The 57,671-nt window shown below is 65.5% G+C and carries 46 protein-coding genes, 1 tRNA gene, 2 pseudogenes and 2 riboswitches (2 of these 51 cut by a window edge); of the genes and pseudogenes, 20 read left to right on the top strand and 29 right to left on the bottom strand.

The window, feature by feature from the left end; translation table 11 throughout:
* From AB3X98_RS27475 to flhD, 19 genes and pseudogenes are all read right to left on the bottom strand, one after another.
* Window positions 1–95 (bottom strand): annotated as a pseudogene (locus tag AB3X98_RS27475) (MinD/ParA family protein); its annotated part reaches 688 nt to the left of the window's first position; the annotation flags it as partial.
* Window positions 88–2,187 carry a flagellar biosynthesis protein FlhF gene (gene flhF / locus AB3X98_RS27470; RefSeq protein WP_368606869.1) on the bottom strand — a complete coding sequence of 700 codons (2,100 nt, stop codon included), beginning with the start codon at window positions 2,185–2,187 and terminating at the stop codon, window positions 88–90. The gene flhF and the pseudogene AB3X98_RS27475, both read right to left, overlap by 8 nt.
* A 296-nt stretch (window positions 2,188–2,483) precedes the next feature.
* Window positions 2,484–4,583: a flagellar biosynthesis protein FlhA gene (gene flhA / locus AB3X98_RS27465; protein ID WP_069264366.1), complete on the bottom strand. Its 2,100-nt coding sequence runs from the start codon at window positions 4,581–4,583 to the stop codon at window positions 2,484–2,486.
* Between the two features lie 155 nt (window positions 4,584–4,738).
* A pseudogene (flhB, locus tag AB3X98_RS27460) lies at window positions 4,739–5,911 on the bottom strand (flagellar biosynthesis protein FlhB); the annotation flags it as partial.
* Window positions 5,912–6,151: 240 nt separating this feature from the next.
* A complete protein-coding gene (locus tag AB3X98_RS27455) occupies window positions 6,152–7,399 on the bottom strand; it encodes a DUF3443 domain-containing protein (protein WP_368606873.1) in 1,248 nt (415 codons plus the stop codon).
* 55 nt (window positions 7,400–7,454) lie between these two features.
* Complete coding sequence (locus AB3X98_RS27450; protein WP_069264722.1) at window positions 7,455–7,955, bottom strand: DUF2844 domain-containing protein; 501 nt, start codon at window positions 7,953–7,955, stop codon at window positions 7,455–7,457.
* A gap of 312 nt (window positions 7,956–8,267) precedes the next feature.
* Window positions 8,268–8,924: a protein phosphatase CheZ gene (cheZ, locus tag AB3X98_RS27445; RefSeq protein ID WP_069264724.1), complete on the bottom strand. Its 657-nt coding sequence runs from the start codon at window positions 8,922–8,924 to the stop codon at window positions 8,268–8,270.
* 130 nt (window positions 8,925–9,054) lie between these two features.
* The gene (gene cheY / locus AB3X98_RS27440) at window positions 9,055–9,450 is read right to left on the bottom strand and encodes a chemotaxis response regulator CheY (protein ID WP_028203354.1); all 396 of its coding nucleotides are present in this window, start codon (window positions 9,448–9,450) and stop codon (window positions 9,055–9,057) included.
* A gap of 130 nt (window positions 9,451–9,580) precedes the next feature.
* Window positions 9,581–10,702, bottom strand: coding sequence for a chemotaxis response regulator protein-glutamate methylesterase (locus tag AB3X98_RS27435; RefSeq protein WP_141710660.1), 1,122 nt, complete (start codon window positions 10,700–10,702; stop codon window positions 9,581–9,583).
* Complete coding sequence (gene cheD, locus AB3X98_RS27430; RefSeq protein WP_069264368.1) at window positions 10,699–11,517, bottom strand: chemoreceptor glutamine deamidase CheD; 819 nt, start codon at window positions 11,515–11,517, stop codon at window positions 10,699–10,701. The genes AB3X98_RS27435 and cheD overlap by 4 nt, the downstream gene beginning before the upstream one ends.
* On the bottom strand, window positions 11,514–12,461 hold the full coding sequence (locus tag AB3X98_RS27425) for a CheR family methyltransferase (RefSeq protein WP_368606870.1): 948 nt from the start codon (window positions 12,459–12,461) through the stop codon (window positions 11,514–11,516). The genes cheD and AB3X98_RS27425 overlap by 4 nt, the downstream gene beginning before the upstream one ends.
* A gap of 228 nt (window positions 12,462–12,689) precedes the next feature.
* Window positions 12,690–14,552: a methyl-accepting chemotaxis protein gene (locus AB3X98_RS27420; protein ID WP_368606871.1), complete on the bottom strand. Its 1,863-nt coding sequence runs from the start codon at window positions 14,550–14,552 to the stop codon at window positions 12,690–12,692.
* Window positions 14,553–14,742: 190 nt separating this feature from the next.
* Window positions 14,743–15,279, bottom strand: a complete 537-nt coding sequence (gene cheW / locus AB3X98_RS27415) for a chemotaxis protein CheW (RefSeq protein ID WP_028203349.1) — start codon at window positions 15,277–15,279, stop codon at window positions 14,743–14,745.
* 57 nt (window positions 15,280–15,336) lie between these two features.
* Window positions 15,337–17,613, bottom strand: a complete 2,277-nt coding sequence (cheA, locus tag AB3X98_RS27410) for a chemotaxis protein CheA (RefSeq protein ID WP_368606872.1) — start codon at window positions 17,611–17,613, stop codon at window positions 15,337–15,339.
* A 57-nt stretch (window positions 17,614–17,670) separates the two neighbouring features.
* Window positions 17,671–18,045, bottom strand: a complete 375-nt coding sequence (locus AB3X98_RS27405; protein ID WP_069264375.1) for a response regulator — start codon at window positions 18,043–18,045, stop codon at window positions 17,671–17,673.
* A gap of 13 nt (window positions 18,046–18,058) precedes the next feature.
* Window positions 18,059–19,135 carry a flagellar motor protein MotB gene (gene motB, locus AB3X98_RS27400; RefSeq protein WP_069264376.1) on the bottom strand — a complete coding sequence of 359 codons (1,077 nt, stop codon included), beginning with the start codon at window positions 19,133–19,135 and terminating at the stop codon, window positions 18,059–18,061.
* 10 nt (window positions 19,136–19,145) lie between these two features.
* A complete protein-coding gene (gene motA, locus AB3X98_RS27395) occupies window positions 19,146–20,006 on the bottom strand; it encodes a flagellar motor stator protein MotA (protein ID WP_042265911.1) in 861 nt (286 codons plus the stop codon).
* Between the two features lie 363 nt (window positions 20,007–20,369).
* Window positions 20,370–20,912 carry a flagellar transcriptional regulator FlhC gene (gene flhC / locus AB3X98_RS27390; RefSeq protein WP_069264379.1) on the bottom strand — a complete coding sequence of 181 codons (543 nt, stop codon included), beginning with the start codon at window positions 20,910–20,912 and terminating at the stop codon, window positions 20,370–20,372.
* Window positions 20,913–21,018: 106 nt separating this feature from the next.
* The gene (gene flhD / locus AB3X98_RS27385; RefSeq protein WP_069264381.1) at window positions 21,019–21,336 is read right to left on the bottom strand and encodes a flagellar transcriptional regulator FlhD; all 318 of its coding nucleotides are present in this window, start codon (window positions 21,334–21,336) and stop codon (window positions 21,019–21,021) included.
* A 596-nt stretch (window positions 21,337–21,932) separates the two neighbouring features.
* Here flhD and AB3X98_RS27380 point away from each other — a divergent pair.
* Window positions 21,933–22,997, top strand: a complete 1,065-nt coding sequence (locus tag AB3X98_RS27380) for a glycosyltransferase family 4 protein (protein WP_368603702.1) — start codon at window positions 21,933–21,935, stop codon at window positions 22,995–22,997.
* Window positions 22,998–23,188: 191 nt separating this feature from the next.
* On the opposite strand, the gene AB3X98_RS27375 is transcribed toward AB3X98_RS27380, so the two are convergent.
* Window positions 23,189–23,485, bottom strand: a complete 297-nt coding sequence (locus tag AB3X98_RS27375; protein ID WP_028203342.1) for an H-NS family nucleoid-associated regulatory protein — start codon at window positions 23,483–23,485, stop codon at window positions 23,189–23,191.
* A gap of 300 nt (window positions 23,486–23,785) precedes the next feature.
* On the opposite strand from AB3X98_RS27375, the gene aqpZ reads away from it, so the two are divergent.
* Window positions 23,786–24,532: an aquaporin Z gene (aqpZ, locus tag AB3X98_RS27370; protein ID WP_368603703.1), complete on the top strand. Its 747-nt coding sequence runs from the start codon at window positions 23,786–23,788 to the stop codon at window positions 24,530–24,532.
* A gap of 213 nt (window positions 24,533–24,745) precedes the next feature.
* Window positions 24,746–25,462, top strand: a complete 717-nt coding sequence (locus tag AB3X98_RS27365; protein ID WP_342949200.1) for a histidine phosphatase family protein — start codon at window positions 24,746–24,748, stop codon at window positions 25,460–25,462.
* A 67-nt stretch (window positions 25,463–25,529) separates the two neighbouring features.
* Here AB3X98_RS27365 and AB3X98_RS27360 read toward each other — a convergent pair whose 3' ends face one another.
* Both AB3X98_RS27360 and AB3X98_RS27355 read right to left on the bottom strand, forming a co-directional pair.
* On the bottom strand, window positions 25,530–26,351 hold the full coding sequence (locus AB3X98_RS27360) for a Cof-type HAD-IIB family hydrolase (protein ID WP_069264389.1): 822 nt from the start codon (window positions 26,349–26,351) through the stop codon (window positions 25,530–25,532).
* Window positions 26,352–26,443: 92 nt separating this feature from the next.
* Window positions 26,444–27,340 carry a BadF/BadG/BcrA/BcrD ATPase family protein gene (locus AB3X98_RS27355; protein ID WP_368603704.1) on the bottom strand — a complete coding sequence of 299 codons (897 nt, stop codon included), beginning with the start codon at window positions 27,338–27,340 and terminating at the stop codon, window positions 26,444–26,446.
* 179 nt (window positions 27,341–27,519) lie between these two features.
* Between AB3X98_RS27355 and AB3X98_RS27350 the strand changes: the two genes are divergently transcribed.
* Together AB3X98_RS27350 and AB3X98_RS27345 are read left to right on the top strand one after the other, a co-directional pair.
* The gene (locus tag AB3X98_RS27350; RefSeq protein ID WP_069264392.1) at window positions 27,520–28,116 is read left to right on the top strand and encodes a DNA-3-methyladenine glycosylase I; all 597 of its coding nucleotides are present in this window, start codon (window positions 27,520–27,522) and stop codon (window positions 28,114–28,116) included.
* A 294-nt stretch (window positions 28,117–28,410) separates the two neighbouring features.
* A complete protein-coding gene (locus AB3X98_RS27345; protein WP_342949198.1) occupies window positions 28,411–28,869 on the top strand; it encodes a hypothetical protein in 459 nt (152 codons plus the stop codon).
* Between the two features lie 137 nt (window positions 28,870–29,006).
* On the opposite strand, the gene rpsU is transcribed toward AB3X98_RS27345, so the two are convergent.
* Both rpsU and AB3X98_RS27335 read right to left on the bottom strand, forming a co-directional pair.
* Entirely contained in the window at window positions 29,007–29,219 is a 213-nt protein-coding gene (gene rpsU, locus AB3X98_RS27340) for a 30S ribosomal protein S21 (RefSeq protein ID WP_004198205.1), read from the bottom strand.
* Window positions 29,220–29,600: 381 nt separating this feature from the next.
* On the bottom strand, window positions 29,601–30,542 hold the full coding sequence (locus AB3X98_RS27335) for an aldo/keto reductase (protein WP_368603705.1): 942 nt from the start codon (window positions 30,540–30,542) through the stop codon (window positions 29,601–29,603).
* A gap of 371 nt (window positions 30,543–30,913) precedes the next feature.
* Between AB3X98_RS27335 and AB3X98_RS27330 the strand changes: the two genes are divergently transcribed.
* From AB3X98_RS27330 to AB3X98_RS27305, 6 genes are all read left to right on the top strand, one after another.
* Entirely contained in the window at window positions 30,914–32,110 is a 1,197-nt protein-coding gene (locus AB3X98_RS27330; protein ID WP_368603706.1) for a flagellin, read from the top strand.
* A 145-nt stretch (window positions 32,111–32,255) separates the two neighbouring features.
* On the top strand, window positions 32,256–33,833 hold the full coding sequence (gene fliD, locus AB3X98_RS27325; protein ID WP_342949195.1) for a flagellar filament capping protein FliD: 1,578 nt from the start codon (window positions 32,256–32,258) through the stop codon (window positions 33,831–33,833).
* A gap of 23 nt (window positions 33,834–33,856) precedes the next feature.
* Complete coding sequence (gene fliT, locus AB3X98_RS27320) at window positions 33,857–34,156, top strand: flagellar protein FliT (protein ID WP_368603707.1); 300 nt, start codon at window positions 33,857–33,859, stop codon at window positions 34,154–34,156.
* 279 nt (window positions 34,157–34,435) lie between these two features.
* Complete coding sequence (locus AB3X98_RS27315; protein WP_368603708.1) at window positions 34,436–37,549, top strand: tetratricopeptide repeat protein; 3,114 nt, start codon at window positions 34,436–34,438, stop codon at window positions 37,547–37,549.
* Window positions 37,550–37,642: 93 nt separating this feature from the next.
* Entirely contained in the window at window positions 37,643–38,320 is a 678-nt protein-coding gene (locus AB3X98_RS27310) for a class I SAM-dependent methyltransferase (protein WP_368603709.1), read from the top strand.
* Window positions 38,321–38,349: 29 nt separating this feature from the next.
* Complete coding sequence (locus AB3X98_RS27305) at window positions 38,350–39,030, top strand: CmcI family methyltransferase (RefSeq protein WP_368603710.1); 681 nt, start codon at window positions 38,350–38,352, stop codon at window positions 39,028–39,030.
* Between the two features lie 289 nt (window positions 39,031–39,319).
* On the opposite strand, the gene AB3X98_RS27300 is transcribed toward AB3X98_RS27305, so the two are convergent.
* Window positions 39,320–39,395, bottom strand: a tRNA-Arg gene (locus AB3X98_RS27300).
* Between the two features lie 328 nt (window positions 39,396–39,723).
* Between AB3X98_RS27300 and AB3X98_RS27295 the strand changes: the two genes are divergently transcribed.
* A complete protein-coding gene (locus tag AB3X98_RS27295; RefSeq protein WP_368603711.1) occupies window positions 39,724–40,647 on the top strand; it encodes a cytochrome c5 family protein in 924 nt (307 codons plus the stop codon).
* A gap of 94 nt (window positions 40,648–40,741) precedes the next feature.
* Here the strand turns inward: AB3X98_RS27295 and AB3X98_RS27290 are convergent, their stop codons facing one another.
* On the bottom strand, window positions 40,742–41,323 hold the full coding sequence (locus AB3X98_RS27290; RefSeq protein WP_069264412.1) for a hypothetical protein: 582 nt from the start codon (window positions 41,321–41,323) through the stop codon (window positions 40,742–40,744).
* Window positions 41,324–41,407: 84 nt separating this feature from the next.
* Complete coding sequence (locus AB3X98_RS27285) at window positions 41,408–43,498, bottom strand: UvrD-helicase domain-containing protein (RefSeq protein WP_254319173.1); 2,091 nt, start codon at window positions 43,496–43,498, stop codon at window positions 41,408–41,410.
* A gap of 277 nt (window positions 43,499–43,775) precedes the next feature.
* On the opposite strand from AB3X98_RS27285, the gene AB3X98_RS27280 reads away from it, so the two are divergent.
* From AB3X98_RS27280 to AB3X98_RS27245, 8 genes are all read left to right on the top strand, one after another.
* The gene (locus AB3X98_RS27280) at window positions 43,776–44,831 is read left to right on the top strand and encodes an oxidoreductase (RefSeq protein WP_368603712.1); all 1,056 of its coding nucleotides are present in this window, start codon (window positions 43,776–43,778) and stop codon (window positions 44,829–44,831) included.
* A gap of 176 nt (window positions 44,832–45,007) precedes the next feature.
* On the top strand, window positions 45,008–45,382 hold the full coding sequence (locus AB3X98_RS27275) for a hypothetical protein (RefSeq protein WP_368603713.1): 375 nt from the start codon (window positions 45,008–45,010) through the stop codon (window positions 45,380–45,382).
* 214 nt (window positions 45,383–45,596) lie between these two features.
* Window positions 45,597–45,707: riboswitch (glycine riboswitch) on the top strand.
* A gap of 57 nt (window positions 45,708–45,764) precedes the next feature.
* Window positions 45,765–45,902: riboswitch (glycine riboswitch) on the top strand.
* An 89-nt stretch (window positions 45,903–45,991) separates the two neighbouring features.
* Window positions 45,992–47,110 carry a glycine cleavage system aminomethyltransferase GcvT gene (gene gcvT / locus AB3X98_RS27270; protein ID WP_368603714.1) on the top strand — a complete coding sequence of 373 codons (1,119 nt, stop codon included), beginning with the start codon at window positions 45,992–45,994 and terminating at the stop codon, window positions 47,108–47,110.
* 75 nt (window positions 47,111–47,185) lie between these two features.
* Window positions 47,186–47,566: a glycine cleavage system protein GcvH gene (gene gcvH / locus AB3X98_RS27265; protein WP_368603715.1), complete on the top strand. Its 381-nt coding sequence runs from the start codon at window positions 47,186–47,188 to the stop codon at window positions 47,564–47,566.
* Between the two features lie 72 nt (window positions 47,567–47,638).
* On the top strand, window positions 47,639–50,623 hold the full coding sequence (gene gcvP / locus AB3X98_RS27260; RefSeq protein ID WP_368603716.1) for an aminomethyl-transferring glycine dehydrogenase: 2,985 nt from the start codon (window positions 47,639–47,641) through the stop codon (window positions 50,621–50,623).
* Between the two features lie 313 nt (window positions 50,624–50,936).
* Complete coding sequence (locus AB3X98_RS27255) at window positions 50,937–51,938, top strand: alginate lyase family protein (RefSeq protein ID WP_368603809.1); 1,002 nt, start codon at window positions 50,937–50,939, stop codon at window positions 51,936–51,938.
* Between the two features lie 97 nt (window positions 51,939–52,035).
* The gene (locus AB3X98_RS27250; RefSeq protein ID WP_368603717.1) at window positions 52,036–53,424 is read left to right on the top strand and encodes an L-serine ammonia-lyase; all 1,389 of its coding nucleotides are present in this window, start codon (window positions 52,036–52,038) and stop codon (window positions 53,422–53,424) included.
* A 74-nt stretch (window positions 53,425–53,498) separates the two neighbouring features.
* Entirely contained in the window at window positions 53,499–55,217 is a 1,719-nt protein-coding gene (locus AB3X98_RS27245) for a thiamine pyrophosphate-binding protein (protein ID WP_368603718.1), read from the top strand.
* Window positions 55,218–55,340: 123 nt separating this feature from the next.
* On the opposite strand, the gene AB3X98_RS27240 is transcribed toward AB3X98_RS27245, so the two are convergent.
* Together AB3X98_RS27240 and putA are read right to left on the bottom strand one after the other, a co-directional pair.
* Window positions 55,341–56,489 (bottom strand): branched-chain amino acid ABC transporter substrate-binding protein, encoded by a 1,149-nt coding sequence (locus tag AB3X98_RS27240; RefSeq protein WP_069264433.1) that lies wholly within the window; start codon window positions 56,487–56,489, stop codon window positions 55,341–55,343.
* 97 nt (window positions 56,490–56,586) lie between these two features.
* Window positions 56,587–57,671, bottom strand: the final stretch of a protein-coding gene (gene putA, locus AB3X98_RS27235) for a trifunctional transcriptional regulator/proline dehydrogenase/L-glutamate gamma-semialdehyde dehydrogenase (RefSeq protein WP_368603719.1). It continues 2,860 nt past the right edge of the window; the window shows 1,085 of its 3,945 coding nt (coding positions 2,861–3,945); the start codon falls outside the window, past its right edge; its stop codon occupies window positions 56,587–56,589.

The raw sequence follows: 57,671 nt of genomic DNA, 5'->3' as shown, positions 1-57,671 counted from the left end.
GAACCTGCACCGCCCGTCACTGCGACCACGCGCGAGCCTTCACGCGCGAGAAGCCGCCGCAGCCCTTCAGCTTGATCGATTACGAACTTATCCAAACCTGACCTCGGGAGCCTGCGAATTCGTACGCGTCGAGAGTGCCGACAGCAGCGCCGGGATATCGTCTTCGTGCGGCACGAACGGCGAACTCTCTCGCGGAATGCAGAAAGCGCTGCGGATCAGGAAGCGGCGCGTCGCCACGTAAAGGTTCTCGGGGACCTTCTGGCCCGTCGAGACGTAATGCACCGGCAGCTTGTAGCGCAGCACGGTGTCGAGCGCGCTGCCGAGGTTGGTCGCCTCGTCGAGCTTGGTGAGGATGCAGCCCGTGAGCGGCGCGTTGTCCGGGCCGCTCTGGTAGGCCTGCACGACTTCGTTGAGCGTGTCGCCGTGGTTGGTCGCCGAGAGCAGCAGAAGGCGCTGCACCGGGCGGCCCGCGCCGCACAGCATGGCGATCTGGTCGGCCACGGCGCGGTCGCGCTGGCTCATGCCGATCGTGTCGATCAGCACGATGTGCTTGTTCTTGAGTTCGGTGAGCGCGAGCTGGAGGTCCGCGCCGTCACGCACCGCGTGCACCGAAACGCCGAGGATCTTGCCGAAGATGCGCAGTTGCTCGTGGCCGCCGATCCGGTAGCTGTCGGTGGTGAGCAGCGCCACCTTGCTCGCGCCGAAGCGCATCACGCAGCGCGCGGCGAGCTTCGCGGTGGTCGTGGTCTTGCCCACGCCCGTCGGGCCCATCAGCGCGAACACACCGCCGCGCTCCATCAGCGCCTGTTCGTCTTCGAGCACGGGCAGGTTCGATTCGAGCACCGACTGGAGCCACTCCATGCCGGCCTCTTCGGTCTGCACGTCGGGCAGCCGGTCGATCATCATCTTCACCAGTTGCGCCGAGAAGCCCGCGGCGAACAGCTGCTTGGTGAGCGCGCCCTGCACCGGGCTGCGGCGCTGGCGCTCGCCCCACAGGAGGCCCGCGAACTGCTCTTCCATCATGCCGCGCATGGAGGCGAGCTCGTTCATCACGGTTTCGTTGACGACCTGCTCGATGCGCGCGCGGATCGCTTCGCTCACGGTTTGCGCCGCATCGGTGCCCTGCGCATTGCGGCTGCCGGGTGCGGGGCCCGCGGCTTCCGGACCGTGGCCGAGGCGCTGCGCGGCGCGGCGCGCGGCGACATGAGCGGCCTCGAGCGCCCAGTCGGGCGTGCTGGCGTCAACGTCGGGCGGCAGCACCGGATCGGCGACGCTGCCAAGGCCGCGCGCGGCGGCGGTGGCAGGCGTCATGCCCGGCACGCGCGGCGCGTTCTGCTGGTTCGCGATACGGCGGGCGTGGTCGATCAGCCAGGGGTTCGATTCGGCCATCGTGCGCGGCGCGTCGCTCGTCTGCGCGGCGGCGGCCTGTTCGAGCCGCGCTGCGGCTTCACGTGCGGCGGCCTGGGCGTTGGCGGCCGGCGCCGTGGACGCAAACGATGGTGCAAAGGCCGGCGAGGCGAGCGAGTCGGTCGCGGCCTGCAGCGCCATTTGCAGCGGCGAATGCGCATGCGGGACAGCTTGTTGCGATTGGGCGGCCTGCATCGCGGATTGCAGCGTCGGCGGCATCGCCGATTGCGCGGCCTGCTGGCCTGCCGCGGCGCGCGAAGAAGGCGACGAAGCCGAAAGCGGCGCAATGGCGGCCGACGCGGCCGCCGCTTCCTTGCCGAGCGAGACGGCGGTGTCGGCGGCCTGGTCGCCATCGGCATCGGCGTCGGCACTCGCGCCGCCGTTTTCGGCGCCCACTTCCGGGCTCGCGCCGAACACCGACGAGAACACGTCCGGCATGCCGCTCGCGTAGGGGTTCGCACCGCCCACCGGGGCGGCGAGCGCCGCGGGAGCGGCGCCAGGCGCGCTGCGCGGCGTGCGCGACATCTGCGTCATGGCGGCGGAGGGCTGCGCGAACGGGGCGCCTTGACCACCTTGCGCCACGAGGCCACCCAGGCCTTGCGCGGCGGCAGCATCGGCCGGCGCGATCGCCGCGAGATCGCGGTCCGCGAGCGCGACGATTTCGACGCTGCCGTCGTCGAGCGTACGGTTCGACAGAACGACGGCGTCCGCACCCAACGCTTCGCGTACGAGCCGTAACGCGTCGCGGCTGGTGCCACCGATGAATTTGCGAATGTTCAAGCTAAGCCCCTGATGAGGTGAGCGGCCAATGCCGCCGCCGGTCGTCTGTTGCTGGAATGGCGCTGGATTGCTGCCGGCCTGGCGTCCTGTGCAAGGCCTTTTCCGATGTTGGAATTATTTCGAAGGTGAGCCCCCCATGATCGATGGATCAGGGCGGAGAAATGCGGGCAATTCGCGGAATCGGTGGCGGGGGTGCGCACAGGCAAAAATTACGTGCAGAAAGGCTCGCACGCGGCGCGGCTAACGAAAAAGCCCGCAAGAAGCGGGCTTTTTCTCGTCCAGATGCAGCAGCGCGATCAGTGCGCCCCGATCACGTTCACCACCTTCACGTTGCGCGTATCGGGCACCTCGGCATACGACAGCACCTTGAGCTGCGGCAAACTGCGGCGCAGGAAGCGCGACAGCATGGGCCGCAGCGCGTGCTGCACGAGCATCACCGGCGCGAGACCCAGCGCCTGCTGACGCCCCATCGCCTGCTCGGTCTGCGTGAGCAGCGTGTGCGCGAGACCCGGTTCGAGGCCGGGGTTCGGGCCGGAGGTGAGCGTCTGCGACAGCACGCGCTCGAGGTTCGCGTCGAGGCCCATCACCTGCATGTCGGCGTTGCCGGGGAACCATTGCTGCGTGATCGCGCGGCCGAGCGCGATGCGCACCGCCGCCGTCAGATCGTGGGCGTCGGTGATGCGCGGCGTGTGCTCCGCGAGCGATTCCATGATCGTGCGCATGTCGCGGATCGGCACGCCTTCTTCCAGCAGGTTCTGCAGCACCTTCTGCAGCGTCGTGACCGGCAGCACCTTCGGCACGAGGTCGTCCACGAGCGAAGGCGTGTCCTTCTGCACGCGCTCGAGCAGCGCCTGGACTTCGCGGCGCCCGAGCAGTTCGGCCGCGTGCATGACGACGAGGTGATTCAGGTGCGTCGCCACCACCGTGCTCGAATCCACCACCGTGTAGCCGAACACCTGCGCCTGCTCGCGCACGTTCGAATCGATCCAGACGGCGGGCAGGCCGAACGCCGGATCCGTGGTCGGCGTGCCGGGCAACACCGCGCTCACCTGGCCCGGGTTGATCGCGAGCCACTGGCCCGGATAGGCCTCGCCCGTGCCCACTTCCACGCCCTTCAATGCAATCCGGTAGGCGTTCGGGCGCAGCTCCAGGTTGTCGCGAATATGGATGACGGGCGGCAAGAAGCCGATTTCCTGCGCGAACTTCTTGCGGATGCTCTTGATGCGCTTGAGCAGCTCGCCGTCGGTGTTCTTGTCGACGAGCGGAATGATGCGGTAGCCCACTTCGAGGCCGAGCGTGTCGATGAGCGCCACGTCGTCCCAGGTCGCCTCGGCGTTTTCGACGGGCGCAAGCGCGGCGGGCGCGGCGTCGGCGATCACGGCGCTCGCCTTCTTCGCTGCGGCGTTCTTCTTCAGCGTGCGGCCGAGCTGGATCGCACCGCCGCCGAGCAGCAGAAACGCAAAGTGCGGCATGCCCGGAATCAAGCCCATCATGACGATGATCGCGCCCGTGATCATCAGCACGCGCGGGTTCGTGAAGAGCTGGCCGGTGAGCTGCGTGCCGATGTCTTCGTTGGTCGCCACGCGCGAGACGATCACGCCGGCCGCCGTCGAGATCACGAGCGACGGAATCTGTGCGACGAGGCCGTCACCGATGGTCAGCAGCGTGTAGGTCTCGCCCGCCGAGGCGAGCGGCATGCCGTGCTGCACGACGCCCACGATCAGCCCGCCCACGATGTTGATCACCATGATCAGCAGGCCGGCGATGGCGTCGCCGCGCACGAACTTGCTCGCACCGTCCATCGAGCCGTAGAACTCGGCTTCCTGGGCAATCTCGCTGCGGCGCTTGCGGGCCGCTTCTTCGTTGATGAGGCCCGCGTTCAGGTCGGCGTCGATCGCCATCTGCTTGCCGGGCATCGCGTCGAGTGTGAAGCGCGCGGACACTTCGGCGATACGGCCCGCGCCCTTCGTGATCACCATGAAGTTGATGACCATGAGGATCACGAACACCACGATACCCACGGCGAAGTTGCCGCCCACGAGGAAGTGGCCGAACGACTCGATCACCTGGCCCGCTGCCCCCGGGCCGGTGTGGCCTTCGAGCAGCACGATCCGCGTGGAGGCCACGTTCAGCGAGAGCCGCAGGAGCGTGGAGAACAGCAGCACGCTCGGGAACGCCGCGAAGTCGAGCGGCTTCATGGTGTACATGCTGACGAGCAGCACCATCACCGAAAGCGCGATGTTGAAAGTGAACAGCAGATCCAGCAGGAACGGCGGCAACGGCAGGATCATCATGCCGAGGATCATGCAGATCAGGATCGGTCCCGCCAGCGCGCGCAGATTCGTGCTTTGCAGCATCTCCGGGCGCCGCGCGAGGAAACCGGTGCGGGCGTTCATTCTGTTGCTCCTTCAGTGCCGTCGCGCGCCGGATTGTCGTCGGCGCGGCCAGCGGTATTCGATGCGTTGTTTGCGTTCGCCGCGTTCGCTGCGTTCGTGGAATTTGCCGCGTTCGCGCGACTGGCGGCCTCGGCGGCCGCGCGCTCCTCGGGGGTGAGGGCTTCGTCGGCTTCGCTGGCTTCGTCTTCGTCGCTCATCGCGCCCTTGTCCATTTCGGGTGGCACGTCGAGGTCGGTCGGCTCCATCGGCACGTCGCCGCCATGCTCGCGAAAGCGCTTGAGCTGATAGACCCACGCCAGCACCTGGGCGACCGCGCCGTAGAGCGGGCCCGGAATTTCGCGGTTGATGTCGACGTTGTAATAGAGCGCGCGGGCGAGCGGCGGCGCTTCGAGCAGCGGCACGTTGTTCTCGGTCGCGATCTCGCGGATGCGCGCGGCCACGAGGTTCACGCCCTTGGCGACGACCTTCGGCGCGCGCATCTCGCCATCGGCGTACTTGAGCGCGACGGCGAAGTGCGTCGGGTTGGTCACGACCACGTCGGCCTTGGGCACCTGAGTCATCATGCGGCGGCGCGCGGCGGCGCGCTGCTGCTGGCGAATGCGCCCCTTCACGTGCGGATCGCCTTCGTTTTCCTTGTGCTCGCGCTTCACTTCTTCCTTGGTCATGCGCAGCTTGCGGTAGTACGACCAGAGCTGGTACGGCACGTCGAGCGCGGCGACCACGAACATGCCGGCGACCGTCATGCCGCAGCACACGCCGATCAGATGCATCGCGTCGGCGAACGCGCGCGGCGCGGGCTGCATGGCGAGCCCGAGAATCTCGTCGCGCCGGCTCCACAGCGCCCAGCCGCCGATCACGCCCACCACGAGCGTCTTGGCGAGCGACATGCCGAGCTGGATCGGCCCGTTCACGGAGAAGATCCGCCCGAGCCCCGACATCGGATTGAGGCGGCCGAAGTTCGGCTGCAGCGCCTTCGTCGAGATGAGCCAGCCGCCGAGCGCCATCGGCGCGAGCAGCGCGGCGAGCCCCGTGAGCGCGAGCACCGGCATGAGCGCCATGAGACCTTCGCGCGCGGCGACGCCGGCGCCGATCAGCATGCGGCTGGTTTCGAACGCCCCCGCGTGATTGAACGAGAACGCGCCGCGCATCATGGCTTGCAGATGCTCGCCGATCGTGCCGGAGAGCATCCACGTGCCATAGAAGCCCGCCGAGAGCAGCGCGAATGTCGCCAGCTCCCGGGAACGCGGAACCTGCCCCTCCTCCCGCGCCTTTTCGAGGCGCTTGGGAGTGGCGGATTCGGTTTTCTCGAGGTCGCTGTCCTCAGCCACGCATGCTCCGGTCGCGGGCACGCGCCGCTCGTCGCGGCTGCGCGGCTGGCGCGCGCCCTTTTTCAGTGACAGCGATTATTGCCGCGCAAGCCAAGCGGCGATTGGCGGAGTAGGACGGGGAAATCAGGGTATTTCGGCCGATGGAACCGGGGCGGCATCATCGGCGAACGCCGGCACACGATGCGCGCGCGCTCGCGGGCCGCCAACTTCACGGCCTACGCACCCTCAGCGCCCGCGATTTCAGAACGCGACGAACGGCGCCTTGCCGCCGGACGCGCTCATGTCCATGCCGTAGTACACGTAGCGGCCATAGAAGAACGACAACCCCAGGTCGAGCGCCGCCGCCGACCCGAACTGCCCTGCCAGGTTGTTGGCCGCATAGTTCGCGCCGCTGCCGAGCAATGCGTTCGCGTTCGCGACATTGAAGGTCGCGGTGCCCGTCGTTGCGCCGTTATTGGACGCGAGTGCAGCGCTGAAGGACTGGGTGGACGTAGGGCAATAGAACGTGCCGAGATTGCCGCCGCACTGCGGCAGGGCGCTGTCGACGAAGAAGATCGCGTTCGAACCCGAGTCGAGGAAGGTCTGGAGCGTGCGCCCGTTGAAGGTGGAGCTGAGCCTGCCCCACGAGTCCGTGTTGTAGCTTTGCGCGGCGGTCATCGCGTTGTTCGACTGCGTACCGATGCCGAACACGAGCGTGCCCGTCGCACTGGGCGCGCCGCTATCGGATATGGGGGCCATCTCGAGGATCACGCCGTTGCCGTCCGTGCCGAATCTGGGCACCGGATTGGCCACCAGCTGGGTTTGCGTGACCGTTGCCGTGACGCAGTTCGTGTCGCCGGGGCAGGAGTAATAAGTGCCGAGGTTGTCATAAGGCGCAACGCCGATACCGAGAATGCCGTTCGCGCCCAGGTCCTGCACCGTGTCCTGCGCGCTGCCGAAGCTCGCGCACGCCGACGGCACCGTGTTCGAGTTCAGGTCGCCGATGATCTGGATCGGAATATTGGACGCCGTCTCCCCGCCGATCTTGACGTCGGCGGGACGCACCGTGCCCCATGTGTAACCGTCGGCGAAGGCCGTGCATTCGGCGAGGGTGCCGCCGTTGGCTGTGGCCTTGGGCAGCGGGCCCAACAGATTCGGCACCGCCGACGCGAGCAGGCGCAGCCCGAAGGACGCCGTATCGACCTGAATGTTGTCGACGGTCTCGCAGGTGCTCGTGCCGGCCACGCAGATTGTCACGCTGACAGTGGGAATGTTGGGCAGCGTTCCGGTCAGTCCGCGGTTCACGACGACGCCCACGGTATTCGCGGCGGTAGCCGCGGTGGGCTGCTGTGTGGGACTGGGAACCGCGGAGCCGCTGCCGCCACTGCTGCCGCTCGAGCTGCTGCTACTGCTACCGCTGCTGCCGCCCCCGCCCCCGCAGGCGGCGACGAGCGAAACCAGGGCAACGAGCGCGGCGCCCGAAAGGAACCGGAAAGGGCGCAGCCACACGTTGCGCGAATAGCGTGAAGTCAGCACTGAAGTCAGCACGTTCGGCCTCCGCTCGTCACTGGATATCGGAGGCGCTGACGCCCGCAGGCAGCGCCTGCGGCAGCCATGCCTGCCCGGAGAAGGCGCCCATGTGGCCGCCCGAATGCACCACGACGTTCGAGTTTTCGACCACGCCCGGCCCGCGCACGTGACCGGCGGCGTGGCTCGCCTTCACGCCGGCCGTGTACTGGGGAAAATAGCCGCCCAGCAGCGTGGCGAGATTGGGCATCTGCGGGCCGTCCCAGGCCACGCCGAATACGGTGCCGGCCTGCGAGAGGTACTCGCGCACGACGGTGCCGTTGGCGAGCGTGGTCTGCTGAACGGTATAGGCGGGAGTCGTGGAAGCGCCAGACGCCGCGCCTTGCACCGCTGCGCGCGCCACGGCCGAGGCGTTGCCGGCCGCGGCTGCCGCCGAAGCGGCGCTCAGGGTGCTGACGTTCGCGCCCGCCGGCGTGGGCATGGGCGCACCGCCGAGCGCGGCGTGAGCCGCCGGCGCCGCGAGCAGCACACCAAGCAGGGAACCGAGAAGCGCCGCGCCGGGTGCGCGGCCGCGTTTGACGCGGCGCGCAAACGAGCGCGCCGCGTTGCCACAGAACGATGTGTATGGATACAAGGCGTCCCCTCCCTGTTGCGATGGCGCGTTGCACCATACGCTGTCGGGGCCGCGCGGGAAGGTCGCGGCGGGACGCAGCAGGACGGGCAACGGCTGGCTATGCTTCGTTGCCCCACCGCGACGTTCGCCGCCGCAGGGCACGAAGGCATGAGCACTAGTATGCCCGCCTTGGACTACATGCGGCAGCTAACCGAACGATTAGCTGCACGTTAGGGGTCAGAACCCGAGACTTGCGAGCAGATCGTCGACCTGCGCCTGGTCCTGCACGACGTCGGTCTTGCCTTCCGGATTGATCTGCGGGCCGTTGAGCAGGCCTTCGGGGCTGCCCGTGCTGCTCTGGGTCTCCGCGAGCGCCGCCGCCGTCGCCGCGAACTGCTCGCGCCGCTCCGGCGCGATGTTCTCGACCAGCACGGTGAGCAACTGCTGCTCGATCAGATAGACCACGTCCATGATCTTCTTGATCACCTGGCCCGTCAGGTCCTGGAAATCCTGAGCGAGCATGATCGCGAGGAGTTGCTCGTTGGTCGCCGCGGTGGCTTGCGGCACGCCATCCACGAAGGCGCGCGTGTCGTCCATCAGCTGGCGCACTTCCTCGCGGCCGATCGGCGCGTCGTACCAGGTCGCCCAGCGGCTCGTCAGTTCCTTCGCGTCGCGTTCGAGCGTTTCCTGCAGCGGCTTGGCGATGTCGATCGCGGTCAGCACACGCTCGGCGGCCTGCTCGGTCATGTTCGCGACATAGCGGAGCCGGTCGCGCGCGTCGGGCACCGCCTCGGCGGCGCGCTCCACATGCTTGTCGAGGCCGAGTTCGCGCATCGAGTCGCGCAGGCTGCGCGTCAGGTGTCCGATGCGCGCGAGGATGCGGTCCGTCGCCAGCTCGCCGGCTTCGCCCGCGGCGGACGGCTCGAAGTCGAACTCGGGCGGCTGCGGGAGCGGCTCGATGCCATCGGCTTCCGGCCACTCACCGGAATGAGCGCCGGACTGCTCACTGATGGGCTCGTTCACGTCAGCTCCCCGTCTTGGCCATCTTCTCGAGAATCTTGTTGAGCTTCTCGTCGAGCGTGGCGGCCGTGAACGGCTTCACCACGTAGCCGCTCGCGCCAGCCTGCGCCGCAGCGATGATGTTCTCCTTCTTCGACTCGGCCGTCACCATCAGCACCGGCAGGTGCGTCAGGTTGGCGTCGGCGCGGATCTCCTTGAGCATGGCGAGACCGTCGAGGTTCGGCATGTTCCAGTCCGAGATCACGAACTCGTAGTTGCCGCCGCGCAGACGGGCGAGGCCCGCTGCACCGTCTTCGGCTTCGTCGACGTTCGAGTAGCCCAGTTCCTTGAGCAGGTTGCGGACAATCCGGCGCATCGTCGGAAAATCGTCCACCACCAGAATCTTCATTCCCTTATCCATCACGTTCCATTCCTCCAGGCGAAAACCCGGGCAATTATCCAGAGAAGCGCAGTGCCTATCCAGATAAATTAATCGCGAGCGATCGAGCAAGCGTTTGCGGCCTGCATGATCTCTCTATATCGGCAATTTCTTAGACGCGCTGAACCCTGTCGCCCATCGAGGCGAGTCGGGTCATCACGCGCCGGCTCATGTCGGAGAGCGAGGCGATCTCGTCGGCGCCACCCATGGCGATGGCTTCGCGCGGCATGCCGAACACGATGCAGCTCGCCTCGTCCTGCGCGAGCGTGTACGCACCGGCCTGGCGCATTTCGAGCAGCCCGGCTGCGCCGTCGCGGCCCATGCCCGTGAGAATCACGCCGATGGCGTTCTTGCCCGCGTGCAGCGCCGCCGAGCGAAACAGCACGTCGACCGACGGACGGTGCCGGTTGACCGGCGGGTCGTCGGACAGATGCGCGATGTAGTTCGCGCCACTGCGTGCGAGCAAGAGGTGTGCGTGGCCCGGCGCGATGTAGGCGTGGCCGGGCAGCACCCGTTCGCCGTGCTCCGCTTCCTTGACGGTGATGCGGCACAGCCCGTTCAGGCGCTGTGCGAACGACTTCGTGAAACCGGGCGGCATGTGCTGCGCGATCAGCACCGCGGGCGCGTCGGGCGGCAGCGGTTGCAGCACTTCGCGGATCGCCTCGGTGCCGCCCGTCGACGCGCCGACGATCACGAGCTTTTCGGTCGAGACGAGCGGGTTGTTGATCATCGGCGCCGGGCCCGCGGGGTGCGCAGCGGCGTGACCGTGCGCGTGCGCTGCCGCGCCCGCCGATGCGGCGGCGGGCGCATGGTGCGCACGCACGCGGGCGCGCGCGGCGGCGCGCACCTTGTCGGCGAGCTTTTCCGAGTATTCGAGCATGCCGTCGCGAATGCCGACCTTCGGCTTCGTCACGAAGTCGACGGCACCCAGTTCGAGCGCGCGCAGCGTGATTTCGTTGCCGCGCTCGGTGAGCGACGACACCATCACGACCGGCATGGGCCGCAGACGCATCAACTTCTCGAGGAAGTCGAGGCCGTCCATGCGCGGCATTTCCACGTCGAGCGTGAGCACGTCGGGGTTGTGTTGCTTGATCAGCTCGCGCGCGACGAGCGGATCGGGCGCGGTGGCGACGACCGTCATATCGGGCTGACTGTTGATGATTTCCGTCATCAAACTGCGGATCAGCGCCGAATCGTCGACGCAGAGAACCTTGATTTTTTGCACAGCGTTCACGCCTCCTCTACTGTCCTGGCGTTGTCTTGACCGGATGCGCGCAGCGCGGACGACACGCTCGAGCCGAACAGCTCGATGCGAGGGCGCGCGCCCTGCGGCTGGGATTGGGAAATCTGGGGCGTATGAGCTGCCGAGTTTGCTGCCGGCGACGTGGCGCCCGGGCCGGCACGCCCGGCGCCGCCGACGCCGAACAGCTCGACGCGCGCCCGGGCCCGCGCGAGCCGTTCGGCGCGCGCTTCGGCGGTTTGCGCGGCGAGCTGCTGTTCGCGCTCGGCCACGCTCGTGTCCTGCGAGAGACGCAGCTTTTTGACCATCACCTGGCCCGTGCGCGGCAGGAACGCCACCTTGCGCGGATGCGAGCCTTGCAGGTCCTCGGCCACGATGCGGATGTTCTCGGTCGCGAGATAGCGGCGCACGAACACGGCGTTGCGGTCGCCGATGTTCATCGTCGTCATGCCCGCGAGCACCGCCGCGCCGCCGAACACCTTGGCCTCGAAACGCTCACGGCGGCCACCCGCCTTGATCAGCTCGTTGATGAGCACTTCCATCGCGTAGGCGCCGTAGCGCATGGCGTCGGAGGCGCCGGTGAGGGCGTGGGCGGAGTCCGCGCCGTCGTCGGGGAGCATGAAGTGGTTCATGCCGCCGATGCCGGCGGTGCGGTCCTGAATGCAGGCCGCCACGCACGAGCCGAGCACCGTGACGAGCACCATGTCCTCGCCCGTCGTGTAGAACTCGTTGGGCAGCAGCTTGACGCCGGGGCGCTGGAAATGCGCGTCGAAATAGCGGTTCGTCGCGATCGGAAGGCGGGCGCTCATGCGGGCACTCCGAGCGCGTCGTTCGCGCGGCGCGGCGCGGCACTGGCAGCGGCGCCGCGCGTGAGTTCGTACACCGTCTGGCCGCGCAGACGGAACGCCTGCGTGACGTAGGTGAAGTTCTCCGAATGGCCCGCGAACAGCAGGCCGTCCGGCTTCATGAGCGGCTCGAAGCGCGTGAGCACCTGTGCCTGGGTCGGCTTGTCGAAATAGATCATCACGTTGCGGCAGAAGATCGCGTCGAACGTCGTGCGCAAGCCGTAGTCCGCGTCGGTGAGATTGAGCTGCTCGAACTTGACCATCGCGCGCAGCTCCGGGCGCACCTTCACGAGTCCCGAGTGCGAGCCGGTGCCCTTGAAGAAGAAGCGCTTCAGACGCTCCGGCGACAGATGCTTCACCTGGTCGAACGAGTAGACGCCCGCGTCGGCCTTGGCGAGCACCTGGGTGTCGAGGTCGGTGGCGAGCACGCGCGCCTCGCGCGCGGCGCGCTCGCCGAGCGCTTCGACGAGCGTCATCGCGATCGAGTACGGTTCTTCGCCCGTGGAAGCCGCCGAACACCACACCGAAACCGGCTGCGCACCTGCCACCCCCGCCCTGCGCTTCACGAAATCCGCGAGGATCGGGAAGTGATGCGCCTCGCGGAAAAACGCCGTGAGGTTCGTGGTGAGCGCGTTCGTGAACGCTTCCCACTCGGTCGCGTCGTTGCGCGCTTCGAGCTGGTCGAGGTACTCGCGAAAACTGTCGAGGCCGAGCGTACGCAGGCGCCGCGCAAGGCGGCTGTATGCCATGTCACGCTTGTGGTCCGAGAGCGAGATGCCCGCGCGGCGGTGAATGAGCGCGCGAATGCGCTCGAAGTCCGCCGAGGTGAAATCGAAATCGCGGTTGCTCTCGACGCCCGAACCGCCCGTCTCGCCGACGTCCTGGCGTGTATTTCGCAGCGCTTTCATGCTGATGCTCCTTCGCATTGCGCGCCGCCCACTGCATGGGATACCGCGGCGCAGGACTGCTGCGCGCCGCGCCTGCCCGGTTGCAATGCGTGCGGCGCATGGGCGGCCTGCGCAGCGCGCGCGGGCCGTGGGGCCCGGCGCGGCAGGTCTTGCCGTTGTGTAGCGCTCATGTGCATTGCAGTTGCTCGTCGTGTTCAGTACTTCACTACTCTTCCATGCCGCGTTCGATCAGAACGTTTCCCAGTCCGAATCGTCCGAAGCGGATGCTGCCGTGCTCACGTACGTCTCGCCGCGCGCAGGCGCGGCCGGTTTCGCTGCAGGCTTTGCCACCGCCTTGTTTGCCGGTTGCGCAGCGGGCTTTGTCGCAGGCTTCGCGGTGTCCGCCGGTGCCGCCGACGTTGCGACCGACGCCGACGACGACGTTGCCGCCGCGGGCTTCGCCCCCGCCGCAGCCGAAGACGGCGTCGCGCGTTTCGCGGCAACCGGCGCGGCCGGCGTGACGCGAGCCGGACCTGCACCCACGCTGCGCGCCGACGTGCCGCCCGTCGTCCACGTGCCGAGCACGTTCTGCAGTTGGCGCGTCTGCTCTTCGAGCGACGCGGCCGCAGCGGCCGCCTGCTCCACCAGCGCCGCGTTCTGCTGCGTGACGGTGTCCATCTGCGTGACGGCGCGGTTGACCTGCTCGATGCCGCCCGACTGCTCCTCGGACGCCGCGCTGATCTCACCCATGATGTCGGTCACGCGACGCACGGCCTGAAGGATTTCTTCCATCGTCGCGCCTGCGCGGCCCACGAGCTGCGAGCCGCTTTGCACTTTCTCGGCCGAGTCGTTGATGAGTTCCTTGATTTCCTTCGCCGCGCTGGCGCTGCGCTGCGCGAGGCTGCGCACTTCGCCGGCCACCACGGCGAAGCCGCGGCCCTGCTCGCCCGCGCGCGCCGCTTCCACGGCCGCGTTGAGCGCAAGAATGTTCGTCTGGAACGCGATGCCTTCGATCACGCTGATGATGTCCACGACCTTCGCCGAACTCGCCGCGATGCCCTGCATCGTGTTCACGACTTCACCCACCACCTCGCCGCCGCGCGTCGCGATGTCGGAGGCGTTGACGGCCAGCTGGCTCGCCTGACGCGCGTTCTCCGCGTTCTGGCGCACGGTGCCGGTGAGCTGCTCCATGCTCGACGCCGTTTCCTGCAGCGAAGCGGCCTGCTGCTCGGTGCGCTGCGAGAGATCGGTGTTGCCCATGGCGATCTCGCGCGCGCCCACGTCGATCGAGCTTGCGCCCGTATGCACCGCGCTCACGAGCGTGACGAGGCTTTCCTGCATGCGCTTGATGCCGCTGAACAGACGCCCGATCTCGTTGTCGCTGTAGACCGTGACCGGCTGCGTGAGATCGCCGTGGGCGATGCGCTCGAAGCACGTCACTGCGTCCTCGAGCGGCTGCACGATGAGGCCGCGCATGGCGAAGCGGATCACCACGACGAGCACGAGCGCCACGGCGATCGCCGCGCCAATCGCGATGCGCATGACGGCGATCTTGTCGTGCGCGCCAGCCTCGCGAGCCTGCGCGCTTTGCTCCAGGGCCTGCGCGAGCGGACCGGCGACGTTGTCGTAATCGACGAACATCGGACTGATCTTCGTGTCGGCGATGGCGTGATAGGCCGGTTGATCGTTTGCGCGCAGGGCCGCGAATTCGGGCTGCACGCCGTCTTGCATGAGCGTGGCGCGCTTTGCCGCGAGCGCGTCGAGCGCGGCGGCGTCGAGACCGCCCTTCGGCGCGTTCTGGAACGCTTGCCAGGCTTCGTTGGATTTGCCGAGCAATTCCTGGGCGCGATCGATCACCTTCTTCGCATCGTCGGCCTGGCCTGCTGCCGTGAGCGCGCTGGCGCGGTCGATCGCGACACGCGTGCGCAGCAGATACGACGACGCGTCGTTCAGCGCATGCATCGCCACGAGATCGCCTCGCACGATTTCGGTGAACGCATCGCTCGCACGCCCGAGCGCGACGAGCCCGAGTGTGCCGACCAGCACGGTCAGCGCAACCAGAATGACCCCGACGCCCGTGAGCGTCGTGCGGATCGACCATCTTTGCAGCATCTCGTTTGCTCCTGTCCTGTACGAATCGGGGCGGGCTGTGCGGTCAAGCGCGGCCGGCATAGGCACGGCGACGCCCGGGCCCCTGCGCGAAGCGCGCGCGAAAACGAAGGCGGCTTGCCGCTCTTTGGCGGCGGCTTATCCGCTCTCTCTCACGCTGGCCTCGCGGCCCCCAGGTTTAACTCTCGGCGCGTTAGACCAGCGCCTCGATCAGAGCCATCTCGCGGCTCGTCATCAGTTTTTCGATGTCCATCAGGATCAGCATGCGGCCTTCCACAGTGCCGAGGCCCGTGAGGTACTCGGTCGTGAGCGTCGCGCCGAATTCGGGCGCCGGCATGATCTGCTCCATCTGCAGCGTGAGCACGTCCGAGACGCCGTCCACCACCATGCCGACCACGCGATGCGCGACGTTCAGGATGATGACGACCGTCTGGTGGTCGTACTCGACGCGGCCCAGATGGAACTTGATGCGCATGTCGACGATCGGCACGATGATGCCGCGCAGGTTGATCACGCCCTTGATGAAGTCGGGCGCGTTCGCGATGCGCGTCACGCTGTCGTAGCCGCGGATTTCCTGCACCTTCAGGATGTCGATGCCGTACTCTTCCGCGCCGAGGGTGAAGACGAGGAATTCCTGGCCGCCTGCGTCGGCCTGCAGCGCGTCGCGGCGTTGCGCGCCGGCAATCGCGCCGTGCGCGCCGTTGCCTTGAATCGATTGGACTTCTGCCACGTTAGCCCCTGAACGGTTGGGAGATGATGGGTTGAGTGCGTCCGGACTTCATCGCGATTACGCGAATTCGGCGAACGCACCCGAATTTGCGCTGGCGCTTACGCCATGCGTGGCGCGCGTCTCGCGATTGAGCGCGGCCACGTCGACGATCAGCGCGACGCTGCCGTCGCCGAGAATGGTCGCCGCCGAAATGCCGTGCACCTTGCGGTAGTTCGTTTCCAGGTTCTTCACCACGACCTGTTGCTGGCCGACCAGTTCGTCGATCAGCATGGCGAAGCGACGACCTTCGGTTTCCATGATCGTGACGATGCCCTGCGTCGGGTCCGTGCGCGCGCCTTCGACGTTGAACGCCTGATGCAGCGCCACGAGCGGGAGATACTCGCCGCGCACGCGCACCACGCGGTCGCCGTTGGTGACCGTGTAGATGTCTTCGTGGCGCGGCTGCAGCGACTCCATCACGAAGTTCAGCGGCAGGATGAAGATCTCGCTGCCGACCTTCACCGACATGCCGTCGAGAATCGCCAGCGTGAGCGGCAGCACGATGCGCGTGGTGCTGCCCTTGCCCGCGTGCGAGGTGATTTCCACGTGCCCGCCCATCGCCTGGATGTTGCGCTTGACCACGTCCATGCCCACGCCGCGGCCCGAAACGTCCGTCACCTGCTCGGCGGTCGAGAAGCCGGGCAGGAAGATGAGGTTCCAGACCTCGTCGTCGGACATGCTGTCGCTCACCTGCATGCCCTGCTTGATCGCCTTGGCGAGAATCTTGTCGCGGCGCAGGCCCGCGCCGTCGTCGCTCACCTCGATCACGATGTTGCCGCCGTGGTGCGCGGCGGACAGCACGAGCTGGCCCGTGGCGTCCTTGCCCGCGGCGCGGCGCGCTTCCACGGTTTCGATGCCGTGGTCGAGCGAGTTGCGCACGAGGTGGGTGAGCGGGTCGATGATGCGCTCGATCAGGCTCTTGTCGAGTTCGGTCGCCTGACCGAAGGTGACAAGCTCGACTTCCTTTCCGAGCTTCGCCGCGAGATCGCGCACGAGACGCGGGAAGCGGCTGAAGACGTAATCCATCGGCATCATGCGGATCGACATCACCGCTTCCTGCAGATCGCGCGCGTTGCGCTCGAGCTGCGCCATGCCGTTGTAGAGGCGGTCGTGCAGCGCCGGGTCGAACGTGCTGGTGGTTTCCGCGAGCATGGCCTGCGTGATGACGAGTTCGCCCACGAGGTTGATCAGCTGGTCGACCTTTTCGACGCCCACGCGAATCGAACTGCCTTCCGCCGATGCGGCGGCGGCGGCCGGTCGCGCCTTGCGCTCGCCGTCGGCTTGCGCGGGCGCCGGGGCGCTCGCGGGCGGACGCGGCATGTCTTGTTCGGCATGCGCAGCGGGCGGCGGGGCCGGGATCACGGCGCTCGCCGCAGGGGCCGCCGCCACCGGTGCGGCGGGAGGCGCGGCCGGAGTTGCCGCGGGCGCGGCGGCGGGTGCGGCCGCAGCCGGTTGCGCGTCGCCCTGCGGCGCGGCGCCACGGCCGATCGAAATCTGTTTCTCGTCGATCACGAAGCAGCACACCGCGATGATGTCGTCGGAGGTCACATCGGTTTCGAGCCACAGCGTGAGGTCGTCGCCGGTCTTCACCTGGCCGAGAATGCGGCCGAGGTTGCCGAGCTCTTCGACGAGCAGTTCCTGGTCCTTCGCGTCGACGGCGCGCAGCGTGACGCGCAGGTGCGGACCTTCCACCGCAGCCTCGGCGCCGGCTGCGGGCGCCGACGCTGCCGCATCGATCGCCTCGCTCACGACGTGCTCGGGCGCGCCCGAGCCTGCCGAGGCCAGCGTACTGTGCAATTCGAACGCGGCTTCGAGATCTTCTTCCGAATCGCCGGCGCTCGCCTGCGCAGCCGGTGCGGGCGCGGGGGCCGGCGCCGGTGCGGGTTCAGGCGCGGGTACGCCGCGGCTTTCCGCGTAGAGGCGCTCGAGCTTGGTGCGCACGGCGGCCGCTGCCTGCGCATCGGGCTCGGCGCTCGCGCGGTAGGCGCCGAGCTGGTCGGAAAGCACGTCCTTCGTTTCGAGGAACGTGTCGATCATGTCCTTGCGCAGCACGAGCTCGTTGTTGCGAGCGCGGTCGAGCAGCGATTCGAGAATGTGGGTCGTCTCGGTCAAGGCCGTGAAGCCGAACGTCGCCGCGCCGCCCTTGATCGAGTGCGCCGCGCGGAAGATCGCCGCCAGATCCTCGGGATCCGGGCGACCGACGTTCAGGTTCAGGAGAAGCTGCTCCATCTGAGCGAGCAGCTCGTCCGCCTCGTCGAAAAACGTCTGATAGAACTGAGTGATGTCGAGAGTCATTGCTCTTTCACCGCGTTAATTGCCTGGGGGGTGCCTGGTCGTTCGCCGCGCGGCACCTCAAGGGTGGGCCTCGCCGAGTGCGCTCGCCAGATCGACGAGCAGCTCGGGGTCCACCGGTTTTTCGATCCAGCCGGTCGCGCCTGCGTCGCGTACGGCTGCCTTGAAGCCTTCGTCCGATTCCGTGGTCAACACGAGGATGGGCGTTTCGAAGTACGAAGGATTCGCCCTCAACTGCTTGATCAGGTCGAGTCCGCCCATGCGCGGCATGTAAAGGTCGGTAAGCACGAGATCGAAGCGCTGGGCGAGCGCATGCTCGAGCCCTTCTTCGCCGTCGCTCGCCACCGTCACCTCGTAGCCTGCCGAGCCGAGCGCCGCCTGCAGGATCTCCCGCATGGACACCGAATCGTCGATCGCCAGAATGTTCCTGATCATCCGTTCCTCGTTGTCATTGCGCTGCCGGCGCGACGGCCGGGGCGACCGCCGGCCCCACCGGCGCCACCGTGGTCGCCACCTTCGGCGCGATCGCGACCGGCGCCGGCGCCGCCCGGCCCATGCCGGCGTCCGGCGTGAGCGCGGGCAGGCTCTTGCCCGAGCCCGCTGCGTCGTCGGAGAGCGTGGTGGTGGTCGAGTCGTCGTGCATGAGCGCGTCTTCGGACTTCTTGTTCAATACGATGATGCTGATGCGGCGGTTCTCCGGGTCGAGCGGATCGGCCTTGTTCAGGTTCTGCGTGGAAGCGAGACCGAGCACGCGCAACACCTTCGATTCGTCCATGCCGCCCGCGATCAGCTCGCGGCGCGATGCGTTCGCGCGGTCGGCGGAAAGCTCCCAGTTGCTATAGCCCTTGTCGCCGCCGGCGTAGGGCACGGCGTCGGTGTGGCCCTGCACGACGATGCGGTTGGGCACGTCGTTGAGCGTCTTGCCGATCGCCTGCAGGATGTCGCGCATGTACGGCTCGACCACGTCGCGCGCGGTGGCGAACATCGGGCGCTTCTGCGAGTCGACGATCTCGATGCGCAGGCCCTGCAGCGTGGAGTCGATGCGGATCTGCTGCTTGAACTGGCGCAGCACCGGGTTCGCCTCGATCGCCGCCATCAGCTTGACTTGCAGGTCGTGCAGGCGCACCTGCTCCTTGCGTTCGAGCGAGCCTTCGAGCTGCTTCGTGGCGTCGTCGTCGTTGTGCTTCGACTGGTTGCGCTCGGAGCGCTCGGTCGCGCCGTCGCTGCGGCGCGTGACGCCCTGGTCCTGCGACGAGATGTCACGGCCGCCGCCCTTCAGGATGCTCGAGTCTTCCGCGCTGCGGTCGCCGCCCCAGAGCGTGATCTTCATCGGCTGGTTGAAGTAGTCGGCGATGCCCTTCAACTGCACCGTCGAAGCCGACGAAAGCAGCCACATCAGCAGAAAGAACGCCATCATCGCGGTCATGAAGTCCGCGTAGGCGAGCTTCCACGCGCCACCATGATGGCCGGCCTTCTTCGGCGCGGCGCGCTTGACGACGATTGCGCGGTCCTTGTTGTTGCTCATGGGCCGCCCCTTACTTCGCCTTCACGCGGCGCACGTGCTCTTCGAGCTCCGTGAACGACGGACGCTCGGTCGAGAACAGCACCTTGCGGCCGAACTCCACGGCAATCGCCGGCGCGTAGCCGTTCAGGCTCGCGAGGATCGTGACCTTGATGCACTGGAACATCTTGGTCGACTCGGTCACGCGCTGCTCCGCGAGGCTCGAGAGCGGGCCGATGAGACCGTACGAAAGCAGAATGCCGAGGAAGGTGCCGACCAGCGCCTGGGCGATCATCTCGCCGAGCACTGCGGGCGGCTTGTCGGCGGACGCCATGGTATGAACCACGCCCATCACCGCCGCGACGATACCGAACGCCGGCATCGCGTCGCCCACCTTCGCGAGCGCGTGGGCAGGCGCCTCACCTTCGGCGTGGTGCGTTTCGATCTCCTCGTCCATGAGGCTTTCGATCTCGAAGGCGTTCATGTTGCCGCCCACCATGAGACGCAGGTAGTCGGTGAGGAATTCGACGATGTGGTGGTCGGCCAGGATCTTCGGATACTGCGTGAAGATCGGGCTCTTCTGCGGATCGTCGATATCCGCTTCGAGCGTGAGCGTGCCTTCCTTTCGCGCCTTCGCGAGCAGGACATAGAGCAGCGCGAGCAGCTCCATGTACACGTCCTTGTTGTATTTGGCGCCCTTGAACAGCGTGGGAAGCACGCGCAAGGTGGCCTTGATGGTCTTGATGCCGTTGCCGAGGATGAACGCGCCGACGCCAGCACCACCGATCATGAGCAGTTCCATCGGCTGCATGAGTGCGGCGAGATGGCCGCCCTCGAGTGCGTAGCCGCCGAAGACGCAAAGGATCGTCAAGAGGGTTCCAACGATAATCAGCACTGCCGGGTCCTCACTAGAAATGCGCCGCGAACCGCCGTCGGCCCGCGCCCTTAGCTGGGTTTACGGCAACGGCGCGAAAAACTTTGGGTTTGAATGGGCGCGGATCGTAAGCCGGCCGGGCGTCTGCCGTCTGCTCGACGTCGACATGCCGGATGAATCTGGGGCCGGTTCGCAAAGCCGCGCGGGAAGGGATTGCAATTCGTGTCTATGACTGCGTGTGACGATGCGGCGTGCTTGCGGCACGCGCCTTCCGGCGAAGCCGCAGGGGCCTCTGCGCCGGGACGGGCCGGGTTTATCCGGAGTCCCGGCCTGCATGGAGTGCGGCAAACCGCATCGATCAGGGTCAAGCGGCGTTGATCTGCCTCAAGCGGCGATCTGCGACGCAAGCGCGTTGCGCCGTGTGCGCCCCGCCCGCGAGGGCGGCTGGCACAGCCCGCAGACGAAGCCACGCTGCGGGTCGTGCGCGTGAGCGACGTAGCGGCCGCCGCAACGGCTGCATGGCGTCATCTGCAGGAGGCCCGAGGTGAAATAGCGCACGAGCGTCCAGGCGCGCGTGAGGCTCAGCGCGGGCGTTTCGTCATGCAGCCGCAGGTGCTCGAGATAGAGCCGGTAGCTCTTCACGATCGCGTGGATCGGCTCGCAGCGCGCGTGGCGGCTCATGAACATGAACGTGTTGTAGAACAGCGAGGAATGGACGTTGGGCTGCCAGGTCATGAACCAGTCGGTCGAAAACGGCAGCATGCCCTTGGGCGGCGACTCGCCCTTCACTTCCTTGTAAAGCCGGATGAGCCGGTCGCGCGAGAGCGAGGTCTCCGCTTCGAGCAGTTGCAAACGCGCGCCCAGTTCGATCAGCTCGATTGCGAGCGCGATCTCTTTTACCTCCTGCACCACACTCTTTGTCGCCATAGACACCCGTTGGAAGCCGCAATGGAATGCGCCTGGCCCCTGCCGCCGTTCGCGGGCAGCAAGGGTGCAATGCGCCGCAGCGCGCTGCGGCGCTGGGCGAAGCGGTTCAGCCGATCTGTTCGACGTCCTGGCCCGCCATGATGATCGCCGAGTGCGTCAGCGCGGTTTTGCCCTTGTCGGCAAGCGCACTCAGGATGGCGTGGTCGTCGAACCGGAAGCGGCAAAGCAGCTGGTTCGATGCGGCAAGGCGTACGGTCTGCGCGAAAGTGAGATTAGCGAGCACCTCGGCAGACTGCTCGGAGATGCCCATACGGAACATGCCCGTCGGCTTGTCCTCGCGCAAAAGACGTTGCGCGAGCAACAGATACGACAGGTTCACTTCCTTGATCTCATTGAGCATGTCGCTGTGCGTCGTCGCGCTCATGGATTCCCCCGAATCAAATCGCGGCGGCTGGTCAGACCGCCCGCGGAAAACGTTTGCTCGCCCAGATACAACCCAAGTGCATCCGAACGGCCTGTTTATGGTCGTGGGTCCATTGTGGCTGGGGCGGGAACAAATGGAAATCGGACGGATGCCGCGACGCGTTGCGAGAAAAAGTTTCGCAAACGTGTAGGAATTTTTCTGACAAAGAGGCGGGAGCAGCGGCGGGAGGCGGGGCACGTCATGTCGTGCGCATAGGCCGCGGATTTATCGGTTGATTATAGGCTTTTTCATGGATGCGTCACGCGTGCGTGCTATTCGCTGCGCGCGCGTCACTCGCGCCCTGCCTTTTGACCCTTGTTCCGGCGCAGCGGGCACGCGGCTTGCGCAATGCGCGCCCAAGCCGCGTCACGCTTTGCAATGGCCTCTTACACCTGCTGTATCCCGCTGTAACAACTTTAAGCGTTTGCAAAACCGCGTGTGTCGGGCCGCGAAATGGCCATAATCGGTCTCAGGGATAACCCGATACCGTTGTACCGCCGCAGTGCCGCATCACAGAGTTCGTTGCACACGCGGCTTTTTTGCCAGGAGATCGAACAATGCGAATCGCACAAATTGCGCCACTTTATGAAGCCGTTCCGCCCAAGCTTTATGGCGGCACCGAGCGCGTCGTGTCCTACCTGACCGAAGCGCTGGTCGACCTCGGCCACGACGTGACGCTGTTCGCCAGCGGCGATTCGGTCACCTCGGCAAACCTCGAAGCCGCCTGGCCGCGCGCACTGCGTCTGGACCCCACGATCCGCGACGCGCTGGCGCCGCACATGGTGCTGCTCGAGCGCGTGCGCCGCGTCGCGCACGAATTCGACGTGCTGCACTTCCACCTCGACTATCTGCCGTTCCCGCTTTTCACGACCATGGACACGCCGTTCGTGACGACGCTCCACGGCCGCCTCGACCTGCCGGAGCTGCAACCGGTATTCGAGCAGTTCCCGAACGCACCGGTCATCTCGATTTCGGACTCGCAGCGCCAGCCGTTGCCGCAGGCCGCGTGGCAGAACACGATCTATCACGGACTGCCAAAGAACCTGCTCACGCCGCAAGCTGATCGCAAGCCCGAGTACCTGGCGTTCCTCGGCCGGATCTGCCCGGAAAAGCGTGTGGACACGGCGATCAAGATCGCCGCGCTCTCCGGCCTGCCGCTGAAGATCGCCGCCAAGGTCGACAAGGTCGACCAGGACTACTTCAAGACCGAGATCGAGCCGCTGCTTTCGCAGGCCCACGTGGAGTTCGTCGGCGAGATCAACGAAGAGCAGAAGCCCGCGTTCCTTTCGGGTGCGAAAGCGCTGCTGTTCCCGATCGACTGGTCCGAGCCGTTCGGCCTAGTGATGATCGAGGCGATGGCGTGCGGCACGCCGGTGATCGCCTTCAATCGCGGTTCGGTGCCGGAAGTGATCGACCCGGGCGTGACGGGCTATGTCGTCGAGGACGTGCAAGGCGCCGTGGCCGCGCTCCAGAGTATCGATTCGCTTTCGCGCCTGGCGATTCGCAACCAGTTCGAACACCGCTTTACGTCGCACATCATGGCCGGCAATTATGTCGACACTTATACGGCGCTGATCGAAGCCGCACAGCGTCCGGTACTGCGTCGCGTCGCCGCCGGTTGAGTGCGAAGCATTCCAGATTTCGCGATAAATCCAGACGAATGCGCGACGTGAATCGTTTGCGAGTCGCTGAATAGCGCCATTACGCGTTGATTACAGAAGACTCACAAAAAAGAGCCGCATGAAACATGCGGCTCTTTTTGCATTTTCGGCTACACCGCTATGACGGCCGGGCTGTTCCCCGGCGGCATGCGTCAGGCGATCAGGTAGCGTTCGCGGTTCTTGCCCGCGATCCACTTGGGCGGCTTGCCGCGGCCGCTCCAGGTCGCGCCGGACTTGGGGTCCTGATAGCGCGCAGGCAGCGGCGCCTTTTTCGGCGGACGCCCGCGGCGCGCGGCCTCGGCAAAGCCCAGGTCCTGGGCGGAAAGGCCGTATTCGGCGATCTTTTCCCGGATCGTGGCGATGACGTCCGCGATCTCCGTGCGCCGCGCCTCTTCGGCCTGAGCCTGGAGTTTTGCGATCTGCGCCTTGATCTCTGTATATTGCGACATTTCTATTCCCCCTTCAATGCTCTTGAAACCTGCTCTTGAAACCGGCTCGATCGGAGATTAGACGTAAATAACGGAATTAGCAATCGCTATTAATACTGCCTTTTTACGCTATTCTTCAATTTAACGATCGACCGGCTCCAGCGCAATTGCGTACACATCGATCGTAATAATTCGATCAATTACGTCGAAATTGACAATCCTTGACAGCATCGAAAAGGGCGACTGCCTAGAATCTGGCATTTCCCGGTGCCGGTGCTTTACGCGGCGCCTTCAAAAATCGACTTTTCGAGGTGTCACGCAATGCACTTATCCAGGCGGCTCATCGCCGAACTGATCGGCACTTTCTGGCTCGTTCTGGGCGGCTGCGGCAGCGCGGTGCTCGCGGCCAACTTCGCCGGGCCGGTTCACGGACTCGGGATCGGGTTCGTGGGCGTGTCGCTCGCCTTTGGCCTGACCGTGCTCACCATGGCCTACGCCATCGGCCACATTTCGGGCTGCCATCTGAATCCCGCCGTGAGCGTGGGCCTGACCGTGGCGGGCCGCTTCCCGGCGCGCGACCTCGTGCCCTATATCGCCGCGCAGGTGGTGGGCGCGGTGATCGGCGCTTTCGTGCTTGCGCTCATCGCGACGGGCAAGCCCGGCTTCGACCTCGTCGCGAGCGGCTTCGCGACCAACGGTTACGGCGAGCAGTCGCCGGGACACTACGCCATGGGCGCCGCGTTCGTGTGCGAAGCGGTCATGACCGCGGTCTTCCTGTTCGTCATTCTCGGCGCAACCGACAAGCGCGCACCCGCAGGCTTCGCGCCGATCGCCATCGGCCTGTGCCTCACGCTGATTCATCTGATCTCGATTCCCGTCACCAATACCTCGGTGAATCCGGCACGCTCGACCGGCCCCGCGCTGTTCGTGGGCGGCGAGGCGATCTCGCAGCTGTGGCTGTTCTGGGTCGCGCCGATCGTCGGCGCAGTGATCGCAGGCATCGTGTACCCGGCGGTGGCGGGGCGGGGCGAAGCGGTGGCGGCGGTCGGCGTGCGCGAGACGGCTTGACGGCCTCTGACGCGCGCTGACACGTCCGCGCGGCCCGAGCCGCGCCGCATTGCGACACGTTCTCCGCGCAGTTGCAAACGGGCGCTTCGGCGCCCGTTTGTCTGGCTGAGCGCGGGGCGCTCCGGGTGCGCTGCTGGCCGGGCCCGTGACGGCTGCGCTGCTAGAATCGGGCGACCTTCCCATTGTCTTGCGACCTGGAGCATCACGCCCAGCATGAAGCGCTCACGCCCCCGGCCAGGCCGGATCGCCTCGACGCTCGCCGCCGCGCTGAGCGCACTGCTATGCGCCTGCGCGCCGCTGCCACACGCCAACGGAGCCGCTAACGCCGGCGAGACAGCGCAGACGAATGCGAGCAGCGCGCCAGCCGCGCGCAACGTCGAAACGCTCATCTTCGTGAGGCACGGTGAAAAGCCGCCAGAGGGATTCGGCCAGCTTAACTGCAAGGGGCTGAACCGAGCGCTTGCGCTGCCGGCCGTGATCGCGGCCAAGTACGGCAAGCCCGATGCGATCTACGCGCCCGACCCCGGCGAGCAAAAGGAGGACAACGGCCACGCCTACAACTACGTGCGCCCGCTCGCGACGATCGAGCCGACCGCGATCCAGTTCGGCATGCCGGTCCAGACGCCGTATGGCTATTCGAAGATCGACGCGCTGCAAAGCGCACTCGTCGATCCGCAGTGGCGCGGCCGCACCGTGCTCGTTGCATGGGAGCATCGGGAAATCGAGACGCTCGTACGCCGCGTCGTCACCGCGCACGGCGGCAGCGCGAACGACGTACCGCGCTGGGAGAGCGCGGACTTCGACAGCATTTACGTGGTGCGTATCGACTGGAGCGGCGGCGCCGCGCGCGCGCGTTTCTCGCACGAGCGCGAGGGGCTCGACGGTCGCGCGGACGACTGCCCGTGCGCGCAACTGCCTGCCGCGCAGTAATCGTCCCGCGGTTGCTGTTCGAATGGAATCGAGGTAGTGGCGGCGCTAGCGACCGCGCCCGCGTGAGTTACGACGCGAGTTCGTCGTTGAGCGCGAACAGCTTGCGAAGATGATGCGCGACACCGGCTTCGAAGTTGTTGCCGATGCGCGGCACCCGAGGCAGTCGCTTGATGAGATCGGGATTGGCGTTGTTCATCATGAACGGATGACCCGCCGTTTCGAGCAGGTCGATATCGTTCATGTTGTCGCCGAACGCGACGCAACCCGCGGCGTCCACGCCGAGCCGGTCGAGTACGACGCGCAGCGCGCGGCCCTTCGAAACGCCGGCCACCATCACTTCGAGGCAATCGGGCAGGGAATAGGTGACGTAGAGCGCGTCGCCGAACTCGCGCGCGAGATTCTGCGCGACGTGCGCGAGATCTGCCGGATCGCCGATATAGAGCGCCTTGGCGATGCCTGCGCCCGCGTAATCGCGCAGATCCGCCACGCGGTACTCGAAGCCCGAGTCCTGGTGATACGCGAGCAGTTCGGGCGCGTCGCGGTCGATGAGCCAGGCGTCGTCGGTATAGATGCTCACGATCACGCGGCCGTGCTCGCCCACGGTGTCGGCGGCGACCAGACGCTCGACCATGGGCGCGCTCAGATTGCTCGCGTGGATCAGCGTGTCGTCGGGTGCGTGCACGCGCGCGCCGTTCGCGGTGATGAGATATGGCCGGATGCCGAGCACGTCGCGAATACCGGCCACGTCGCAATAGTGGCGGCCGGTCGCGATTACGAACGGCAGCCCCTGCGCATCGAGTGCGCCCAGCGTGGCAACCGTGAACGGATCGACCTGATGGTCGCTATTGAGCAGCGTTCCGTCGAGATCGGTTGCAATGACCTTGTACATGGTGATCAGACAGCTAGCGGGAAACGTTGAATCGTAGCATCTGCGGCACGGCTATGCCCTTGACCTCGTTCGCGCCCTTTCTCACTTGCCGCTCAGTTGTCCGCAGCAGCGCGCGCCAGCCGCTGGGCCTCCATCTGCGCGAGGCGAAGCGCGCCGGACGTGGAATCGGCGAGCGGCGCGCGCAGGCGATCGCGCACCGCTTGCGGCACCCACTCGCGCAGCGGTTGCCCAAGGCCGCCCGAGAGCGCCGCCGGCAGCTCGCCCGAAGGATCGAGCGCGGTGATGAGTTTCGCGATTTCCACGCCAGCTTCGGCGAGCAGCTTAGCGACGAACGGATGTTCGCGATGCGCGAGGACGACCGGTGCGAGGCTGGCGTAAGCCGTCTGGTTGGCCGCGCACTGCCATACGATGAGACTGTCGCGATCGGTGGCCCGCGCGTGTGCGAGGAGGGCCCGTGCGAAGTCGTCCAGGGGCACGCGTGCATCGAGCGCCTGCTGCGCCCAGACGATCGCGCGCAGGCCGAACCACGCGCCACTCGCTTCGTCGCCCGAGGGAAAGCCGAAACCGCCCGCAATGCGGCACTGACCGTCCTCACCAAGCACCGCTGCGATGCTGCCCGTGCCGAGGGCGACCACCACGCCCGGCGCGCCGCCGTGCGCGCCCAGCAGTGTCGTGTAGGCGTCGCTTTCCACCGCCAGTCCGGCCACGGGAGGAGCGGCAGCGAGAAACGGCGCCAGCCAGTCGGGGTTGTTCACGCCCGCGAGCCCGCAGCCAAGCACGCATTGCGACCAGTCGAACGCAAGCCCCGCGTGCGCAAACGCCGCGCGGCAGCCCTCCTCGATCGATTGCCAGGCCCGCGCGATACCGAGCCCGAGCCCCGACGGCCCCGCAGCCGCGCGCGCGAGTTCGACGCCGTTCGCGTCGCCAAGCGCGATGCGCGTGCCCGTACCGCCGCCGTCCACGCCAATCAACCAGGTGTATTTCTGCATGATGTCCGCCGCGCCTCGCGCGCCTGTGAGTCCGGTTCGAAAGCCAAAATTCTTGTCGTGCCGCAGAGACTAACGGCTTCCCCGGGTTCGCACAATCGGCCATCCGGCCAGGGTGGCGGCGCTGCACCGATCCGCTATGCTTGCGTGGCTCGAACGATGTCTCGCAAGGAGAACTTACCGTGACACACCGCTGCAACTGGGTATCGGCCGGCGCGTCGCCGCAGTATGTGCAATACCACGACGAGGAGTGGGGCGTGCCGTCGCGGGACGACCAGCATCTGTTCGAAATGATCGTGCTCGAAGGCGCGCAGGCAGGGCTCTCGTGGTCCACGATACTCAACAAGCGCGAAGGCTATCGCCGCGCCTTCGCCGACTTCGACATCGAGAAGGTTGCGCGCTTTACGCCCAAACACGTCGAAACGCTCATGCAGGACGCCTCGATCGTGCGCAACCGGGCCAAGATCGAGGCCGCCATCGCCAACGCCCGCGCCGTGCAGCAAATCCAGACGGAGCACGGCTCGCTCGCGAAGTTTGTCTGGTCGTTCGTGAACGACACGCCCATCCAGAACGACCTTGCCTCGTATCGCGACGCACCAGCGTCTACCGAAGTCTCGGACGCCCTTAGCAAGGCGCTCAAGAAATACGGCTGCAAATTCGTTGGCACGACGATCTGTTACGCGTTCATGCAGGCTGTCGGCATGGTCAACGACCATGAGCGCGACTGCATGTGCCGCAAGGCCTGCGCTGCGCTTGGCAAAAAGAAGCGCCGCGCCTGAGCGCAGTGACACTTGCGCGACTCGGGTAACTCCCGAGCGAGGCAGGACGCGCCTTGCAAGCCCTCGTCCCGCATGGCTTTGTGGCACGCCGGTGCAATTGCGCCCGGCACTGGCCAACCCAATTTTTGATCGCTACGGTGCGCCACCCCACGGTTTTCCGCTGGCGTGCCGTTATAACGGGAAGTGAATGCAGACGCGTCAGGGGAACGGTGAGTGATGTCGGCTGGAAGGCCGGCGGCGCCGCATTAGAAGGGAATTAACCTGTGCCCGGCAGCTGGGCAACAGGGGGTTGAAATGAAAAACGTCCACTTCCTGAGTCATCAGGAAATCTTCGACCGCGCGGTGGCCCATCTCTTTGGCCAGGGGCGCGCGGCACTTCTCCCACGCGGAGGCGGCGCCTACCGGGGCGGTGGCTGTGGCGGCGGCTCCGGCAGCGCGCACAGCTATGGCGGTTGCCCGGTCGGCAGCTTCATCCGGCCACGCGACTATATGAGCGCCATGGAAGGCATACCCGTGCGCTACCTCGGCCGTGAGACGAACGACGTGCCGCTCTATATGGATGTGGGCGTCGCCGCGCTGAAGAAGGCGCTGCTGCGCGCCCATATCAACATATACGACCCCGCCACGATCACTCTGCTGAGTTGCCTGCAGAACGTGCACGACGTGTTTGGCGTGTGGGAATGGCGCGAACGCCTTTGTTCGATTGCCGCGCAGTTCGGCTTGTCGCCCGCGCAGCTGAAGAACGCTGCCTGAAATCGGCCGGCACGCGCAACACGCGCTGCGCATCGGCGCGGAGTTTCTAAGCGCAAATACGCACAAACGCAAACGGCGGCGCAGCTTCTTGCGAAGCATGCGCCGCCGTCTGGCGGAACACCGAAAAGCGAAAAAGCTTAGTGGAGCTTCTTCGGCAGCATCTGGCTGCGCAGGCGCTTGTGCAGGCGCTTAACAGCAGCTGCCTTCTTGCGCTTGCGAACTGCCGTCGGCTTTTCGTAAGCTTGACGCTCACGCAGCTCGGCGATCAGGCCGTTCTTTTCGATTGCACGGCGGAAGCGGCGAATCGCCACTTCGAACGGCTCGTTTTCCTTCAGAAGAATCGTCGTCATGTATTTCCTAACTCAAATCGCTTAATACGGTTCAAAGGCGCGAGCGTCAAAGCCGCTCACGCGCCGGCCCTCCGGTCGTTCGCCACGCTGGGGCCGAACGAGAGGCAAGGCGGCCACGGAGGCCGGAAAAGAGAAGTAGGGGGTTCACAGCGGAACGCGATCAGGTCGACCTTGCTGCAACACACCTGACCGCCGGTTTGCGGCCGCCAACAGTAACGAACACGGCAACAAAACAGGCAAAGATCTCAATTCACTCCCAATGATATCAGGAAAAGATCCGCCTGACCAGGGTTTCTTGAGTCTACTCAGGGACTTGCGCGGCTTGCCGCGGCCGCCGCGCCCGCCCTGTCGATTAGGACACCTGGGTTAATGCCTTTGCCGTCAGGCGCTCGCGTCGTTGAGCGCCTGGATGTCGGCCGGATCGAGCTTCAGCCGTACCGCTGCTGCAAGGCTCTCCAGCTGATCCAGCGAGGTCGCGCTCGCGATCGGCGCGGTAATGCTCGGGCGCGCGATCAGCCACGCCAGCGCAACTGCCGCGAGCGTGCTGCCGTGACGCTCGGCCACATAGTCGAGCGCCGCGAGGATCCGGATGCCGCGGTGGTCGAGGTACTTTTCGACGCGCGAGCCGCGCGTGCTCTTCGCGAGATCCTCGCGCGAACGGTACTTGCCCGAGAGAAAGCCGCTAGCGAGGCTGTAATAGGGCACGACCGCGAGCTTCTGCGCCATGGCCACCGGTTCGAGATCGGCCTCGTAATGGGCGCGGTCGTACAGGTTGTATTCGGGCTGGATGATCTGGTACGCGGGCAGACCGGATTTCGTCGCAACCGCGAGCGCCTCCTCGACGCGCGCGCCCGTGTAGTTCGACGCGCCGATCACCCGCACCTTGCCGGCCTCGATCAGCCGCTGGTACGCACCGAGCGTTTCCTCGAGCGGGACTTTCTGGTCGTCCTCGTGCGAGAAATACACGTCGATGTAGTCAGTCTGCAGACGACGCAGCGAATCCTCCACGGCAGCCGCGATGTTGGCGGCGGAAAGCCCCGGGCGGCGTGCATCTTTTGCGACCTTCGTTGCGATCACCACCTTGTCGCGTTTGCCGCTTTTCGCGATCCACTTGCCGATGATCGTCTCCGATTCGCCGCCCTGGTTGCCGGACACCCACGCGGAATACACATCGGCGGTGTCGATGAAGTTGAGGCCGGCGTCGGTGAAGGCGTCGAGGATCGAGAACGAGGTGGCTTCGTCTGCGGTCCAGCCGAAGACGTTGCCGCCGAACATGAGCGGGGCGACCTGCAACGAGGAAGTGCCGATCCTGCGTAGTTCCATGGGGCCTCCAGAAAAAAGGGCGGACGGGGAACCGCTGAGCATACGCCGCCTCGCGGCGCGCTGCAGCGGGCAAGGGCGCGCAGCCGCGGGAGTGCCTTGGCGCCCTGCACTAAACCACGCGCGATACCTGCCGTAAACACGCTTGCAAACTGCAAGACGCAGAAATGCGTGAAGGAAGCGGGAAGCACGAAGCGCGGCGCAACCGGATTTTTTATGCACCGCGCAAATGAGGTCTCGATTGTCGGTGCTTCCCCTCAAGTTTTTTTTACCAACGCCGACAACCTTCACTGAGGCGGCCAGCAATGAAAGATTGCACCCGCCGCGGCCATAGTGGCTTGTAACGGGCTTTCAGCCCGCTTAGGAGAATTTCCATGCTCGGAATTAACAGCAACATCAACTCGCTCGTCGCGCAACAGAACCTGACGGGCTCGGGCAGCGCGCTGTCGCAAGCGATCACGCGCCTGTCGTCGGGTAAGCGCATCAACAGCGCAGCTGACGATGCAGCAGGCCTCGCGATCTCGAACATCATGCAGACCCAGATCAACGGTCTGAATCAGGGTGTGTCGAACTCGAACGACGGCGTTTCGCTGGTTCAAACGGCATCGAGCGGTCTGTCGTCGCTGACGAGCAGCCTGCAACGTATCCGCCAGCTGGCTACGCAAGCGGCCAACGGCTCGATGACCTCCGACGACCGCGCAGCACTGCAAAAGGAAGTGAACCAGCAAGTTTCGGAAATCAACCGTATCGCGTCGCAAACGACGTACAACGGCATGAACGTGCTGAACGGTTCGCTCGGTAACGTGTCGTTCCAGGTTGGCGCGAACGTCGGCCAGACGATCAGCCTGAGCCTGACGCAAAACATGTCGGCGGCTTCGATCGGCAGCGGCGTGCCGCAAGCTGGCCAAACGCTCGGCACGTTCTCGGGCCTGAGCCTGAACTCGGCTGGCGCTACGGTCGCCGCCTCGGCTGCAACCGTCACCTCCGTCAATGTGGTTTCCGACGGCAGCGGCGGCTTCACGTTCACGGACCAGAACAACCAGGCACTGAGCCAGACGGCGGTCGGCGCTCTGTTCACGGCGACGAACGAAGCCAGCAGCACCGGCGGCGGCTTCCAGGGTTCGGGCACGGCGGTCACGCTCACCGACGGCGGCATGTCGGCGGCTATGGCTGCAGCAGCCGGCTCGGCGGGTTCCGCAGCGGCCGCCGCAGCAGGCGTCGCCATGGAGACGCAGATCGGCGCGTACAACGCACCGACGGATGTTGCAAACGTCAACATCAGCACGGCAAGCGGCGCAAGCATGGCCATGGAGTCGATCGACAACGCACTGAACACGCTGAACAACCTGCAAGCAACGCTCGGCGCAGCGCAAAACCGCTTCACGGCAATCGGCACGACGCAGCAAGCTCAGTCGACCGACCTGTCGACCGCCCAGTCGTCGATCCAGGACGCCAACTTCGCGGAAGAAACGGCGAACCTGAGCAAGGCGCAAGTGCTGCAGCAAGCTGGTATCTCGGTGCTGGCACAAGCGAACTCGCAGCCGCAGCAGATCCTGAAGCTCCTGCAGTAATACGAGCTTCTGTAGCCCAAGCGTTGCGCGCCCGGCCGCCATACCCGTGAGCGCAACGCAAGCCAATCGGGAGGATCACCTCCCGATTGGCATTTTCCAGACCTGAACCGATTCACACTGCAACGCCGACGCACGGAGCCCCTTCATGTCCACCGTAACCAGCTCGACAGCCAGCACGATCGCAAGTAGCGTCGCCGCCACGACCGCAGCGAGCAACGCCGCTCTGCAGCAAGCAGCCCAGTCGATCGTCAGCGGCTCGACCGGCAACTCGTCGATGGACGTGAATTCGCTCGTTACGGCGCTCGTCAACTCCAAGATCGCCGGCCAGGCCGCCACGATCAGCGCCGAGCAGACGCAGGACAACACCGAAATCTCCGCGTACGGCGCGCTTTCCGCCGCGCTTTCCGCACTTCAGGCAGGCCTCTCGCCGCTCTCGGATGGCACGACCCTCAGCGCATTCAGCACGACGCTCAGCGGCACCGGCATCACCGCCACAGCAGGCAGCGGCGCGGCAGCAGGGTCATACTCGCTCGATGTCAAGCAGGTGGCACAAGCCCAGGTGCTCACCTCGACCGGCTACGGTGCAACAACGGCGCTCGCGTCGGGCTCGTCCACGATGACGCTGACGGTCAACGGCGCCAGCACCACGATCTCGCTCGACAGCACCAACAGCACCGTTGCGGGTATTGCATCGGCGATCAACTCGGCCACTAACAATCCGGGCGTGACGGCAACGGTCGTCAACGGCGCCGACGGCGCGCACCTTGTGCTGCATTCGACGTCGACCGGTTCGCAGAACGGCATCAGCATCGCGATCAGCGATTCGAATTCCAGCGACGCACTGAAGAACCTCGCCGTGACGACCACGGCAGGTACGGCGATCACGAGCTCGAGCGCGACTTCCGCCAACCTCACCGCCAACCAGTCGACGATCTCCAACACGACCAACTGGACACAGTCCACGGCCGCACAGGACGCCTATTTCACGATCGACGGCACGGGCGCGACCAGCACGACGAACACCGTAAAAACCGCGCTGTCTGGCGTCACGCTGACCCTCACCGCAGCGGCGGTCGACACGTCGAGCACGGGCAGCGGCGCACAAACGCTTACGGTTGCGCAGAACACGAGCGCGGAATCCAGCGCGATCAACAATTTCGTCACGCTGTACAACACGCTCGTGACGACGATGTCGACGCTCACGTCCTTCAGTTCGACCTCGACGTCGCAGGGCGTGCTGCTTGGCGACTCGACGCTGAACATGATCCAGAACCAGCTCGCGACGATCGTGGCGACGGGCGTGAAGAGCGGCAATACGACGACCAGCCTGGCATCGATTGGCGTCACCCTGAATTCGGACGGCTCGCTCTCGGTCGACAGCGACACGCTGAATACGGCACTGCAAAACAATCAGTCGACCGTGGCGGCGCTGTTCAATTCGACCAACGGCGTCGCCGCCCAGTTGAATAACAACATCACGAGCTATCAGTCGAGCACGGGCGTCATCACGACGCGTACGAACGCGATCCAGACTGACCTGACGAACCTTTCGACGCAGCAGTCCAATCTCGCGGAATACCAGTCGCAGCTCACCAGCATGTACACTGCGCAATTCACCGCGCTCAACACGCTGATGGCGACGATGAACAACAACCAGCAATACCTCACGCAGCTCTTCGGCGGCACCAACAGCGCAGGTGCGCTGGCCACCAACAAGAGCTGAGCGCACCCAGCAGGAGAAACGACATGGAATTGGCGGCGCCCATCGATCGCATCTGGCAGATCACGAAAGACATCGAACAGGCGGCGGCCGTCGGCGAATGGGAAAAGGCGGCCGAGCTTGCGAACGAGCGCTCACCCCTTCTCATGTCGCTCTCCGCGAAGCAAACGGGCGCCGCGCTCGAGGTGCTCAAGCAGGTTCACGCGGTCGATACACTTGTCGCCGCGGCGGCGGAGTCGGCACAAAGCACGCTTAGCGCCGAGTATCGTTGCGCCATGCAGGCAACGCGGAACGTGAATCTGTATCAGCGCGTTGCGCAGTTCTGAAGTCCGGACCTCGCACAGCGTCCAGAAATAACAACCAACCATTGCGCCTTTCGGGGCGCATTTGCGTACCTCGGCCCGCCTCGTGCGGGCTTTTCTTTTACGCGCCCTCAATACACACGGCTCGGGCCGCCACGGCCGACTACCCAGCTTCATTTCCGCCCGTTGCTCGCACCAACCGAATTGGCGGGCGTTTTGACGTCAACTCGGCAATTCGTTCCGACGGGGCGCCCTGGATAATTGCCCTACTTCTGCTACCTGCGGCGCAAGCACGCCTTCGTCATGACCGCTTTCCATACTCCGACCGACCTCACCGCGCTCGTCCCCCAATCGCAAATGGGGAGCGACATTCAGCTCGTCATGGAAGCCGGGATCGAGCACCATCGCAAGCAGGAATACGACGAAGCTGAAGCGCTCTACGCCATTGTGCTGGAAGCGGATAGCGATCATGTCGACGCCAACTACCACATGGGCGTGCTGTACATGCAAACGGACCGGCCAGCCGAGGCCGTGCCGCACTTCGAAGCAGTGCTCGGCCACACGCCGAACTTCGCGCAACTGTGGGTCTACTACTTCAACGCCCTGACCGCCAGCAACCAGTTCGAAGCCGCGCGGATGGCGCTCGACGTGGCGCAGAAATGCGGCGTTCCTGCGGACGCCATCGATGCGTTGAAGGCTCGCCTGCCCCAGCTTGACGCCGCGTCGGCGCCCGCGCGTGAACCTTCGCACACGGCCGAAGCGATCGAAGCTATGCCGAAACAGCAGACGGCGGACACGCCCGCAGCGAAAATCGATCCACGCCGCGCAAGCGCGACGGAGTTGCGCAAGTTTGCAGATCTCTTCAACAGCAAAGAGACCGAGGCTGCGCTGACGCTTGCCCGTCGCTTGACGAAACAAAACCCCTCGCATGGCGAATGCTGGATTATGCTCACGCACGCCCTGCAGCGCGCAGGCCAGTATGCGGAATCCGTGACGTCGGCCGAGCGTGCCACCAGCCTGCTGCCCAATAGTCTCCCCGCTCAGATCATGCTGGCCGACGCGCTGCATATCACGCGGCAGTCCCAGCGAGCCGTATCGCACTGCCGCAAAGCGCTTGAAAAGCATCCCGAGAGTCCACAGCTGCATCGCACACTGGGCGCCGCCCTGCAGGCAACGGGCCGAACAGGCGAGGGCATCGCCCAGATGCGCCACGCCGTGGAACTGGCACCTCGTGACGCTATCGAACTCGACGCGCTGGCTAACGCGCTGAACGAGGATGGCCAGTACGATGAAGCGGAAAGCGCCTTCCGCAAGGCACTCGAACTCGCGCCGATGCAGGCTGCAACGCACAGCAACCTGCTGTTCTGCCTGATGCACAAGACCGATCTCGATGCAAAAAGCGCATTCGCCGAATTCAGCGAATTCGGGAAGCGCCAGGAAGCCCCCCTGCGTGCGCAGCGTTCGGAGCACACCAATGTTCGTGACCCCGCGCGGCGACTGCGAATCGGCTTCGTTTCGGGCGACCTGATCAATCACCCGGTCGCCTATTTTTTCCAGTCGATCGTAGAGCATCTGGCCCGCGATACAAGCCTGTCACTGCACGTCTATTCGAATTACGTGATCACCGACGCGTTCACGAATACGATCCGGGAGCACGCGCAAGAGTGGCATGAAGTCTTCGGCATGACCGACGCCGCGGTCGCGGAAAAGATTCGCGAAGACGGTATCGACATCCTGATCGATCTGTCCGGCCATACAGGTCGCAACCGCCTCGTGGCCTTCGCGCATAAGCCCGCGCCCATTCAGGTGAGCTGGATCGGCAATCCGGCCACGACCGGCCTGACGTCCATCGACTATTACATGTCGGACCGGTTCGTCACGCCGCTCGAACAGTTCGCCAGCTGCTTCACGGAAAAGCTCGTGTTTCTGCCTGCTCTCGCGCCATTCAAGCCGTACAAACAAGCGCCGGACGTGAACGAGTTGCCCGCCTTGAAAAATGGCTTCGTGACGTTCGGCAGCTTCAGCCGTCTGGTCAAGATCGGGCCGGAAGTCGTGGCGCTCTGGGCGCGCGTGCTGCGCGAGATACCGACTTCGCGCATGCTCATTGGCGCGATCACGTCGGTCGAACAAATGAACAAACTGGCCAAGCTGTTCGCAAGCGAAGGCATCGACGTGAGCCGCATCAGCTTTATGCAGCGCAAGAATACCGAGGTCTACCTGCAACAGCACCAGCAGGTCGATGTCTGTCTCGACGCGTTCCCGTTCGCCGGCTCGACCACGACCATGCACGCCCTGTGGATGGGCGTTCCCACTGTGACGCTGCCCGGCGTTTCGATGGCGAGCCGTGGCAGCACGGGATGGCTCTCGCACCTCGGGCTCAACGAGGCGTTCGTCGCGCGCGACAAGGACGACTTTGTGAGCAAGTGCGTCGCGCTGGCTGACGATCTCGACGCGCTCGCAACGGTACGCCGCGAGTTGCGCCAGCACTGCATGCAGTCGCCCATCATCAGCGCGAGCACGATCGCCAACGCCGTATCGCGTGCACTGCGCACCATGTGGCGGCGCTGGTGCGACGGGCTTGCACCCGAGCATTTCGAGGTCCTGGCGCAGCCGCAAGATGCATCGGCGGAGCCAGTTGCGGAACCGGCGCGCGAGCAGCAGCAACCGGACATTGCGCCGACAGCTGGATCGATCACGTCGATCGACGCGGTGACCGACATCCCCGCAGCGATGAAACCCATCCGTATCGTCTGCGGCACCCGTCGCACCCGTGAGCAGTTCTCGAATGAAACGGCGCTTGGCCGCTCGCTAAAGCTCTATGCGCACCTGCCAAACGTCGAACTCCAACTGTTCGACAACAACACGCGCGGACTATCCAGCATCTACAACACGGCGATCGAAGAGGCTAAGCAGCGCCCGGCCATCCTCGTCTTCATTCACGACGACGTCTGGCTCAACGACTTCTTCTGGACCGAGCGCATCCGCGAATCCCTCGCCCGTTTCGAGGTGGTGGGGCTCGCCGGCAACCTGCGCCGCGTGCCGCGCCAGCCTGCATGGGCCTTCGCCACGCCCGATCTGCAGTGGGACGAGCGCAAATACCTGAGCGGAACCGTGGGTCACGGCACGGGTTTTCCGTGCAACATCGCGTCGACGTTCGGGCCTTCCGGACAGGAATGCAAGCTCCTCGACGGCCTGTTGCTGATCGCGGATAGCGATACGCTGGTAAAGAGCGGCCTGCGCTTCGACGAGCAGTTCAAGTTCCACTTTTACGATATGGACTTCTGCCGCCAGGCTGAACTAAAGGGGCTCCGCATGGGAACCTGGCCACTGAGCGTGGTTCACGAGAGTGGCGGAGCCTTTGGGACACCCACCTGGCGGGAAGGGTACGCGTCTTATTTGGGCAAATATGGAGAGTGAGGCGCGCGGCGGGCGGTAGTCGTAATTGTCGAGATACCGCCCTCGTCGAAACGCCTTCACTGCCTCTCACAGCGATATCCACCGGAGCCTATATTGGATCAAACTCCTGTCCATCAGCATCACAATCCGGACTTACTTAACCTCATGCCGCAAGGCGCACGCCGCGTGCTGGAAGTCGGCTGCAGTTCCGGAGCGCTGGCGCGCGAATACAAAAAAACAAATCCGGGTGTGCACTACACCGGGATCGAGATTGTCCCGGCTTATGCCGAGATGGCACGCGAACACTGCGACCGCGTAATCGATGTAGACGTCGAGCGGGTAACTGTCGAGCAAATTCGTTCGGACCTCAATGCCGATTGCTGGGTCTTCGGGGACGTGCTCGAACACCTTCACGATCCCTGGGCACTACTGAGGAAAATTCGCGGGACGATGGATCGCGGCGGGTGCGTTGTTGCGTGCATTCCCAATGCGCAGCACTGGAGCGTGCAGGCTCGTCTGAGCTTTGGCGATTTCCGGTATCAGGACTCCGGCTTGTTCGACCGCACACATATCCGCTGGTTCACGCGCGTCACGATGCTGGAGATGTTTCGCGACGCGGGGTTTGTCGTCGATGCTGGCAAGGCGCGGATCTTCCACGAGCCGCAACGCGAGGCCTTCTTGCCCGTTATTCGTGCTATGGCGAGCGCAGCGGGTGCCGATGCAAACGCAGCGGTCGAGGACGCGAAGGCGTTCCAGTTCGTGTTTCGGGCGGTCGTACCTCCTCAGCTTTAAATATTCCCATTCGTTGCACCGACCAAGGCATGGAAATGACGGACGGCTTTCTGCACAAGTATTTTCTTAATAACCCTGACAAGCGACTGCATAAGTGGATTCATTACTTTGACATTTATGAGCGTCACTTCACGCGCTTCAGAAATAAAGCGCCCGTGATGATCGAAATCGGCGTATTTGGCGGTGGATCACTGGCAATGTGGAAGGAGTTCTTCGGAGCCGGATCCAGAATCATAGGGGTCGATATCAATCCTCAGTGCAAGGCCCATGAAGCAGAGGGTATCGAGATTTTCATCGGCAGCCAGGACGACCCTGCCCTGATCGATCAGATATTCCGCAAATATCCGGAAGTCGACATCGTTCTCGATGACGGAAGCCATGTCATGAATCACATGATCTCTTCCTTCGAGCTGATGTATGACCGGCTTCACAAGAACGGAGTTTATATGGTGGAGGACACTCACACCTGCTACTGGCCTGAATATCAGGGCGGCGTGGGGAGGCCTGGGAGTTTTATCGAATTTGCCAAGAACAAGATCGACGAACTGAATGCGGTTCATTCGAGAGGCAAAATCCCAATTTCAACCTTCACGAAGAGTACCGATTACATCGCCTGCTACGACAGCATCGTTGCGTTCGAACGTCGTCCGCAAGGACAGCGGCAAGCACCGATTACTTGCGCCATGGTTGAAAACCCGGCGACTATGTAATTTCGACATCCCTTGCTATGGCGCTCAACGCGACTGTTTGCGGGTCGCCAAGCGCCATCCGCTGTACCTTTGGCGTTGGGCTCGGTTCTATTGCCTGGTGCCCGCGCGCAGTTGATCGGCGGGCTCGGTCGCAGCACGTCGCCGGTGAGAGTCGGCGAACTGCCGGGGGCTTTACGCAACGTCGCGCAAGGTCGCTACCGACCCGAAGCCGGACGGAAAAATTCGCTGGAGAACTCCCGCACGGCGTATGCGCGCGGCGTAGAAAATCGCTGAAATCTTCGACAGACTTTGGCGCGCCCGGCTGGGATCGAACCAGCAACCCCTGCCTTCGGAGGGCAGTACTCTATCCATTGAGCTACGGGCGCGTTGACTTGCTGGCGCCGCCGATTGACCGAAGAATACGGGAAAGGCAGCGCCGAAGAGAGACCGAGAGAATAACCGGTTTCGGTTAAACCGTCCACCGCGCGGATTATTAAGGGTCTCATCCCCATCAGGCACAATTCGGGCACAACTCAGACGCAACAACACGTCCCACTGCCGGTCCGCTCCGGGTAAACGCCCGCTGAACTCCCTCCGCGCCCAGCCACCAGCCGGAAAACCTTCCGTCTATAATCGTCGGTGTTTGATCTGCCGCATGGCCATTGCCGTCCTGCTGTACCGCTCACCATAAAACCAACGGGAGTCGAGACAAGCATGAGCGAAGCACCCCACGGAGCCCCGATCAAAACGCCCGGCCAGCTGATCGCCGCTGTCATCGCCGGGTTTGCCGTCCCCATCGTCATCATCATTTTGCTCGTCTATTACGTCGACAACACGACGCGCACCGGCGCGGGCACCGACGAACTTTCCATCCAGCAGGTCGCCGCGCGCATCGCGCCGGTCGCGCAGGTCAACGTGCGCGACGCCAACGCGCCGCACGTCTACAAGACCGGCGAACAGGTCTTCCAGGCTGTCTGCTCGGCGTGTCACGCCTCGGGCGCCGCCGGCGCGCCGAAGTTCGGCAACTCGGGCGACTGGGCGCCGCGCATCGCGCAGGGCTTCGACACGCTGTGGAAAACGGCGCTCTCCGGCAAGGGCGCGATGCCCCCGCGCGGCGGCACGAGCCCCGACGACTACAGCGACTACGAAATCGGCCTCGCCGTCGCCTATATGGCGAACCACGCGGGCGCGAACTTCCAGGATCCGCCCAAGCCCGCGCCAGGCGCTGCCAATGCAGCCAATGCGGCTTCGGGCGCGGCGGGCGCTGCACCGGCCTCCGGCGCATCGGGTGCCGATGCGAACGCCGCCCAGGCGCAAGCCGCCGCAGCGGCGATCGCGGCCATCCCGCAGGCTTCGTCCGCTCCGGCAGCAGGTGGCGGCTCGCAAAGCGCCGACGCCTCGCAGGCGGGCAAGGCACTCTATCAGCAGGTTTGCCAGGCGTGTCACGCCGCGGGCGTACTGGGCGCACCGAAATTCGGCAACAAGGCCGACTGGGCGCCGCGCCTGAAGGACCCGATGGATACCGTCTACAACTACGCGCTGCACGGCAAGGGCCAGATGCCTCCCAAGGGTGGCTCGACTGCCTCCGACGCCGACGTGAAGGCCGCCGTCGATTACATGGTCAGCGCGGCGAAGTAAGCCGTCACACGCGCGCCAAAGCGCAAAACGATCCCCGCCCGCAGCGATACGGGGCGGGGATTTTTATCTGCGTCGATGAAACAGCGGTCGCGCGTCAGCGCACGGGACGCGCGAATTCGCGGGCAAAAGCGAACGCACCCGAAGCGTCCCCGGCGAGCGCGCCGTAACGCGCAGCCAGTTCGGCGGGAGCGAGCCACGGATAGCTCAAGCCCTGTTGCAGGCGCTCGAGCCGCGCACCGTCCGGGTCGTCGATCACGTCCATCCGGGCAATGTGAATGTGGAATGCCGATACGCGCGGCGCGATGTCGTTCGAATCGAAAGTCCAGCGATACGTGCCGTGACCGATGCGCAGCGCGCCCGCCGCGTCCTCGCGCATCACGACGAGCCAGGGCAGCGCTTCGATCGTGCGCTCGCGCGCAACGAGCGCAGTGGCCTCGCAAAGGTAGTAGGTGCGGCAGCGCGAATAGCGCTCACCAAAATCGCTGACCAGCGTCTTCGCGATCGCTTCGGCGCCGACGCTGCGCGCCGGAAACGCGATGTTCGGTGTGGCCAGCGAGAACGTCAGTTCCGCATCCTGCGCGAATGCTTCGTGAATCCGTGCGGGCTTCGTGTTGTCCTTCGCGTCGATATACGTTTCAAGCGCGTGACGGTAATGCTGGAGTAATGGATCTTCCATCTGCGGCAGCGAGCGGGTCAGAGGCGTTCACTCTACAGCCGCCCGCGTCCCAAAAAAGCAAACACCCGCTGCATGCCAGGGTCATCACCCCTTCTGCAACAACGCCTTCAAACTCGCCAGCCGGTCCTTCGGCGTCATCGGCGCTTCTTCGGCGGTCGGCGGCGGCGCGTCGTCGAGGCCCATTTCCGGAATGAAGCGCGATGCCTCGCACACCACCGTCTCGCGCGCCCGCTTGCGCTTCTTGCACCAGTTCAGATGCAGGCTGCGCTGCGCCCGCGTGATCGCCACGTACATGAGGCGCCGCTCTTCCTCGATGCGTCCTTCGTCGATCACATCGTCTTCCGAGCCGCCGCGGTGCGGCATGATCCCCTCTTCCACGCCAACCAGGAACACGTGCGGATACTCCAGTCCCTTCGACGCATGCACGGTCGAAAGCCGCACGGCGTCCGGGTCCTCTTCCTTGCCTTCGAGCATCGACATCAGCGCGACGGTCTGAATCAGCCCCATGAGGTTCTTGCCGGTGTCGGCGAGACCGTCGGCATTGTCATATCCGGTGGCTTCGCTGTCTTCGCCGATCTCCTGCTCGGGCTTGGTGCCCTTGCGCTTGAGCCACTCGAGGAATTCGAGCACGTTCTGCCACTTCGACTGCGCCTGGCGCTCGTCGAAGGCGTCATAGAGATACGCCTCGTAGTGAATCGCATCCATGAGGTCGTCGAGCACGACCGTCGCCGGGTCCTTCTGCGCGCGCTCGGCGAGGCGCTGCATGAAATCGCAGAACACGCGCATCGGCTCGACCTGGCGCGCCGAAAGCCGCGCCTCGATCCCACCCATGTACACGGCCTCGAACAGCGACACCTTCGCCTGCCCTGCGAACGAGCCGAGCGCTTCGAGCGTCGTGTTGCCCACGCCGCGGCGCGGCGTGGTGATCGCGCGGATGAACGCGGGATCGTCGTCGTGATTGGCGATCAGGCGCAGATAGGCGCAGATGTCCTTGATCTCGGCCTTGTCGAAGAACGACTGGCCGCCCGAGAGCACATAGGGGATGCGCTCGCGGCGCAGCACCTGTTCGAAGATGCGCGCCTGGAAGTTGCCGCGATACAGAATCGCGTAGTCGCGAAACTGCGCGCGGCGTTCGAACTTGTGCGCCGAAAGCCGGAACACGACCGACTCCGCCTCGTGCTCTTCGTCGTTGCAGGGCGTGACGGTGATGGTGTCGCCCATGCCGTGTTCCGACCACAGCTTCTTCTCGAACAGCTTCGGATTGTTCGCGATGACGTTGTTCGCCGCCGTGAGAATTCGCACCGTCGAGCGGTAGTTCTGCTCGAGCTTGATGACGTGCAGCTTCGGAAAGTCCTTGCCGAGCTGCGCGAGATTTTCGAGCGTGGCGCCGCGCCAGCCGTAGATGGCCTGATCGTCGTCGCCCACGGCCGTAAACGCCGCGCGCGGGCCCGCCAGCAGTTTCAGCAGTTCGTACTGGCAGGCGTTGGTGTCCTGGTATTCGTCGACCAGCAGGTAGCGCAGCTTGTTCTGCCAGCGGTCGCGCACCTGCTCGTTCTTCGCGAACAGCTCGGCAGGCAGGCGGATCAGGTCGTCGAAGTCCACCGCCTGATACGCGTGCAACGTCGCCATGTAGTTGCGATAGACGATGGCCGCCTGGTGCTCGTCCTCGTTCGAGGCCGTGGCCAGCGCCTGCTCGGGCATCACGAGTCCGTTCTTCCAGAGCGAGACGATCGACTGGATCTTGCGGATGAAGCCTTTGTCCGTCGAGCCCACCTGCTCCTGGATCATGGCGAAGCAGTCGTCGGCGTCCATGATCGAGAACTGGGGCTTCAGGCCCAGGTGCTCCGCCTCCTGGCGCAGGATCTGCACGCCGAGCGAGTGGAACGTGCAGACCGTCAGCTGGTTGGTCGGCACCTTGCGGCCTTCCTTGCCGGGCGTGGTGAGCGTCTTGCCTTCGAGCAGCTTGCCCACGCGCTCGCGCATTTCGGCGGCGGCCTTGTTGGTGAAGGTGACGGCGGCGATATGGCGCGGCTCGAAGCCTTTCGCTTCGATGAGGTGCGCGATCTTCTGCGTGATGACACGCGTCTTGCCGCTGCCCGCGCCGGCGAGCACGAGACAGGGACCGTCGAGATAGCGCACCGCTTCGTTTTGGGCGGAATTGAGGCCTGCGGACATCGTTGCTGGATTGGAAAAACGGGTGGTACGGCTGGGAGGCGTGCGAACGGGGCGCGTAGCCTTTCGTGACGCCGCACGGCGCGAGGCGTGCGTACGTCGCAGCGGCCTCTCACGCGGGAGGTGCGATGTTAACACGGTACAGCGATACGCCGATGGCGCCCCCGATGTTCCTCTTTCCACAGCTCACCCGTCCCTCGCCTCGCTCCGCACGCTCTACGCGCCGTGCCACAATAACGGGCTCCCGCCACCCGCACTCGCTGGAAAGAGGAAGCGCTCAATGACTGCACCGCAACCGCTGCAAATCGGCCTGATGGGCTACGGCTTCGCCGGCCAGACTTTCCACGCCCCCGTGATCGCGCATAGCGGCGCCGCGCAGCTCGCCGCCATCGCCACGAGCCAGGCCGAACGCGCCCAGGCCGACTATCCCGACGCCGCGATCGTGCCCGACCTGGACGCGCTGCTCTCGATCGATGCCATCGAATGCGTCGTGATCGCCACGCCCAACGACACGCACTACGACCTCGCGCGCCGCACGCTCGAGCGCGGCAAACACGTGCTGGTCGACAAGCCGGTCACGCTCACTTCCGAGGAAGCGCGCACGCTCGCGGCCATCGCGAAGCAGCGCGGCCTCGTGTTCGCACCGTTCCACAACCGCCGCTGGGACGGCGATTTCCTCACCGTGCGCGAGCTGATCGAGCGCGGCGAACTCGGGCGCATCACGCACTACGAATCGCACTTTGACCGCTTCCGCCCGCAAGTGAAGCAGCGCTGGCGCGAAGACGCCACGCGCGGCGGCGGCCTGCTCTACGATCTCGGCCCGCATCTGATCGACCAGACGCTCGCGCTCTTCGGCGCACCCGAGTCGATCACCGCATTCGTTCACACGCGCCGCGAAAACGCGAGCGCGCCGGATTACGCGCACCTCGTGCTGCGCTACCCGCACCACGACGCGGTGCTGCACGCCAGCGCGCTCGCCGCGTACGCGCCGCGCTTCGCGATTCATGGCACGCGCGGCAGCTATCTGAAGAACGGGCTCGACACTCAGGAAGATCAGCTCAAGGACGGCCTGCGCCCGGGCCAGCCCGGTTTCGGCGCGGGCAACGATACGGGCCGCCTCCACGTGCTGCGCGACGACGGCCAGGAAGCCGATCTCGAAGTGCCCAACGCTGCGGGCAATTACGCCGATCTGTATCGCGCGCTTGCGGCGGCGATCCGCGAAGGCAAGCCGTTCCCGGTAAGCCCGCAGGACGCCATCGACGTCATGACGCTCATCGAACTCGCCATGCAAAGCGCGCAGGACGGCCGCACGCTGGGGTTCGTGCGCCAGTCCTGAGCACACCGGCGCGCGCTTTCGGCTGCGGCGTCGACCTTGCATTGCGCCGACGCCGCTGAAAGGACCATACAAATGGTTACATCTGGTTGCCGCGGTGGGGTCATCACGCTGCAATCGCCAGACGTTTGTGGACATGCAAGCCCAAAAAAGCAACGACAAGACCAAGGAGAGTCTGAATGACCCGCTACATCCCCGCTCTACGCCTGATCGCCGCCGGCGCGCTCGTTTCGACCCTCGCCGCGTGCGTGGTCAACCAGCCGGCGCACCACCCCGCTGCGCCGCCGCCGCCCGGCCCGAATCCCCACGAAGTCGCCGTCGATCGCCTGCATCAGGTCGACAGCCGCATCGACAACCTGGGCCATCGCATTGATATGCGCGTGAGCCAGGGCTACTACCCGCCGCCCCAGGGCAGCGCGCTCCATCACCGCCTCGACACGATCCGCGGCGAAGCTCACGACATGGCCGCGCAGCATGGCGGCGGCATCTCGCCCGACGAGCAACACGTTCTGAACGAGGAACTCGACACGGCCGCTCGCGCCATCGGCGAGTAAGCGCCACACGCATTGGCCTGTCGGCACGGACCGCGCGCTCGCGGCTCGTGCCGACCCATCTGCCCACCCGAACCGCCCCCGTTTTTCTCCGGCGCGATGCATGGCGCGCTATGCATCTGCGCAAGCCAATGCCAGCAAGGCTCACGCCCCTTTGCTGGCGCCGCGCGCAGAATTTTTCCGCATTGACATAGCCCCGAGGCGTCGCGCACAATCGCTGCGCGCGCCGGGAGAGCGCGCCGTTTGCCTTAGCTTGCTTTCGCAAGTGCAACCGGCGCCGCCGAAGGGGCAACCCACAAACTCTCAGGCAAAAGGACCGTGCGCGCCGGACCGCTGATTCGCTGCCTTTGCGCTTTTTGCGCGAGATGACGCGAAGCGGCACACAGTCCGCAACTCTGGAGAGCGGCAGTAGAACGGGCGGCGGCGGATCGTAACCCCCACGCGTTCAGGCTGCCCACCGAAGGGGCGCGCGCCAACTGCAACAGGGCGCAATCTCTCAGGTACCGAGGACAGAGGGGCCATGCAAGAACCGACCACGGGCATCGTGCCTGCGGCGCTTCCTGCATGGCCTTTTTCGTTTTCGCGCGAATTTTCGCGACCGCCTGAGGCCCCATGACCGAACTCAAACGCACCCCGCTGAACGACACGCACCGCGCGCTGAATGCCCGCATGGTCGACTTCGGCGGCTGGGACATGCCCGTCAACTACGGCTCGCAGATCGACGAGCATCGCGCCGTGCGCACCGACGCCGGCATGTTCGACGTCTCGCACATGTGCGTCGTCGACTTTTCGGGCCCGAAGGCGCGCGAGTTCTTCTCCCGCGCGCTCGCCAACAACGTCGCCAAGCTCACCACGCCGGGCAAGGCGCTCTATTCGTGCATGCTGAACCCCGAAGGCGGCGTGATCGACGACCTGATCGTCTACTTCTTCGCCGACGACCAGTTCCGCACCGTCGTCAACGCCGGCACAGCCGAAAAAGACATCGCCTGGTTCGAGAAGCTCAACGCCGAAGGCGGCTTCGGCCTCACCGTCACGCCGCGCCGCGATCTCGCGATCGTCGCCGTGCAGGGCCCGAACGCGCGCGAAAAGGTCTGGCAGGTCGCGCCCTCGTCGCGCAGCGCCACCGAAGTTCTCAAACCCTTCAACGCCGCGAAGATCGAAGCCACGCCGTTCGGCGAGCTGATGATCGCGCGCACGGGCTACACCGGCGAAGACGGCTTCGAAATCGTGGTGCCCGCCGCCGCCGTTTGCGAACTCTGGGACGCCCTGCAGCGCCAGGGCGTGAAGCCCTGCGGCCTCGGCGCGCGTGACACGCTGCGCCTCGAAGCGGGCATGAACCTCTACGGCCAGGACATGGACGACGGCGTCTCGCCGCTCGACGCCGGCCTCGCCTGGACCGTCGACATGAAGGAGCCGCGCGACTTCGTCGGCCGCGGCGCGCTGGAGGCGAACGGTTCGCGTTCGGCCTTCGTCGGCCTGATCCTGCAGAAGGAAAACGGCAAGGCCGGCGGCGTGCTGCGCGCCCACCAGAAAGTGCTCACGCCGCACGGCGAGGGCGAGATCACGAGCGGCACGTTCTCGCCGAGCATGCAGGAATCGATCGCCTTCGCGCGCGTGCCGCAGGGCGTGCAGCCGGGCGATGTCGTGCAGGTGCAGATCCGTGACAAAGCCCTTCCCGCAAGCGTGGTAAAACTGCCGTTCGTGCGCAACGGCAAGGTGCTCGCCGCCTGATCCGCGAGGATCCTGCCAGCGCGCACGCCCTCCCCTTTTCGAGCAACAAAAACCGCACCACGCACTGGAGCAACCATGAGCATCCCGGCCGATCTGAAATACACCGAATCGCACGAGTGGATCCGCACCGAAGCCGACGGCACGCTGACCATCGGCATCACCGACCACGCGCAGGAAGCGCTCGGCGACATCGTCTTCCTCGAACTGCCCGAAGCGGGCCGCGCCGTCACCGCCGGCGACGCCGTTGCCGTGATCGAGTCGGTCAAGGCCGCCTCGGACATCTACGCGCCGGTCGCAGGCGAAATCATCGAAGCGAACACGTCGCTCGTCGACACGCCCGACCAGGTGAACGGTGCGCCGTACGAGTCGTGGCTCTTCAAGATCAAGCCCGCCGTCGACGCCAAGCTCGACTCGCTGATCGACGCCGCCGCCTACGAAAAGGCGATCGGCGCGTAAATCGCAACCTTGCCTTAACCGCCATGGCGCGGCGGCGCGCTCAGAACGCCGCCCGCGCCCGCAGGAATCCCTATGAAGCTCGAACACCCGGATCGTCTGATGAACTCCCCGCTCTCGCTTGCTGCACTTGAAGCGCACGACGCTTTCGCCGCCCGCCACATCGGCCCCGACACGGCCGACCAGCAGGCGATGCTCGACGCGCTCGGCTTCGCCTCGCGCGCCGCGCTGATCGATGCGGTGATTCCGGCGAAGATCCGCCGCAACGAGACGCTGCCGCTCGGGCCGTTCTCGCAGCCGCGCTCGGAAGCCGAGGCGCTCGCCGCCCTGCGCGCGCTCGCGGACAAGAACCAGGTGTTCCGCTCCTATATCGGGCAGGGCTACTACGACACGCACACGCCGGCCGTCATCCTGCGCAACGTGCTCGAAAACCCGGCGTGGTACACCGCGTACACGCCGTACCAGCCGGAAATCTCGCAGGGCCGCCTCGAAGCCCTCTTGAACTTCCAGCAGATGATCACCGACCTGACGGGCCTCGCGATCTCGAACGCGTCGCTGCTCGACGAAGCCACCGCCGCCGCCGAAGCCATGACGCTCGTGCAGCGCGTGGGCAAGTCGAAGTCGAACGTGTTCTTCGTCGCCGACGACGTGCTGGCGCAGACCATCGAAGTCGTGAAGACGCGCGCCAAGCCGATCGGCATCGAGGTGAAGGTCGGTCCGGCCGCTGAAGCGGCCGAAGTTGCCAAAACCACAGGCGCCTTCGGCGTGCTGCTGCAATATCCGGGCGTGAACGGCGACGTGCGCGACTACCGCGCGCTCGCACAAGCCGTGCACGCAGCCGGCGGCGCGGTGATCGCCGCCGCCGATCTGCTTGCACTCACCGTCCTCACGCCGCCGGGCGAATGGGGCGCGGACGTGGCCGTGGGCAACTCGCAGCGCTTTGGCGTGCCGATGGGCTTCGGCGGCCCGCACGCCGCCTACCTCGCGGTGAAGGACGAATTCAAGCGCCAGATGCCGGGCCGTCTCGTCGGCGTGACCATCGACGCGCAAGGCAAGCCGGCGCTGCGGCTCGCGCTGCAAACGCGCGAACAGCACATCCGCCGCGAAAAAGCGACGTCGAACGTCTGCACGGCACAGGCGCTGCTCGCGATCATGGCGAGCATGTACGCCGTCTACCACGGCCCGCAAGGCTTGAAGCGCATCGCGCAACGCGTGAACCGCGTCGCCGCGATCCTCGCCGCGGGCGCGAAGCAACTCGGCTACACGCTCGTGAACGAAGCGTTCTTCGACACGCTCACGTTCGAAGCCGGCCCGCGCACCCAGGCGCTCCACGACGCGGCCCTCGCGCGCGGCATGAACCTGCGCCACGTGAGCGAGACGCGTGTGGGCGTGTCCGTCGACGAAACGACTTCGCGCGCCGATCTGGCCGACCTGCTCGCCGTGTTCGCGCAAGCCGCGTTCGCCGGCGAAGCGCCGTCGGTCGACAAGCTCGACGCCGAACTCACGCAAGCCGCCGCGTTGACCTTTCCGGCCGCGCTGGCGCGCGAAAGCGCGTACCTCACGCATCCGGTGTTCAATCGTCACCACTCGGAAACGGAAATGCTGCGTTACCTGCGCAGCCTCTCCGACAAGGACCTCGCGCTCGACCGCTCGATGATCCCGCTCGGCTCGTGCACGATGAAGCTCAACGCGACCTCGGAAATGCTGCCGGTGACGTGGCCCGAGTTCGGCCGCATCCACCCGTTCGCGCCTGCGGAGCAAACGGTTGGCTATCGCGAGATGGTCGATCAGCTCGAACAGATGCTCGTGGCCGCAACGGGCTACGCCGCCGTTTCGCTGCAGCCGAACGCAGGCTCGCAGGGCGAATACGCGGGTCTGCTCATCATCCAGGCGTACCACGCCTCGCGCGGCGAAGCGCATCGCAACGTCTGCCTGATTCCCGCTTCGGCGCACGGCACGAACCCCGCATCGGCGCAGATGGCCGGCATGCAGGTGGTCGTGGTCGCGTGCGACGCGCAAGGCAACATCGATCTCGCCGACCTCAAGGCCAAGGCCGCGCAGCATGCGGCGAAGCTCGCGGCGATCATGATCACGTATCCGTCCACGCACGGCGTGTTCGAAGAGAACGTGCGCGAAGTCTGCGAGATCGTGCACGCGGCGGGCGGCCAGGTGTACGTGGACGGCGCGAACATGAACGCCATGGTGGGTCTGGCGGCGCCGGGCCGGTTCGGCGGCGACGTCTCGCACCTGAACCTGCACAAGACCTTCTGCATTCCGCACGGCGGCGGCGGCCCGGGCGTCGGTCCGGTCGCAGTGGGCGCGCACCTCGCGCAATTCCTGCCGAACCAGCTTTCGTCGGGCTACAAGCGCTCGACCGATATGGGTCACGGCATCGGCGCGGTGAGCGCAGCGCCTTACGGCTCGGCCTCGATCCTGCCGATCTCGTGGATGTACATCGCCATGATGGGCGCGGCCAACCTGACCGCTGCGACCGAAAACGCGATCCTCAACGCCAACTACGTGGCGAACAAGCTCGCGCCGCACTTCCCGGTGCTCTACAGCGGCCCGGGCGGGCTCGTCGCGCACGAGTGCATTCTCGACCTGCGCCCCATCAAGGATGCAAGCGGCATCACCGTGGACGACGTGGCCAAGCGCCTGATGGACTACGGCTTCCACGCCCCGACCATGAGCTTCCCGGTGCCGGGCACGCTGATGGTCGAGCCGACCGAGTCGGAGTCGAAGGAGGAGCTCGACCGCTTCATCGACGCGATGGTTGCCATCCGCGAGGAAATCCGCGCCGTGGAAGACGGCCGCGCGGACAAGGAAGACAATCCGCTGCGTCACGCGCCGCACACAGCCGCCGTGGTGGTCGCCGACGACTGGAAGCACGCCTACTCGCGCGAGCAGGCCGCCTACCCGGTCGCATCGCTCGTCGCGCGCAAGTACTGGCCGCCGGTCGGCCGCGCCGACAACGCTTACGGCGACCGCAACCTGTTCTGCTCGTGCGTGCCGCTTAGCGAATATGCGGGCGAACATGCAGACGAAACCGCCGGCGAATAAGCCCTTGTGAAGCCGCCGCGTGACCTTCGGCTCACGCGGCGGCGGTCATCCCTCTCACATTTGCCGCCGCAAACCGCTAACATCACACACCTGTCAGCCTTGAATCAGGGAGTCGCGCATGGCGCGGAAGGTGCGAATGGTTCCATTGCGGAACTCGGTGCGGGACTTGCCGCATGCCGCAACGCGGAATTCGGTCCGGCAGGCCCGGCACGCGCGCGGTGCGCTGTTACGCCGCCCGCAGCGCCTTGCCGCTGCGCTGGCGCTTGCCTGCGCCACCTTCACCGCGACCTTCGCCGGTACGGCCCATGCGGCCATGAACTTCTGCGCGGCCCCCGCGCTGCAATCGAGCGAGCGCACCAACTCCGATCCGGGCGTGAAGGCGCTCGTGGCCGAGGTGCTGACGCACGTGAACGACACGCCGCGTCCGCTGCCGCGCCTGCACACCGAGGGCACGCTGCCGCACGAGGGCATCTACGACCAGAGCGTCGAGGCGGCGAAGGAACTCGACCTCATGCGCAACGCCGCGCTCGCGTGGCGCGCGACGAGCGACGAGCGCTTCCTGAAGCTCGTGGACCGCTTTCTGCTCGCCTGGGTCACCACGTACAAGCCGAGCTTCAATCCCATCGACGAAACGCGTTTCGAGGGGCTGATACTCGCCTACGACATGACCGCGAGCGCGCTGCCCGTGAAAACGCGCAACGCGACCATGCAGTTCCTGAACAGCTTCGCGACCGGCTATATCGCGCAGATCGACGCGCAGCCGCGCCCGCTCAAGGGAAATTTTGCGAACAACTGGCAGAGCCATCGGGTCAAACTGATAGCGATGATCGCGTTCACGCTCGACAACCGCAAGATGATCGCGACGGCGCAGCGGCTCTTCGTCGAGCATCTCGGCGACAACGTCGCGCCCGACGGCTCGACACTCGACTTCTCCGAGCGCGATGCACTGCACTACGTGACCTACGATTTGCAGCCGCTCGTGACCGCCGCGCTCGCCGCGCGCCGCCACAACCGCAACTGGCTGACCGAACGCGCGGCCAACGGCGCGACGCTCGCGGGCGCGCTCGACTGGCTCACGCCGTATGCGCTCGGCCAGAAGACGCACGACGAATTCGTGCATTCGAACGTACCGTTCGACGCGAAGCGGCGCGAAGCGGGCCTGCCGGGCTACACCGGCCAGTGGGACCCCAAAAACGCCGCCGAACTGTTTCACCTCGCGGCGCGACTCGACGGCCGCTTTGCACCAGTCGCGCTGAAACTCGCGCCCACGCCGCCCGCGTGGCTCGCCGTCTGTCTGCCGTTGCCGGCGCGGTAAAACGCGCGCGGGATGCGGCGGCGGCACGGGAAATAACGATGCCGCCGAACGCGCCGCATCCCTACAAACCAACGTCAGACAAGCAGGAGCAGTACCCATGGCAGTAAGCGTTTTCGATCTCTTCAAAGTCGGCATCGGGCCCTCCAGCTCGCACACGGTCGGGCCGATGCGCGCAGCGCTGATGTTCGCCGAAGGACTCGAGCGCGACGGTCTGCTTGCGAGCACGGCCGCCGTGAAGGTCGAGCTGTACGGCTCGCTCGGCGCCACCGGCAAGGGCCACGGCACCGACCGCGGCGTCATGCTGGGCCTCATGGGCGACGCGCCCGACACCGTCGATCCCGACACCATCAGCGAGCGCCTCGAAGCCGTGCGCACCTCGCGCCAGCTCGCGCTGCTCGGCCGCCATCCCATTGCGTTCGTTCCGAAGGAGCACGTGGCGTTCTATCGCCAGGCGCTGCCCGAGCACCCGAACGGCATGAAGCTGCGCGCGCTCGATGCGAACGGCGACACGCTGCGCGAAAGCACGTATCTGTCGGTAGGCGGCGGCTTCGTCGTCACGGCCGGCGCGCCGAACACGAAGGTGCTCGCCGCCGCGCAACAATTGCCGAATCCGTTCACCACGGGCGCGGAAATGCTCGCGCTGTGCGCCTCGACAGGCAAGAGCATCGCGCAGTTGATGCTCGAAAACGAGCGCGTCTGGCACGGCGACGAGCAGATCCGCTCAGGTCTCCTACACATCTGGAACGTGATGCAGTCGTGCGTATCGCGCGGTTGCGGCATCAACAATCCCGACGCCGACGGCACGCTGCCCGGCCCCTTCGCCGTGAAGCGCCGTGCGCCGCAGCTTCATCGCGCGCTGACCAGCAACCCCGAGCGCGCGCTGCAAGATCCGCTCTCGATGATCGACTGGATCAACCTGTACGCCATCGCCGTGAACGAGGAAAACGCCGCGGGCGGGCGCGTCGTGACTGCGCCGACCAACGGCGCAGCGGGCATCATCCCCGCCGTGCTGCACTACTACGTGCGCTTCACGCCGGGCGCGAACGAACAGGGCGTGATCGACTTCCTGCTCACCGCGGCCGCCATCGGCATTCTCTACAAGCTCAACGCGTCGATTTCGGGCGCCGAAGTGGGCTGCCAGGGCGAAGTGGGCGTGGCCTGCTCGATGGCCGCCGGCGCGCTCGCCGCGGTGCTGGGCGGCACGCCGCTGCAGGTGGAAAACGCCGCCGAAATCGGCATGGAGCACAACCTCGGCCTCACCTGCGACCCCGTGGGCGGCATGGTGCAGATTCCCTGCATCGAACGCAACGCCATGGCCTCGGTGAAAGCCGTGAACGCCGCGCGCATGGCGCTGCGCGGCGACGGCGCGCATTACGTCTCGCTCGACTCGGTGATCAAGACGATGCGCGAGACCGGCGCCGACATGAAGACGAAGTACAAGGAGACCTCACGCGGCGGCCTCGCGGTGAACATCGTCGAGTGCTGATTCGTTGAAGCGCTGTCGCCTTGCCTGAAGCATCCGAACGTAATCACGTAACGATTGAAGGAGACTTGACCGTCATGCAGCAGCCGAACGCATCCGCCACCACCGAAGCCACTACCACCGGGGCTCGCCTCGTCGTCGATGCGCTCGTCGCCAATGGCGTCGAGCGCGTGTTCTGCGTACCGGGCGAGAGCTATCTTGCGGTGCTCGATTCGTTGTCCGACGAAACCGCAAAGATCGAAACCGTGGTGTGCCGTCACGAGGCAGCGGCGGCGAACATGGCGGAAGCGATCGGCAAGCTCACGGGCAGGCCCGGCATCGCGCTCGTCACGCGCGGGCCGGGCGCCACGCACGCCTCGATTGGCGTGCACACGGCGTTTCAGGACTCCACGCCGATGATCCTCCTGATCGGCCAGGTCGCGCGCGAGCAGATGGACCGCGAGGCGTTCCAGGAAATCGACTATCGACGCATGTTCGGCCAGATGGCGAAGTGGGTCGCGCAGATCGACGACGCGCGCCGCGTGCCCGAATACCTGAGCCACGCGTTCCATGTCGCGATGTCGGGACGGCCGGGTCCGGTCGTGCTCGCGCTGCCCGAAGACATGCTGAGCGGCGCGATTCCCGCGTCCGAAGCGCAGCCCATCGCGCCGAGCGCGCAGCGCGTGCAGGCGTCGCCTTCCGCCGCGCAGATGGAGCGCGTGCGCGAACTGCTCGCGGGCGCGAAAAAGCCGTTCGTGATCGCGGGCGGCCATGGCTGGAACCCGCAGGCTTGTGCGGACTTCCAGCGCTTCGTCGAGAACTGGCAATTGCCCGTCGGCCTCGCGTTCCGCTTTCAGGACACGCTCAACAACGATCACCCGAACTACGCGGGCGACGTGGGCCTCGGCATCAATCCGGCACTCGCGAAGCGCATCCGCGAAGCCGACGTGCTGCTCGCACTCGGTCCGCGTCTGGGCGAATCGACGACGGGCGGCTACACGCTCTTCGACATTCCCAAAACGAAGCAAACGCTCATCCACGTGCATCAGGGCGCGGAGGAGCTCGGCCGTGTCTACGCAGCCGATCTGCCAATCGTTTCGGGCCTCGCGGAATTCGCGGCGCTGCTCGCAACCCTCCCGGCGCCCGCTCAACCCGCGTGGGCCGGCAGCGCCGCAGAAGCACACGAGGCGTGGCACGCATGGCGCAAGCCGCTGCCGATGCCCGGCGACGTGCAGCTCGGCGAAGTCATGCAGCAACTGCGCGCGCGCCTGCCCGACGATGCGATCGTCACGAACGGCGCGGGCAATTACGCAACGTGGCTGCATCGCCATTTCGCGTATCGCCACTTCCGCTCGCAACTCGCACCCACGAGCGGCGCGATGGGCTACGGCGTGCCCGCCGCGATCGCCGCGAAGTCGCAATACCCCTCGCGCACCGTGGTCGCGCTCGCGGGCGACGGCTGCTTCATGATGGCGTCGTCGGAACTCGCCACGGCAATGCAGTACGGCCTGAATGTCGTGTTCATCGTCGTGAACAACGCGCACTACGGCACGATCCGCATGCATCAGGAGCGCCACTATCCGAACCGCGTGCACGGCACGCAGCTCACGAACCCCGACTTCGCGGCGTTTGCGCAGTCGTTCGGCGCGCACGGCGAAGTCGTCACGACCACGGCGCAATTCGCCCCCGCGCTCGAGCGTGCCCTCACGGCAGGCAAGCCCGCGCTGATCGAGATCCGTGTGACGAAGGAAGCGAGCACGCCTGCGGCCACGCTCGAACAGATTCGCGAAGCGGGCAAGAAAATGCGCGGAGAATGACTGAAAAGGAATCCTGAACAAGCTCACCTGTCGCACTGAGTGAGCAGTTGTGAGCGCACAAACAAAAGCCCCGCAGACCTTTCGATTCTGCGGGGCTTTTGACTTCAGCCGAAGCTCAGGCGCTTACTTGCCGCCCACGCTTTGCAGCGTCGTCCACTTGCCGTCGACGACCTTGTACAGCGTGATGCCGCCGTTCTTCAGGTCGCCGCGCGTGTCGTACGCGAGGTCCGACGTCGTGACTGCCGGCATGCTGGTCTTCGCGAGGAACGGCAGGTACTTCGCCGGATCCGTCGAGTTGGCCTTCTTCATCGCGTCGAACATCGCCATGGCGCCGTCGTAGGCGTACGGCGAGTACGTCTGCACGTCTTCACCGAAGCGCTTCTTGTACTTCGTGACGTAGTCCTTGCCACCCGGCATCTGGTCGAGCGGCAGGCCGGCGAGCGACGCCACCGTGCCGTTCGCCGCGTCACCCGCGATCTGCAGGAAGGTCGGCGTGTGCACCATTTCGCCGCCCATCAGCGGGGCCTTGATGCCCAGCGACTTCATCTGCTTGACCATCGGTGCCGCTTGCGAATCCGCGCCGCCGAAGTAGACCAGGTCGGGGTTCATCGCCTTCGCCTTCGTCAGGACCGACTTGAAGTCGACGGCCTTGTCGTTGGTGTATTCACGGTCGATGATGTTGCCGCCGGCAGCCTTTGCAGCCTTCGAGAATTCGTCGGCGAGACCCTGGCCGTAGGCCGTGCGGTCGTCGATCACGACGATCTTCTTCAAGCCGAGGTTCTTCACTGCGAACGTGCCGGCGACCGAACCCTGCTGCGTGTCCGAGGTCATCATACGGAACGTCGTCTTGAAGCCTTGTTGCGTGTACTCAGGCGCCGTCGCCATGGCGATCTGCGGGATGCCTGCGTTCGCGTAGATGCGCGAAGCCGGGATCGTCGTGCCCGAGTTGAAGTGACCGAGCATGCCCTTGATGCCGTCGTCGACGAGCTTCTGCGCGACCGTCGTGCCCGTGCGCGGGTCGGCCTGATCGTCGGCCGAGTCGAGCACGAAGTGAACCGGCTTGCCGCCGATCACGGGCTTCGTCGCGTTCATGTCTTCGACTGCGAGCGTGATGCCGTTCTGGAAGTCCTTGCCATAGTGCGCCTGCGCGCCCGTCATCGGACCGGCGAAACCGATCTTCACGTCTTCGGCTTGTTGTGCCTGCGCAGTCCCCGCCAGCGACAGGGCGGCAACAAGCGTTGCGCCTGCCAGCTGCTTCATCGTGTGTTGCATTGCTTCTCCTTGGTACCAGGTATCGAACGAGCGGCTTCGGATTTCAATGGACCTTGCCGCTTCCTTGTCTTGAGACGACCGACAGTATGGCTGGTGCTTAACCGATCGTCATCAAGTTTGCATTACCGCCCGCTGCTGCCGTATTCACGCTGACCGAACGTTCCGCGAGCAGTCGTTCGAGAGCGTAATCTTCATCGCCGTTGGCGAGCGCGTGCGCTGCCACGCCCTGCACCGAGACGATCGGGCCAGGACGTTTGGCCACTTCCTTCACGAGTGCGAGCAGCTCGTCGCTGTCGCCTTCGAAGAGGACCGCATCGAAGTCGGCATCCGCCGTCTTCTTGATCGCTACGTGCGCCTTCAGTGCCGCCGGCAACGCGCTCACCAGCGCTTCGCCTGCCGCGCCCTGGAACAGCGCGCGGTTGCCCGTTGCGAGCGCAACGGCGAGTTGTGCGCGGGCGCCCGTGGCCGTCGACGGCACGCACAGCACCGTGCCGCGCGCCGAAAGCGTGTAGGTGTTGCGCTCGCCCGTCGGGCCCGGCAGAACCGCCGTGGCGCCCGCGAGCACGTATTCGAGGTAGCCGTCGCAGCGTGCCGCGAGCGCGGGCTCGCGCTCGGCGATGAGCCAGTCGCGCAGCGTCGTGAGCGCAGCCTGTGCCGATTGCGGCGCGCCGTTGCCGTCAGCCGCTTGCGGCGCGTCGACGACGAGCACATCGGCGAGCGACTTCGGCAAACCGGCCGGACGCTTCGCGAGCAGACGCGACAGATACAGTGCGCCACCCGCCTTCGGACCCGTGCCCGAGAGACCTTCGCCGCCGAACGGCTGCACCCCCACCACCGCGCCGATCACGTTGCGGTTCACGTAGATGTTGCCCACGTGCGCGCGGCCGATCACGTGCGCGATCGTTTCGTCGATACGCGTGTGAATGCCGAGCGTGAGGCCGTAGCCCGTCGCGCGGATCTGCTCGAGCAGCTTGTCGAGCTGGCTGCGGCGATAGCGCACCACGTGCAGCACCGGGCCGAACACTTCGCGCTTGAGTTCGTCGAGGCTGTCGAGCTCGATGAGCGTAGGCGGCACGAATGTGCCTTGCGCGCAGGAGTCGGGCGTCGGCATCTGCTGGACCTTGCGGCCCTTTTCGCGCATGCCTGCCACGTGCGTATCGATACCGCGCTTCGCGTCGATGT

The sequence above is a fragment of the Paraburkholderia sp. BR14312 genome (assembly GCF_040948675.1).
GTDB classification, from domain to species: Bacteria; Pseudomonadota; Gammaproteobacteria; order Burkholderiales; family Burkholderiaceae; genus Paraburkholderia; species Paraburkholderia nodosa_A.
This window is presented reverse-complemented; position numbering and strand designations above follow the sequence as displayed.

What these genes read in the sequence shown, in the direction of transcription:
- AB3X98_RS27250 (WP_368603717.1), top strand. Translation starts at nt 52,036, where the DNA reads ATGGCAGTAAGCGTTTTCGATCTCTTCAAAGTCGGCATCGGGCCCTCC.
- fliD (WP_342949195.1), top strand. Translation starts at nt 32,256, where the DNA reads ATGTCCACCGTAACCAGCTCGACAGCCAGCACGATCGCAAGTAGCGTC.
- aqpZ (WP_368603703.1), top strand. Translation starts at nt 23,786, where the DNA reads ATGCACTTATCCAGGCGGCTCATCGCCGAACTGATCGGCACTTTCTGG.
- fliT (WP_368603707.1), top strand. Translation starts at nt 33,857, where the DNA reads ATGGAATTGGCGGCGCCCATCGATCGCATCTGGCAGATCACGAAAGAC.
- AB3X98_RS27290 (WP_069264412.1), bottom strand. Translation starts at nt 41,323, where the DNA reads ATGGAAGATCCATTACTCCAGCATTACCGTCACGCGCTTGAAACGTAT.
- AB3X98_RS27365 (WP_342949200.1), top strand. Translation starts at nt 24,746, where the DNA reads ATGAAGCGCTCACGCCCCCGGCCAGGCCGGATCGCCTCGACGCTCGCC.
- motB (WP_069264376.1), bottom strand. Translation starts at nt 19,135, where the DNA reads ATGAGCAACAACAAGGACCGCGCAATCGTCGTCAAGCGCGCCGCGCCG.
- flhD (WP_069264381.1), bottom strand. Translation starts at nt 21,336, where the DNA reads ATGAGCGCGACGACGCACAGCGACATGCTCAATGAGATCAAGGAAGTG.
- AB3X98_RS27280 (WP_368603712.1), top strand. Translation starts at nt 43,776, where the DNA reads ATGACTGCACCGCAACCGCTGCAAATCGGCCTGATGGGCTACGGCTTC.
- AB3X98_RS27285 (WP_254319173.1), bottom strand. Translation starts at nt 43,498, where the DNA reads ATGTCCGCAGGCCTCAATTCCGCCCAAAACGAAGCGGTGCGCTATCTC.
- AB3X98_RS27330 (WP_368603706.1), top strand. Translation starts at nt 30,914, where the DNA reads ATGCTCGGAATTAACAGCAACATCAACTCGCTCGTCGCGCAACAGAAC.
- AB3X98_RS27425 (WP_368606870.1), bottom strand. Translation starts at nt 12,461, where the DNA reads ATGAAAGCGCTGCGAAATACACGCCAGGACGTCGGCGAGACGGGCGGT.
- AB3X98_RS27255 (WP_368603809.1), top strand. Translation starts at nt 50,937, where the DNA reads ATGAACTTCTGCGCGGCCCCCGCGCTGCAATCGAGCGAGCGCACCAAC.
- AB3X98_RS27295 (WP_368603711.1), top strand. Translation starts at nt 39,724, where the DNA reads ATGAGCGAAGCACCCCACGGAGCCCCGATCAAAACGCCCGGCCAGCTG.
- flhA (WP_069264366.1), bottom strand. Translation starts at nt 4,583, where the DNA reads ATGAACGCCCGCACCGGTTTCCTCGCGCGGCGCCCGGAGATGCTGCAA.
- flhC (WP_069264379.1), bottom strand. Translation starts at nt 20,912, where the DNA reads ATGGCGACAAAGAGTGTGGTGCAGGAGGTAAAAGAGATCGCGCTCGCA.
- AB3X98_RS27345 (WP_342949198.1), top strand. Translation starts at nt 28,411, where the DNA reads ATGAAAAACGTCCACTTCCTGAGTCATCAGGAAATCTTCGACCGCGCG.
- rpsU (WP_004198205.1), bottom strand. Translation starts at nt 29,219, where the DNA reads ATGACGACGATTCTTCTGAAGGAAAACGAGCCGTTCGAAGTGGCGATT.
- gcvT (WP_368603714.1), top strand. Translation starts at nt 45,992, where the DNA reads ATGACCGAACTCAAACGCACCCCGCTGAACGACACGCACCGCGCGCTG.
- AB3X98_RS27420 (WP_368606871.1), bottom strand. Translation starts at nt 14,552, where the DNA reads ATGCTGCAAAGATGGTCGATCCGCACGACGCTCACGGGCGTCGGGGTC.
- AB3X98_RS27355 (WP_368603704.1), bottom strand. Translation starts at nt 27,340, where the DNA reads ATGCAGAAATACACCTGGTTGATTGGCGTGGACGGCGGCGGTACGGGC.
- cheA (WP_368606872.1), bottom strand. Translation starts at nt 17,613, where the DNA reads ATGACTCTCGACATCACTCAGTTCTATCAGACGTTTTTCGACGAGGCG.
- AB3X98_RS27275 (WP_368603713.1), top strand. Translation starts at nt 45,008, where the DNA reads ATGACCCGCTACATCCCCGCTCTACGCCTGATCGCCGCCGGCGCGCTC.
- cheY (WP_028203354.1), bottom strand. Translation starts at nt 9,450, where the DNA reads ATGGATAAGGGAATGAAGATTCTGGTGGTGGACGATTTTCCGACGATG.
- AB3X98_RS27375 (WP_028203342.1), bottom strand. Translation starts at nt 23,485, where the DNA reads ATGTCGCAATATACAGAGATCAAGGCGCAGATCGCAAAACTCCAGGCT.
- AB3X98_RS27315 (WP_368603708.1), top strand. Translation starts at nt 34,436, where the DNA reads ATGACCGCTTTCCATACTCCGACCGACCTCACCGCGCTCGTCCCCCAA.
- AB3X98_RS27335 (WP_368603705.1), bottom strand. Translation starts at nt 30,542, where the DNA reads ATGGAACTACGCAGGATCGGCACTTCCTCGTTGCAGGTCGCCCCGCTC.
- cheD (WP_069264368.1), bottom strand. Translation starts at nt 11,517, where the DNA reads ATGAGCGCCCGCCTTCCGATCGCGACGAACCGCTATTTCGACGCGCAT.
- AB3X98_RS27405 (WP_069264375.1), bottom strand. Translation starts at nt 18,045, where the DNA reads ATGATCAGGAACATTCTGGCGATCGACGATTCGGTGTCCATGCGGGAG.
- gcvH (WP_368603715.1), top strand. Translation starts at nt 47,186, where the DNA reads ATGAGCATCCCGGCCGATCTGAAATACACCGAATCGCACGAGTGGATC.
- AB3X98_RS27360 (WP_069264389.1), bottom strand. Translation starts at nt 26,351, where the DNA reads ATGTACAAGGTCATTGCAACCGATCTCGACGGAACGCTGCTCAATAGC.
- gcvP (WP_368603716.1), top strand. Translation starts at nt 47,639, where the DNA reads ATGAAGCTCGAACACCCGGATCGTCTGATGAACTCCCCGCTCTCGCTT.
- AB3X98_RS27305 (WP_368603710.1), top strand. Translation starts at nt 38,350, where the DNA reads ATGGAAATGACGGACGGCTTTCTGCACAAGTATTTTCTTAATAACCCT.
- AB3X98_RS27380 (WP_368603702.1), top strand. Translation starts at nt 21,933, where the DNA reads ATGCGAATCGCACAAATTGCGCCACTTTATGAAGCCGTTCCGCCCAAG.
- AB3X98_RS27240 (WP_069264433.1), bottom strand. Translation starts at nt 56,489, where the DNA reads ATGCAACACACGATGAAGCAGCTGGCAGGCGCAACGCTTGTTGCCGCC.
- AB3X98_RS27245 (WP_368603718.1), top strand. Translation starts at nt 53,499, where the DNA reads ATGCAGCAGCCGAACGCATCCGCCACCACCGAAGCCACTACCACCGGG.